This is a genomic window from Scytonema sp. PCC 10023 (assembly GCF_963920835.1).
Classification (GTDB): Bacteria; Cyanobacteriota; Cyanobacteriia; order Cyanobacteriales; family Nostocaceae; genus Kalymmatonema.
The window spans coordinates 1-48,277 of record NZ_CAWUDP010000076.1 but is presented as its reverse complement, the minus strand read 5'-3'; the positions used below and the strand labels follow the sequence as shown (position 1 = coordinate 48,277).

Here is a 48,277-nt window from a genome sequence, read left to right as displayed (position 1 = left end):
CCCACGTAGCAACAACAGTCTAGAATCCACGTTTTTCAAAGCGTGGAGAGTTCAAAAGCAATACCCAACCATTCGTATTCTTTCTTGAACGCACCCCAACTAACCTTGCGGTATAGTTGGGGATTCATTCGCTACGCAGCCACAAGACTACGTAACGTCCCCAGAGTTACTGGCGTCCTCAGTGTGTCGTTGCAACTTTTGCCATCGAACACTCTAGAAAAATGATCATCACCCATAATTACTGCATACCAATAACGAGCAGCGATATTATATGAAGCGTTTAGATCGGAATGATATCTTTTCCCGGTTTTGAAGCGACACAGGGAATAATTTGTTTTATCCCTCCTCAGTTTCCCGCTACCGTCAAACGCATATGCACTCGTATATTTTGGGTTGATGAATACAATCTTTCCTCCTAATTCCATCCATCTATTTGCCACTAGCTCAACAATTTTCCGATGACACCAGAGATGGAATTTCTGCTTCTGTAAAGTTCCCTTTCTACCCGCCTTAGCCTTCCATCCTTCCAGATTCTCAAACACAATAAATAATACTTGCGCGGTCTTAGCGAACTCAACAATACCTCTTGCTACTGTTTTGGATATCTGAAGATTGATATTGGCAGATTTACGATAGAGTCCTTTGCAAAAACCTTTTGATAGATCCGACTTTGTAATATTTCTCGTTTGTTTAGATTTGTGAGCTATCATCATCCGTCGTTTGTTTCTTCGGTCTATGTCTCTAGCAGGATTGATAAACTTTCGTGCTTTTACAGTACCGTCCTTACCAACAATAGATGCTGTTGCAGCGTTGTTGATACCCATGTCAACACTGCAAACAAAGTCAGAGTCTTCTATATTACCTGGATGCACCTCTAGGCACATAGAAAGTTGACAAGTGCGTTTATTAACCACCAGTGCAGGTGATTTTATTTTATTCCCCTCGACTAAATGACGATTTAAGCCATGTTTCTTAACTGGAATGCAATTAATCCATACCCAATCAGTGCCGTTCCAGACCTTAATATCAACTAACTGATAGTTGTTGTGATACTTGACGTGTTGACCTTTGTACAATGCTGGATAGCTATTGCAGCAGGCTGTAAGACTAGGTGGTCTTGCTTGCCGATGATTTCTGTCTCCAGACTGCCACTGTCGATATCTAGTTTGAAAGCTAGATACAATTCCAAGAGCATCGGCAATGGCTGCCCGTCTCAGGTAGCTGGGAAACTTGCGAAATGATGGATATTTATTAATTGCATTTTGAAAATATTTATGCTTAGGACTAGGATTGTCTGCGGTTTGATGAATCATCTTCTCTACCGCGTTAATCCGTTCCTTGGATGCCAAGTCAGCAAGGTTCACCCATTGAGAATTGACGATGATAACCAAAGGATTTAAGAATTTACGATATTCCTCAATAGTTAAAATCATATTCTTTTTTTGTTCGGGAGTCGCTTTTAGATCCCAAACATCAGTGCGGATAAGTTCTTGAGGTTTATTTTTAGCTCTTTTTTTGGTTTTCTTTTTAGTTTGTCGTTTACTCATTGGGTTAGCCTCGACCTTGACTCACCTTAATATAGCTTGCTACTATACAGCTTTCAATACAGTTATAAATATAGTTATTAAAATAGTTGACAATGGTTGCAACGGGGAAACAAAGACTCAAAACACGCTCTAACAGCGCTTTCCGCCTTATTTATCATTTGGTGCTGGTCACAAAGTTCCGAAGAAAATCTTTAACAGGTGAGATGCTCGCTCATATTGCACGAAGTCATCAAGGAGTTATTGAGTAAGTGGGAATGCCATTTGGTTGAATTTGGGGGAGAAGCCGATCATGTACATATGTTGTTCGAGACACACCAAGCGTGTTGATCTCTCGAAATTAGTAAACAATGTAAAAACTATAAGCTCTCGTCGTTTACGCTCAGAGTACGCCGAACATTTATCACAGTTTTATTGGGGTAGTAAGCCTCAGTTTTGGTCGGGAAGTTACGCCATTATAAGTGATTTTTTATTTGTCTCTCTCCAACTAACGCAGTGACCTGAACGCCGCGCGGATCTCCTCAGAGAAGAGCTGCGGCTGTTCCCACGCCGCGAAGTGGCCGCCCTTGTCGGCCTCATGGAAGTAGATCAGGTTGCGATAGGCGCGCCGGGCCCACGTCTCTGGAGCTCGATATATCTCTTCCGGAAATACCGTGATGGCCACCGGGAGCGAGATCTCGGCGGTCTTCTGCGCGGCCGCGTTCAAGATGCTGTTGTTGTTCTCCCAGTACAGCCGAGCTGACGAGACCGCGCTGTTCGTCAGCCAGTACAGCGTGATGTCGTCCAGCACCTCGTCTTTGGTCGGGGACTTTTCGGAATCGCTGCTGCTGCTTGTCCACTGCGCGAAACCTGAATGCCCGAGCATCCACGCCGCGAGTCCGGTCGGCGAGTCCGTCAGTCCGTATCCGACCGTCTGCGGCCGCGTGCCCATCATCACGGCGTAGGCCCGTTCCTTCTTATTGAACGTGTCGAGTGAGTCGAACGCCGCACGTTCCTTCTTGGAGAGCCCTGCTGGCGCGGGACCGCCACCGGCGAGCACTGCAGCCACGTCGGGCGGAATCGTCGCCGGCAAGTTGATGTGGATGCCGAGTAATCCTGCCGGTGCCTGGCGCGCCATCGCGCTAGAGATAGGGGATCCCCAGTCCCCGCCCTGGGCGACGTAGCGGGTGTACCCGAGGCGCTTCATCAGCTCCGCCCACGCACGTCCGATGCGATCGGGGTTCCAGCCGGTGTCTTTGGGCTGCTCAGAGAAACCATAACCGGGCATCGACGGGATCACAACATCGAATGAGTCTTCAGCGCGCCCCCCGTAGGCCGTCGGGTCGGTCAGCGGGCCGATGATCTTTAGCTGTTCAAATACCGATCCGGGCCATCCGTGCGTGATGAGCAACGGCAAAGCGTTAGGATTTTTGGAGCGGACGTGGATAAAGTGAATGTCCAGGCCGTCGATGTTCGTTACGAACTGCGGTAAGCCATTCAGCTTCGCCTCGGCTTTCCGCCAGTCGTACTTAGTTCCCCAGTAACGGACGAGCTCCTTCATTGTCGCCAGTTGCACGCCCTGCGACTGGTCGGCGACAGTCTCCTTGTCAGACCAGCGGGTCGCCGCGATGCGCCTGCGGAGATCGATGATCGCCTCTTGCGGGACGTGGACGCGGAAGGGGCGCAGTGTGTTGTCTTTGGTCGCGCTCGCCTTGGCCGCGATTTGGGTTTGTGCGCCGATCTGGGCGGATTGCTGCGCAAACACGCGAGCGGACGGTGCCAGAAACACCGTTGCCACAAAGAGCGCGACGAAGAGTCGCGAGAGCAGGACGAAGGCACCTGCGGTGCGAGCTTTGGTTTTGTAATGTACTTTTTTGAGTTTGGTCATCATGTTTTCTCTTTACTGCAAATTGTCCGTTTCATAACTCAGGCTAAACACGATCAGTAACCGTCAACTTCGACGACGGCCTTGGCAAACTCCCCGGGCGCTTCCTGAGGCGGGTTGTGCCCGACGCCGCCGTTGATGACCCGGTGTGCGTATCTGCCCGAGAATTTCTTGGCGTAGGTACTGGCGTCCGGGTGCGGCGCACCGTTGGCATCACCTTCAAGAGTGATGGTAGGCACGGTGATCACGGGGGCTGCGGCGAGCCGCTTCTCAATCTCGTCATACTTCGACTCGCCTTTGGCTAGGCCGAGGCGCCAGCGGTAGTTATGGATGACGATAGCGACGTGATCCGGATTGTTAAAGGACGTGGCGCTGCGCTCAAACGTCGCGTCGTCGAAGTTCCATTTCGGCGACGCGAGCTGCCAGATGAGCTTGTTGAAATCGCGGCGGTATTTTTCATAGCCCGCGCGACCCCGATCCGTCGCGAAATAAAACTGGTACCACCATTGGAGTTCGGCTTTCGGCGGCAGCGGTGTCTTGTTCGCTTCAGGGCTGCCGATCAAATAACCACTCACGGAGACGAGCGCCTTGCAGCGTTCCGGCCAGAGTGCCGCGATAATGTTGGCTGTTCGCGCCCCCCAATCATAACCAGCGAGGATCGCCTTCTCGATCCTGAGCGCATCCATCAAAGCGATGATATCGACAGCGATCGCCGACTGCTGCCCATTCCGGAACGTCTCGCTCGAAAGAAAGCGCGTCATGCCATAGCCGCGCAGATACGGGATGATCACCCGGTACCCCGCCGACGCCAACAAAGGAGCGACATCGACATAGCTATGAATGTCGTAGGGCCATCCATGCAGGAGGATTACCGGACGACCATTTGCAGGACCCGCTTCAGCGTATCCGACATTCAAGACACCGGCATCGATCTGCTTTAGTGAGCCGAACGACGTGTTTGTCCCCGGCTTAGTCATGGCCAGAACTGCTGGTTTTGTTTTGCTCGATTGTGCGTTCGCAGAACCGAATATGCCTAGCTGTGTAGTAGCAATGGTTATGGCCGCAGTGCCCAAAAAGCGGCGGCGTTGATAGTTGATTTTTTCGGACATTGATCTTTTTCCGATTGGATTAGCTCAACTTGCTTTAGCCGACGACAAAACTCTATCAGGATATTCCAGAGAGAGTCCAGCCCAGAGAAACAGCAGATTGCCCGTCTGCACGGCTTCCACATAGTCGCCGAACGACTCAGGCGTCGCCGGGAGTTTGATGCCAAGTGCTTACAACCGCTGCTCGGCGCTGACCGACCCAGAGCTTTCGCGGGTTGCCATCTGTTGTTTCAAATCCATTTCTAATCCTGTTCACCGAGCGTTTGGGCGTAGGTTTTGCCGTACGGGTAGAAGAGTTCCTTGCGGTCTTCCTGCCACGCCGCTTTCAGTTCGGGTGTTGTGATGTCCCAGTCCGATCGGCATTTCCTGGTAACGGCGCGCAGGTCCTGGCGGAGATCTTCGAGAGTCGGCCGCCCGAAGAACCAGTAGCCCATGTAGATTTTGTAAATGACCAGACCCGGTTCGAGGACAATCGTGTAGGGGATCATGGGATTGTGGAGCGGGTCGGTGTATTCTGCGATGTCGAGGTCTTTTTGAATTTTGCGTCCCGCATCGGAGAGGAACGGCCAGTGGGCACCAACGCCGCTGCGATATTCATTGGTCTCGGTGATGTTGTCGGTGCTGATGGTGACCAGGCGGCAATAGCCGACCTCGATCTCACGGTGGAGTTGCACTAGTCCCTCAGCCTGTCGGCGATCCTTGGGGCAGTACCCGCCGCGACTGAGGACGAGAATCATCGGATGTTGTCCTTGCAGCTCAGAGAGCTTGCGGCGCTTGGTGGTGTGGTCAGGCAGTTCGTAGTCGGGGAAGACTGCTCCTGGAACAATGTCAGAACGCATTTGAGAACTCCTTAGGTTTTGTTAGGGGCAAACAGGCGTTTGCCCGTATGTAAGATTCGATGCATATCGAAAAGAATGGTTTATCCGTGCAGTTGTGAATGTGGAAGGGGCACTTCTGATGGATCAATCCGCATGCTCTGGTGACGGTGTGCCATCTTGCTCCACTCCAGCATTGGCTCCTCAAAGCTGAGTCCGCCCGCCATCAACTGCGAGTTCCACTCCTGTAATGTAGGAGGCGTCGTCCGATGCCAGAAAAGCCACAGCTTTGGCAACTTCCTCTACCGTGCCAAACCGCTTCATCGGCATCTGTTGTAGGAGACTGTTTCCGAGTTCTTGAACCGTTTCTTCCGGCAAACCCAGCTTTCCGAATAGCGGCGACTTAATTACGCCAGGACTAACCGCATTGACCCGGATGTTGCGCGGCAGTAACTCCGTTGCCAGTGTGCGTGTGAGCGATCGCAGAGCCGCTTTGGTCGCAGACACCGCTGATGTTCCGGCAATGCCTACCTCCACAAACCAGGATGTGGTGAACACAATGGCTCCACCGTCTTTCAATAGCGGCAGCGCTTTCTGAACGGTGAAGTAATTGCCTCGAAAATTGGTATTGAACAGTTCGTCCACCACCTCTTCAGTTGTACTCTCCACCGATCCCAGCTTGCCGATGCCAGCATTAGCGAAGAGTATATCAATGTGTCCATGCTTCTCGCGCACCTGTTTGAACAGTTCGTCCAGTTCAGCAGACTTGGTCACATCCGCTGAGACTACGAGCGCATCTGAGCCTAGCACCTTCGCCGCTTGAGAAAGCGTGTCGGGAGTCCTGCCGGTCACCACGACCTTAGCTCCTTCGCGGATAAACTCCTGAGCAGTTGCGAGACCAATGCCGCTGGTACCGCCAGTGATCAGGGCTGTTTTACCTTCCAGTTTCATGACAATCTCCTTTAGAAATACTAGAAATACTGTGTGAACGTTGCAGGTCAAGTTATGGTCGAAGCCGTCTGATGTATTGGTTTTGGGTGTTGACGGGTGTGTGAATATCCTGTTACCGTCCGGGCTTCCGCACCCTTATCTCCTGAAGCACCCACCCGTTGCCGTCTGGATCGCTGAACGAGGCGTAAGAGGCATAGTCGCGCCGTTCCGGATCGGGACCCGCTACCCTTCCTTCAGTTCCGGCGTGGGGGAAGATGCCGCCGATGTCGTGGAACACCTCACTCACCTCGACCCCGCGATCGATCAGTTCGGCACGGGCGGCGGAGATGTCGTAAACGATGAGGTACAGACCCTGAACTGAACCCGGCGCGGCTGACGAAATTCCTTTACCAAAGATGATTGAGGCTGCTGATCCAGGAGGGGTGAACTGCACCACTCGGAAGTCCTCACCAGTGACGAAGTCGGCATCCAGTCGCCACCCCAACGTTTTATAGAAGTCTTTGGAGCGATCGACATCGGCAACGGGCAATACCACCACTTCGAGTTTCAGGGTTTGACTGGTTACTTGATTGCTAATCATCTTGTTCTCCTTTAGATTCGTGAGCTTGCTGCCCACCTCGATTAACTTCATTATTCTGCGATCACCCCGTCCACACCACTCAAGTTCTGTGAGTTAAAACGCGACTTAATAGCTAGGCGCAATTAAACTTGATATACTCCAGCAAAAAAGAGTTCGTAGTCGGGGAAGATAGCCCCTGGAATAATGTCAGAACGCATATTACATCCTCCTTAATATTTTCATGCACGTTGCCGGGCATTCTAGAGATCGATTACCGTGTCTTTCTGCGGGCGCGAGCAGCAAATCAATAGGTTCCCGACCGCCGGAGCATCGAGCGGCTCGGGATCATACTTCAGCGAGCCGCAAATCAGCCCACACTCGCAGGTGTGGCAAACTCCACTGCGGCAGGACCAGCGCACCGGGACATAGCAGGCTTCGGCGAGTTCCAATAGGTTCTGGAACCTGGAGTTCCAGGAAACCGTGAGCCCGACGCGTGCAAATGAAATTCTTGGACCCTCGCCGGCGAGATCAGCCGCCAGCTCGGTGGCCGGCGGCCGCGTAGCCTCCGTCCCACCAGCCCGTGACGAGCGCCGCGTACTCGTCGGCGGCGTCCTCCCACGTGAAGTGCCCCGCGTCGAGGACGGCGAGTTTGCTCGCGGGCAGCCGTTCGAGGAGAAACTCCGCGTTGACCAGGGGCACGACGTGGTCCCGTCGGCCGGCAACGATCAGCACTGGCGTCCGGATCGTCGGTAGCAGGCCAGCGAGGTCGGGGAGCTGCGTCGGATACGCGCGCACGTAGCGCATCGACTCGGCTAACCGCTCGCCCTCGTAGGACGACAGGTAGTCCTCGCGTGCGGCGTCGGTCGGCGTGTATCGCTCGAGCTTCTTGATCGCCGCGGTGACGATCTGTCGCCCGTCGACATGGCGATACGGCTCGAGGTCGGGGGCCTCGACCCACTCCTTCAGCAACCCGCCCAGCTGCAGCGGAACTGCCGCGCCCCCGCTCCCGACCACGAGGCTGCGCAGCCGCCCCGGGCGAAGGGCCGCGGCGAAGAGCGCGGCACTGGTGCCAATGTCGGGGCCGACGACGTGCGGCTGCTCCAGCCCGAACGCGTCGGCAAGGCGCACAACGAACTCGCCCATCGCGCGCGAGGACATGAGCGCGTCGCGGCGCTCGGAGTGTCCGAAGCCCGGGAGGTCGACCGCCACGAGGTGCGCGTGCTCGGCGAGCCGCGACCACGCCGGCTCGAACGCGTACAGGCTCTCCGGCCACGGGCTGAGGAGGAGGGCATGCGCACCTCGCCCCGGGTCCTCACTCTCGGCGTAGCGGATGGATAGCCCGTCAACGGTACGGAATTGCGGCTGGATAGACGTGTGCAACGAGACGGTCATGGGTTCATTCCTCCCGATCACACCGCCATCAGATGCCTGCCCGCTGTTTTCTTGCGTAACTTCTGATTGAGTCATGGTGTCCTCCTTTTAAGTAGTTTTGGATTTTTTTGGTTTGTGCGTGGCCGAGCCAACTAGCGTAGCGATCGAAACGCGGCACGGATCTCCTCAGAGAAGAGCTGCGGCTGTTCCCACGCCGCGAAGTGTCCGCCTTTGTCCACTCGGTGATATACGAGCGACCTGCCCTTCAAGCCGTGGCTTCACTCCGCGTGAATTCAGCGGCATGCAATTTCACGAAGTCGTACATGCTCGTCGGGGTCTTGCCGGTGAGCTTAAACAAGTCATCTGTCATGCGGTCATACCGCCCCTGCGCGTGAAGTTCGGCCATCACCGCCACGTGGTTGACGAGGTGCGTCGGCACCCCAAACTTACGAAGCGTATTAACCCAGCCGGAGAGCGGCACATTACGATAGCGGATCGTTCGACCGAGTGCCTCGGAAAACGCGCGCGCATAGTGATCCAGATCGGCCGACTCAAATCCGGTCAGATTGTAAACATGACCAATGTGCGAGGCAGGGTCGTCGAGGATGACGGAAACAGCGTGCGCCACATCAACAGCCGAAATCGGCGAGGTCTTGCCGTTACCTAGCGGCAGCGCCAGTTCGTCGCTATCCCGGACGCCAGCAGCGGCGAGACGCAGGAAGAAGCTCTCGAGGAAGACCGTCGGCCGCACCGTCACGACCGGTAGCCCCGACCACGCCAATGCCTCTTCCGCAAGCCAGTGCAGCTTGTGCTGCGGGCTCGGGGTGGTCTCGGTGATGCTCATCTGCGTCACCGTCATCTGCGACATGTTCACGAAGGCCTCGACCCCGTGGTGGCGCGCCACAGCAGCGACGTTAACCGTGGCTTCGAGATAAGCCGCCGAGACCGACATTCCGAAATAGATGCGCGCAACACCTTCGATCGCGCGGTGCATCGAGGCAAGATCGGTCAAGTCGCCCAGCACGACCTCGGCACCGAGGTGGCGCAGACCTTCAGAGCGTTCATCCTCCCGCCGGACCAAGGCGCGCACCTTATGCCCCTTGGCGAGCAGCATTGCGGTGAGGTGGCGGCCGATAGCACCGATATCGCCGGCCGCTCCGGTTACGAGAATTGGGCTGTCATGTGTGGATTTCGTCGTCATATCATTTACCTTTTAATTGCATTTACATAGAGTGGGAGGCGTTCGGAGTTTCGGGGGTACCAGCGACGAGAACAACGTCTCGCCCCTCGCTGTTTGGTGCGGCAGTTGCTTGCATGATGGTCCTCTCCTCACCGACTGCCGCGCGCATGACCTCGGCCTTCGAGTGTGCAGTGCGCTCATGGACGTGTGCTTTTGGCTTGATTCGAAAGTGTTGAGATCAGTCGTCAACCGACAGCTGAAGCGATCAATGCTTCGACTTTCGAATCAAGATCTTGAGCAACTTTCAGGGCTTCGGCGTTTCCGTATGGGGCAAGAAAGCTCGACATCCGGTCGTAGGAAAGGTGAACGCCGTCCGGACGCTCGTCAACGAGAATGGTTACCGGTGCGTAAGATGCCGCGTCCGGCACATGCTGCACCATCCGCCTCATCACGAGCGGATTGCCGATGATTAGACGCACAATTCCCGCCTTTCCCGATGTTTCCCCTTTGTGTAAGAATTCGCTATGGTTGAAGCGCGTAAACTCCATGAATCCTGATTGCCCGATCACTGAGTGAATCACTTTTTCCAGTTCCGAAGCTGTCCTAGCTTCGCTCACACGCTTGTGGAATTCATCTATATCAGGATGGCCCACAGCTGCGTTCAACGCCGCAAGCACATCTTGGAAAGGCTTGCGAGAAGTTAGGCTAAACCGTTCTACTTGGATTTGTGTCGTCGTCATCATTCATCCATCTCCACTTCGTCTATTGGCTGATAGTAAGAACCGTGTTTCATCACCTTCCTTTGTTCGTTGCGCTCGCTCGACGCCAAACTCAATAACAGCAAACACCTCATTTGACGCAGCCGATCATTCGTTACGGTCAGGTTCCGCTACTCGTACCGAATTTCACTGATCTTGTCGCTCGTTGCGAAGGCGTATCTGTTTGCGTTATCAACCGAACGTGAACGCAAACGCCTCCACCCCGGAATCCAGAAACTCGATCTCAAACTGTCGATCACTGATGGGCTGCGGCTGTCGGACCAGTTGGTACAACCGCTGTTCGGTAACTGTGCCTTCGCCTCGCACATCGACGTCAAATCCGCGAGCCGCGACTGCTGGCTGCCCGTCTACGAGCACGCGAAACCGTACGGATGTTCCTCGCTCGGCCGGCCCCATGACGAGATGAAGGTCGCGTGCGTGGAAGCGGTACGCGATCCGCCCACCGGACTTGTTCAGTACAATGGCTTCCCTTCCGATTGTCCAATCGCCCGAAAGTGCCCATTGATTACGGTTCAATTGCGCGGGGGCGGTATATAAACGACGCTTGTTTAACACTGCGCCACCGGGAGACGCAAAATTCTCCGTTCTTTCGTAGCCGAGGTAGTTTTCAGGCGATTTGAGGCTGCCCCAATCGGCGGCAGCCTCAAAACCGCGAGCATCGACTTCGACCATTTCCTGACCGACACGGTCCGTCCCAGACTCAGACAGTAGTTGTTGAATTACCCGTTCCGATCGCTCGTACTCGCCTTCGCCGAATTGATGATGACGAATACGTCCTTGCGTGTCTACAAAATAAAGGGCTGGCCAATAACGGTTTCCGAAAGCACGCCACACCGCATAATCGTTGTCCACGGCGATCGGATAGTCAATTTTCATTTCTGTTGAGGCTCGGCGGACATTATCGATATTCTTCTCGAATTCAAACTCCGGCGTATGTATACCAATTACTACTAGTCCCTGATCCTTATACTTCTCGCCCCACGCGCGAACATAAGGGAGTTGGCGCAGCCAATTGATGCAGGTATAAGTCCAGAAGTTGATCAGCACGACTTTTCCACGCAGTTCGTCAACTGTTAATGGCTGTGAATTGAGCCACGCGATCGCGCCGACAAGAGAAGGCAGTTTGCCTTCAATAGGTAACTCAGCCGTTGCCGACGTAGCATACTGTTTGGTGCAGGCGAGCATGCCGATCTGAGTGGCAGCAATGGTTTTAATCATGGTTGTTAGAAAGTAGCGGCGATTATGATTGATTTCTTCGAACACGTGCCGACCTCCCTGTAGTTGCGTTCAGATAGGTACGGTGGAATTAGAGGACCTCGACGGTCCTCTCCTCGCCAGTAGCTGCACGCATGTCCTCAACCGTTGGGTGTGCGGTGCGCTCATGGACGGGCGACGCGGGCGTCCGATCGATCAGCAAGCTGAGCAGTTCGGGGCGACTGTAATGACCGCGCGCGTCCATGAGCCGCTTGCGGGCGTCGATCTGGGCAAAGTCAAGCTCGGCAATCACTTCGCCTTCGCCCGCTTTGAGCGGCTCACCGATGATCCGGCCGTCGGGACTCACGATGGCCGTGAAGCAGCCACCCGAAATCGGCCCGATCGCGCAACCCGTGTCCTTCATGATCTGAGCCTGCTGATCGGCATCCAGCCACGCGGTCGCACAGACGACAAAGCAGGCGGATTCAAGGGCGTGCTGACGGACGTTAATTTCCGCTTGCTCCGCGAACAGGGGTCCGGCGAACGATCCGGGATACATCGCCGAGTGGATCTGCTCGCCATCGGCGATCATCGCGTACCGTGCCAAAGGATTGTTATGCTCCCAGCAGGCAAGTTGTCCAATGCGCCCAACGGCACTATCGATGGCGCGCAGACCCGATCCGTCACCCTGACCCCAGAGTATCCGCTCGTTGTAAGTCGGCGTAAGCTTGCGGCGGCGCTGGATCAGCGTACCGTCTGCGTCGAAGAGAAGCTGTGTATTGTAGATCGAGCCGCCGTCGCGCTCATTGACGCCGATCGAAACGACCATATTTGCTTCCTTCGCGGCTTCACCGATCGCCCGAGTTTCAGCAGACGGCACCGTGACCGACTCTTCAAGCAACCGCAGATGTTCCTTTGCCAACGCGAACGGGGCTAGCACATAGGAGAAGTAGGGGTAATAGGGAATGATGGTCTCGGGGAAAGTGGCGAACTGAACGCCTTGTTGGCCCAGCTCACGAATCTTCTTAACGACCTTCTCAACGGTACCCTGTCGGCTGTACAGCACGGGGCTAATTTGCACGGCGGCAGCTTTAATAATCTTGCTCATGGTGTTTTCCTTCCAAAAGGATGTCATTTTCTTTGTTACAAATAACCTTATCCGTCTCAACGGCTTCCGTTCCGAAATTGAGTAACGAACGGCTGGCTGGTCACGATGGGGGATTGGCGGTCCCACGGACGAAGTCATTGCCCAAGCTGTCATTTGGACGACCGCAGGGACTTGAAGGCCGCCCGCAGTTCCTGAGCAAAAATCGTTGGCTGCTCCCAGGCTGCGAAGTGGCCACCTTTGTCGAGCTGGTTGTAATAAATGAGATTGGGATAGGCCCGCTCGGTCCAGCTTCGCGGGGCCTCATATTGCTCGCCGGGGAAGACGCTCACCGCTACTGGAATGGAGACGCCCTTGGTGTTGAAAAAGCCGCCTTTGTATTCCCAATAGAGACGGGACGCAGATACCCCCGTGTTCGTCAGCCAGTAGAGCGTGATGTTGTCGAGGATCTCGTCCCGCGTCAGTTCGCCCGTAGCGCTGGTCGTCCGGTTTAGAGCCGAGGCGACTGCCGCCGCTGGCTGACCGCCAGCGTCATTATGGTCTAGAAGCCAAGCGGCTAGTCCGACGGGTGAATCCGCAATTCCGTACAAGGTTTGCGGGCGCGACGCCATTATCCTGGCGTAGTCGACTTGCTTGAACGTTCTGACCAGCTGCTCATAGGCGCGCTGTTCGTCAGCTGAGAGACCAGAGGGCGCTGGGCTGCCTGCTTGGAGCGCCCTGTCGACATCCTCTGGAACGGTGGCAGGCATGTTGGTGTGGATGGCGAGCAATCCCGCCGGTGCCTGCAAACCCATCTGGTCGACGACGAACGCACCCCAGTCGCCGCCCTGGGCGACATAGCGGGTGTAGCCCAAACGCTTCATCAACACGTCCCAGGCACGTGCCATGCGCTCGACGCCCCAGCCGGTGCTCGTCGGCTTGCCGGAGAAGCCGTAGCCCGGCATTGAGGGAATCACGACATGGAAAGCGTCCGATGCGCTTCCGCCATGTGCTGTGGGATTGATCAGTGGATCGATGATCTTTAGCTGCTCGATGATCGAGCCGGGCCATCCGTGCGTGACGATGAGCGGTAACGCGTTTTCGTGCTTGGAGCGAACATGAATGAAATGAATGTCTAGCCCATCGATAGTGGTGACGAATTGCGGTAGGGCGTTCAGTTTCGCTTCGACCTTGCGCCAATCGTAGTCTGTCGCCCAGTAGCGTGCGAGTTTCTGCATCGTCGCAAGCTGCAAGCCCTGCGACTGGTCGGTGACAGTCTCCTTTTCGGGCCATTGCGTTGCTGTGATGCGGCGACGGAGGTCAACGAGTGCTTCTTCCGACATGTTGATGTGGAAGGGGCGGATTGCGGTTGGGTCGGTGGGCTGCATGTTTCCGGGTTGAGTCGTGGCAGTCTCCATTCGTTTTGTTGGGCTCGATTGTGCGTTGGCAGAACCGAATCGACCGAGCTGTGTAGCAGCAATGGCCATGGCGGCAATGCCCAAAAAGCGACGGCGTTGATGGTTGATTTTGTCGGACATTGATCTTTCTCCAATTGGATTTAACTGAGGTTACGTATTGTCTGTCCGCATTACTCAGCTGTGATAGTGGGGCGAGTTGTGGGTTTGAGTTCCGTAGCTCGCCCCATCGCTCAAGTCAGCGAGGAAAAGGCGGTCGGTGCCAGCAACGTGTTACTGATGTGCTGCACGAGTGGACTGTCCTTCTCAGTCTCGGTGTAGATTGCAATCCACTCGGGGGTAGTGAGGAATGTGCTCCAACGCTCCTCACGCTCAGCCATGCTGTCCCAGGCAAGCAGGTAGGTGAACTGGTTACTCTCGCCGTGAAGCGTCGTCCAAAACCCGGCCTGGTGGATGCCATTGTGACCGCATCATCTGGAAAGAACAGGAAAAACCTCTTCCATGTAACGGTCAGCAGCAGCGGCAGCTTCTTCTGGGCTGCTGCCATTCTGACGTGCACTCAGATAAGGCGCGTACCAGTTCCACCAGTCGTGCTCGGCGTGCGTCTTCTCGTAGGGGTCGTGGTGCTCTGCCGTCTCACGGAGAAGGTTTGCAAGGGTTGGAACGTCTAGGTCTCCTGCTCGCGTCGAGTCCCACAGACGACCAGGAAGCCGCCTTGTGATTTCCTGGAGCAGCCAGACGTTCCCGTCCGGATCCTCGAACGAGGCAAATGAGAAGTAGGAACGACCTTGTGGGTCGCGCCCGGGAATGCGTGGGTTCTCCACAGCGTTGTTGAAAGGTCCGCCAGCGTAGTGGAAGACCTCGCTCACGTTGACACCACGGGCGATCAAGTCTTCGCGGGCGGCGTCGAGGTCATCCACAGCGAGGACCAGGCTGTGCGCCGAGCTAGAATTATTTGGGGTGACTCCCTTGCCGAAGAGGATCGAGGTTTCCGAGTTGGGCGGTGTCATGTGCACGCCGCGGAAGTCGCCCTCTACCACGTCGATGTCGAACCGCCAGCCGAGATTTTCGTAGAATGCCTTCGCGCGGTCAACGTCGGAAACGCTGAACACTACGACTTCGAGTTTCATGTTTGGACTGTTTACGTGATTGCTACTCATCTTGTTCTCCTTTTGGTTGGTAAGTTTGATGTTCAGATTCGTTACTTTTCATTCTTCTGCGATCGCTCAATTTAGACCACTCAAGTTAGTTGAGTTAAAACGCCATTTAATAGTCAGGAGCAATTAAACCTGGTATACTTCTGGCAAAGATGGAATTATTTGCCTGTGGCTCTGTGTTGCTAAACCTCCGTCAGGCTTCCATTGAAGAAACGCCCGGTATTTTGAGGAAAGGTTCACACTGTCCTTTGCCCAATCGGCTGATTTATGGATTCCAATCTATCAAAATCTACACGTGGAGCAACCACGTCTAAGCGAGTGCGAGGAGTCATCCTGTCGCCGTCCGGGCATGGAGGTCCCGTTAGTGCGCTTTCGCGCCGTCGTGGTCAGGCACGGTGAATGTCAGCATCACCACCTGTCCGGGGAAGACATTGTGGTTAGGGTCAACCAACTCGATCTTCACCTTGTGCTGACCGGGCGGCAGCCCAGCTATGTCGACTGTGTTGTTGTCACTCGCATCCGCCCACCACCAGGGCAGGTCGTCGACGGTTATGTGCAGATGCCCGACACGTGGAGATACCTGGAGGGCGCCCGCCCCGAACACGGGTACGATGCGCAAGTTCTTCACTCGGTACTGGGCCCAGAAGACGCCTTGGGCTAGCCCCTCGGGAAGCGGGGGATCCACGATCAGCTTGGGTGCGGGCTCGTTCTTGATCGCGACGTACGGTGAAGCGCCGCGGATATCCCTCGCCCTCGCCTCGGCCACGACCTGGGTTTGTGCGCCGATCTGGGCGGATTGCTGTGCAAGCACGCGAGCGGACGGTACCAGAAATATCGTTACCACAAAGAGCCCGACGAGGAGTCGCGAGAGCAGGACGAAGGCACCTGAGGTGCGGGCTTTGGTTTTGTAATGTACTTTTTTCAGTTTAGTCATGGTGTTTTTTCCTTGCTGCAAATTGTCCGTTTCACGACTCAGGCTAAACACGATCAGTAACCGTCAACTTCGACGACGGCATTGGCAAACTCCCCGGGCGCTTCCTGAGGCGGGTTGTGCTCGACGCCGCCGTTGATGACCGGGTGTGAGTATCTGCCCGAGAATTTCCTTGCGTAGGTACTGCTGTCAGGGTGTGGCGCGCCGTTGCCATCACCCTCATCCGCATTGTTGAAGGACGTGGCGCTGCGATCGAACGTCGCATCATCGAAGTGCCATTTCGGCGAAGCGAGTCGCCAGATGAGCTTGTTGAAATCGTGCCGATATTTTTCGTAGCCCAGCTTGCCGCGTTCCGTCGCGAAATAAAACTGGTACTACCATTCGAGTTCGCGAAGCGGCGGCAGTGGTGTCTTGTTGGCTTCAGGGTTGGGTGAAACCATGACAAAACAGGACTTCCTTATAAAAAACTTACGAGTCAGACTAGTAAATATTGCCCCAGGGAAGGCGGTTTATTGACAATAATCGATAGTTAGAAACTAGGGAACCCGCCTTCCCTGGGAAGGAAGTCCTGTTTTGTCTAGGAAAAATGAAGCGGCTACTGTAGAAGATGAGTTGCTTTAGCGCTGATTGGAGAAATCGTTTGTAGCATCTTGAGGTTCTGCCTAGATTGCGTTTACAAAACTGATGCTGAATTCACTGTGGTTACGTATTGTCTGTCCGCATTACTCAGCTGTGACGGTGGAGAGGAGTGTGCATGCTGGATGCTACGGGTTCGAGTTCCATCGCTCGCCTCATCGCTCACCTCACGCCCGGAAAAGGCGGTCGGTGCCAGCAACGTGTTACTGATGTTCTGCACGAGTGGACCGTCCTTCTCGGTTTCGGTGCTAATCGCGATCCACTCGGGGTCAGCGAGGAATGCACCCCAGCGCTCCTCGCGCTCCGCCATGCTGTCCCAGGCAAGCATGTAAGTGAGCCGCTGATTGCTCTCGCCGATTAGCGTTGTCCAGAATCCAGCCTGGCGGATGCCATGCTTTTCCCAAATCCGTAACGTGTGGTTCTGGAAGCGCGCGAGCAGCGCTCTTCGTCGTCCGGGCATGGAGTGATAAATGCGCAATTCGTAGATCATGCGTTTTTCGAGTTGGGTCATGGTATGTGCTCGTTTGTCAGCAAGTTGTACGATCGCGCAATCTTGCTTGGGAGCGTCAGAGCCATTTTTCTGATTGCAACGCGGTGTCAGTGCCCCGCACTCTGGCCGCCATCGACGTGAAGAATTTCGCCCGTTACAAAGTTGGCTGACTCGAGGTAGAGAACCGCATCGACGACGTCTTCGATCTCGCCCATATGACCGACCGGGTGCAGAGCATCGAGCTGTGCATGGGTCTCGACGGGATGCATTGGCGTCTTGATGGTACCCAGCGCGACCGCGTTCACCCGGATACCACGCTTGGCATACTCGATCGCCAGCGATCTGGTCGCGCTATTCAGTCCGCCCTTCGTCAGCGACGCGAGTACGGATGGTAGGCCGGCGATCGGGTTGTCAACCAGGCTCGTCGAGATCTGCACGATATGGCCGCTGCCCTGCTTCTCCATCTCGGCGATGGCGAGTTGCGTCATGTGAAAGAAGCCAGCGACGTTGGTGCCCAGGTACACCGCGTAGTCAGCCTCGGTGTATTCGGTAAATGGCTTGGCGATGAAGATGCCCGCGTTGTTGATGAGCGTGTCGATGCGCCCGAAGCGGGACACACCTTCGGAAATAGCACGCTCGGCGGTTTTTCGATCGGCGATGTCACCGGGCACCGCCAGGATTGCATCATCGTCCGACGGCTCGATCGAGCGCGAGGTCGCGACCACCCGATAGTTGCGATCGCGGTACGCCTTGACAAGGGCTGCGCCGATGCCCTGCGACGCGCCGGTAATAACAGCAACTTTCTGTTCAGTGCTCATAGTAAAACTCCTTTATGGTTTTGAGGGGTTGGTGGAACGAGGGCCGAATATATTGAACGGCACAGTGCAATTGCAGTCTGTTTTCAGTCATAGAACTTACGCATTGACAAAAATTTAATTATATGGTAATAGCCATAGTGCGTAAGACATAAATTACCTCAACTTATCATCGCTCAAGATTGGGCACCGTGAACGTCACCTTTTCGCTGGTAATGACTTTGTGCGTGGGATCGGCTAGTTCGAGCAACACCTTGTGTGAAGCAGGTTCCAGTCCAACCAGGATGATCGTTTGACCACTGGCATCGGCAAAATGCCACGGCGCGTCGTCAACGGTGATGTGGACATGACCGATGCGTGGCGTACTTGGAGAGCACCTTCGCCGAACACTGGCAACACGCGCAGGTTCTCCGTCCGATACTAAATGAAGACGCGAGCCTGAGCCAGTGGTTTGGGAAGCGGCGGATCAACAATCAGCTTGGGCGGTGCTTCGTTTTTGATCTCGATCAACGGGGATGGTCCGATAATATCCCTGGCGCTCTGGGCAGAGGCACTGGTAGCGAACGGGGTGTAGTCGGTCATGGTGATTAAGTCCTTAGAAGTCGTGTGTATGATGGTTCCTGCGGGGAAGAGAAGAGGGGCAAGGTTTATAGTTGCGAAGAAAACAATGCTTACCCCAACCGTTCTCAGAAAGCGTCGGCAGCTTTGTTTAATTTCTTTGGACATAGGGGGCATTCCCTAGATTGATTGACGTTGATGTCCAGTGACTTTTTATTTGTTGAAGTGTCAAATCAATGCAAATCATTCGAGGGTTAGAATTAGGGTCAGGTTATGGTCGAAGCCGTTATGCGGTGGTCATGGTCGGTACTGGTAGCGACTGGCAGCCATGCTTCGATTTCCTGTGCCATAGAAGCGGCGTTGCTCCGGTACAGGTCGATCGTGTCCTTCCCGACGGGCAAATGCAGCGGCGGACGTTCTGTATTGGCGAGTTGAATAATCACCTGGGCAAACTTTTTCGGATCACCGGGTTGGTGCCCGTGTAGCGCCGAGGCTCCGCTACGCATCGGTCCTACCGTTTCCTGGTAATCGTCGATAATGGTTTTAGCGGCAACATAGGATTCAGTGCTCAGGAAGTCGGTACTAAAAAGACCGGGAGCCACCGCTGTGACATAGATGCCGAGCGGTGCCAGTTCGACCGCTAACCCTTTCGAGAGACCTTCGACCGCAAACTTAGTGGACCCGTACAATCCCCAACCCGGAATCGCATCGTAGCCAAACAGCGACGAGATATTGATGATCCGCCCGGACTTTTGCTGGCGCAGGTACGGCAACACGGCACGAGTCACGTTGAGTAACCCAAACACGTTGGTATCATACTGTTTGCGGACTTCGGCATCCGTGGCTTCTTCGATCGCAGTAACCATGCCAAACCCGGCATTATTGACTAAGACATCAATCCGACCGAAACGGGCAATGCTTTGCTTGACAGCCTCTTGTACCTGGTCTTCCTGGGTGACATCCATCTGCACAACGTAAAGATCCGGGTGGTTGTGCAGGGTAGTGGCGAGTTGTGCGGGCTGACTGCGAACCGTCGCCACTACTTGATCACCCGCTGCCAGGGCTGCTCTGGCAATTTCTAACCCAAAGCCTCTGGAAGCTCCGGTAATGAACCATACTTTCTGCGTTTTCATCTTGTGTCCTCGTTTTAGGTGTTGTTTAGTTTGTTGGCTTTAGCTGTTTCGGTTAGTGCATGACTGCTGCACTGGTGGGGAGTATCAAAAGGAGCGAAAAACTTGTTACTTGTGCCTCCTTTTGATCGTTAATTGATTGATGTTCCGTCAACGTCCGGGAGCGCGTGTCTTCACCTCTTGGAGCACCCAACCGTTGCCGTCTGGATCACTGAACGAGGCATATGAGGCATAGTCTCGGCGTTTCGGATCGGGACCAGGTAAGCGTCCCTCGGTTCCAGCGTGGGGGAAGATCCCTCCGATGTCGTGGAACACCTCACTCACCTCGACCCCCCGCTCGACGAGTTCGGCGCGGGCGGCGGAGATGTCGTAAACTATGAGGTACAGACCCTGAACTGAACCTGGCGCAGCTAAGGTAATTCCTTTACCGAAGATGATTGAGGCTTCCGAGCCGGGAGGTGTTAGCTGCACCACTCGGAAATCCTCACTAGTGACGAAGTCGGCATCCAGCCGCCATCCCAACGTTTTATAGAAGTCCTTGGAGCGCTCGACATCGGAAACGGGCAATACCACAACTTCGAGTTTCATGTTTTGAGTGTTTACTTGATTGCTACTCATCTTGTTCTCCTTTAGGTTCGTGAGCTTGCTGCCCACCTCGATTAACTTCATTCTTGTGCGCTCGCTCAATTTAGACCACTCAAGTTATTTGAGTTAAAACGCGATTTAATTGTTCGGATTGGAAGAACGGCCAACACTAGTGAGCCACAAGCAATTAAAGCTGGTATACTTTAACCAAAATGGAATCATTTGCCTTTTATCTGTGTTGCTGAAACTCCCGTGGAAAAATCCTGTACAAAACGAACAAACCTTCTCAAAAAGCGCGGAGTTCTTGGGAAGAGTCTCAATAATGCCCTGGAAAACCCGCGATGGTGAGAACCTCGACGAAAAATCGTCGTTCTCAAACCTAAGAAATAAAAGGTTTGTTCGTTTTGTATAGAGAAATGCGTCCCCCGTCAGTCCTTGATTAAAGAAACGCCCGATATTTTAACAGTGAACAGCTACCTACGCAGTTATCAGTTAAATACGAGTGGTCGCGCGTCCCCCACCAATTGGATCTTTATGCATTGGTGGCGGTGAGCGCATCCCCCAAAGCGCCCGCCTGAGTGACTGATAACTGATAACTGATAACTGATAACTGAGAACTGATTTAAGAAAAGATTCGCTAGTTCCTTTGCACCATCGGCTGCTCTATGGATTCCAACCCATCAAAAACTAGACGAGGTCGCTCCACTTCTTTTCGAGTGCGAGGAGCGATCCTATCGCCTCAAGGGTGGCAAAAGTTTCAGACGGCAAAACAGCAGGCGGAATCCGACGAAACCTGGGGTAAGCGCTTCAGCCAGGAAGATCTCAGCGCTCGCACCGGACTCTCCCTAAATACCCTCGCTCGCATTTTCAAGCGCGAGTTGGGGGTGGATCGCCAGTCATTAGAGTATCTGTTCCGGGCGTTTGGGCTGGAATTGACGCAAACAGACCTGACATCCCCTGCCTCATCTCAAGAGACTGTGAGCAGGTGGACAAATCCCCAACAGGACTGGGATACGGCAGTCGATGCCTCAGCGTTTTATGGGCGTGAGGTAGAACTTGTGCAACTGTGGCAGTGGATTGTATCTGAACGCTGCCGCATAGTCGGGATATTGGGGATTGGCGGCATTGGCAAAAGTACGCTCGCGGTCAAAGCTGCGCTTGGGATGCAAGCAGAATTTGAGATTGTTGTATGGCGCTCCCTGGCGAATGCACCACCACTGGATGAACTCCTGTCGAGCCTGCTTACGTTTCTCATGCCGCTGTATGGGGAAGATCCCATCATTCCGACCACGCTTGATCAGCAAATTTCCAAACTGATGCAATATCTGCGGTCGCGTCGGTGTTTATTGCTGCTCGATAATGCTGAGACCATTTTGCAGCGTGAGCCAGTAGGACAATGGCTCTCGGGCTACGAAGGTTACGGACAATTGCTCAGAACCATTGGTGATACGTCTCACCAAAGTTGTTTGTTGCTCACGAGTCGAGAAAAGCCACGCGAAATAGCACTGATGGAAGGTGCACAGGTGCTGGTGCGCTCGCTGGCGTTGAGTGGACTCACACCTGCTGACGGACGCGCCATCTTTCGGCAAAAAGGAGCGTTTACAGGTTCGGAAGCGGAATGGCAGACTTTAATCGACCACTACGGTGGCAATCCTCTGGCATTAAAACTGTTGGCAGCCGCAATTCAGGATTTGTTTAACGGCAGCATTAGCGAGGTGTTGCCGTATCTGAGTCAGGGATTGGCTGTTTTTGAAGACATCCGCGATTTGCTAGACCGTCAGTTCGCTCGCCTCTCGGAAGCGGAACAGAAGACACTGTCCTGGTTTGTAATTCATCGGGAGCCAGTCTCGCTCGCAGAGATTCGAGAGAACGTGGTTGATCCTGCAGCTCAACAAAGTGTACCCAATCTCGTCAACTCACTACTTCGGCGATCGCTCATTGAAAAAACCGATGGGTTATTCTTCTTGCAACCTGTGGTGATGGAATATGTCACAGAGCGATTCGTGCAGCTTCTTTGCATCGAATTTGAGACGCAGCAGCTTAACGTTTGGCAAACGCATCCCTTAGTGCAAGTACAAGCAAAAGATTACATTCGAGAGATTCAGACGCGCTTAATTGTGCAACCTGTTATGGAGCAGCTTCTGTCTCGCTTTGGCAGTGTGGCAGCGATTGAGGCGCAAGCAAGGCACATGTTAAGGCAACAGGGGAAGAAACCAGGGTACGTTGCAGGCAACCTAATTAACTTGCTGGTGCAGCTTCAAGTGGACTTACGCAGCTCAGATTTTTCTGATCTCGTGGTGCAACAAGCCGACTTGCGGCAGGTCGATTTAGCAGGAGTCAATTTTCAGAACGCTACTTTCGCCAAATGCATCTTTTCAGAAACCTTCGGTATTGCGATGTCGATCGACCTGAGTCCAGACGGACAGATGATGGCGGTGGGCGATTCTAGTGGCAACATCTATCTCTGGAACATCAGCACAACCCAACTCTTAGCCACCTTTTCAGGGCACAAAGGCTGGGTTTGGTCGGTTGCCTTTAGTCCGGATGGCAAAACGTTAGCCAGCGGCAGTACCGATAGTTCCGTGCGTTTGTGGGATGTCCAGAGTGAGAGCTGCTTGCAGGTGCTAACAGAACATACCGGTGGCGTTCGGTCAGTGAGTTTTAGTGCCGATGGTCAGCAGTTAGCGAGCGGCAGTGAAGATAAAACTGTGCGCGTGTGGAATTTGCAAGGGCAGTGTCTCCGTATCTTGAAGGGACACACCCGGAGTGTTTATTCCGTCCACTTCGCGACCGATCAGCAAACCCTAGCCAGTAGCAGTCATGATGCAACCGTTCGGATTTGGGATGTGAGCAATGGGAACTGCTTGAGTATCTTACAAGGGCATACCAGCGGGGTTCAGTGTGTACGCTACAGCCCGGATGGGCAACTGCTCGCCAGCGGGTGCCGGGATGGGTCGATTCGATTGTGGAGCAATTATCTGTCCCAGAATCGACCATCAAAGCCTAGTATCATAAATTCCAGTGTCAAGCTGCTGCAGGGACATACCGATTGGGTGTGGAACATTGCCTTTAGCCCGGATGGTCGGCTGTTAGCCAGTGCCAGTCTCGATGGCACTCTGCGCCTTTGGAGTATTCAAGACGGGCAACCCATCTATGTACTTGAGGGTCATACTCACGATGTTTTTGGGCTTGCCATCAGTGCCGACAATCAATTGTTGGTCAGTACTGGAGAAGACCAGACGGTGCGGCTGTGGCATTTAGAGAGCGGACGAAACCTGAAAATGTTGCGTGGATACACAGGTGGGATTCACTGCCTGAGCCTCAGTTCGGATGACCAAATACTTGCCAGTAGTGGTCAGAGTGAAATGATTCAGTTGTGGCATTTGCAACCAGATGGCAATCTGCCGTCGTATCACCCCTACAAAACTTTTCCCAGCCCCTTGCGTCGGATGTCATCATTCAGCAAAGTCAGCTTTAGTCCCGACAATCAAACTCTGGCGATCAATCGACACGATGAGTCGATCGCTTTATGGAACATCCGGACCGGGCACCTCGATCGATGGTCGGCACACAACGCAGCTGTGTGGACAGTTTTGTTCAGCCCAGGGGGACAAATATTAGCAAGCTGTAGTTATGATTGCACCGTGCGACTGTGGGATGTGCAAACGCATCACTGTTTGCATGTGTTGCGCGGACACCAGAGCGGTATTGCCGCGATCGCCTTCGACAAGAGCGGTCAATGGTTGGCAAGTGGCAGTTTTGATCTCACGATTCGCTTGTGGGATGTGCAAACTGGAGCATGTTCGAGGATATTGCAGGGACATACGGGCGCAATTTTCGCACTGGCATTTGATTGCAGTGGTCACCGACTGGCAAGCGGTAGTCATGACCAAACCGTTCGATTATGGGATGTGCAAACTGGAGTATGTCTGAAGGTTTTGCAGGGGCATACAGGAGCCGTCTGGACAGTTGCCATCAGTCCCAACGGTCGATTCCTGGCAAGTGGCGGTGATGATCAAACCATTCGACTGTGGGATCTGCAAACGGGGCATTGCCTCCACATCCTGGATGAACATAGCGGTTGGGTTCGGTCAGTCATCTTTAGCTCTGACGGTCAAATCTTATTTAGTGGTAGTGACGATCGCACAATCAAGCTTTGGGACGTGCAAACAGGACGCTGTGTCAACACGTTAGTGGTCAGTCGCCTGTATGAAGGCATGAATATTCAAGGTGCAACCGGGCTGACGGTCGCTCAAAAAGCTACCCTGAAAGCATTAGGGGCAATTGACCATTGAAGCGACGCACATCCAGCTTCAGCGCCTTCGCTTGTGCTCGATTGTGTCTAGCAACTGTTGAAAGGCGTCATCACGATTGCCCAAGGGGCAGCAGCAAAGCTGATCGCCCTTTGGGCGGCTCCTTTGGAGCATCGCGCCATTTCCTCGTTCACGAGTTGGTCAACTCGTTCATTCAAAGAAATCTCTGACAATCCGCTTGTCACAAGTTGTTCAGCTTGTTCATCATCTGTCAAACAAAGCAGGCAGCAAACAGACCTCACGATACCTTAAGAGCGTTGACGGCTCCAGCATCATCACGGTTTCACGAGCCACTAGAGTCTGAATATAGCGCCACGCGGATTCAGGCGGAATATCTGTGCAATCCCATACCAGACGCAGCGGTATTACCCCTTCAGCGAGCGATCGCCACCGTGTTTCCAAGGGAAAGGCTTCGCCAACACTTTGACAGAGATTTCGATAATGCTGGTACAGAAGTTTGGCTTGCATCACACTCAAAGATGTTTCTGTATCGGTAATGAGTGGCGAAATCACTCTATCCAAACGACCAATGGGAACACTTGTAAAACAAACAACGTCACTCACCAGTTTTCCTTGCTGAATCAGGCTCTCCAGCCCTCTTTTATAACTATCGAATACTTGCTCATACATACTTGGAGAAAACACTAACGTTGCATTCACATTGATACGATTGCCAATTAGATGTTCAATCACTGGTAGCAGCAATTGAGTCGCTGGGATTCTCAATAACAAATTACTCCATCCAACTGACTGCCAAATGTCTTGCGCCGCAGCGATCGCCCGTATATGCCCAGAGGGTTTCTAAAAGAAACCCTCTCCTCGAATCTCCGATTCGAGGCAACCAAGCGGAGCTTGGTTGGGGCATAGGGCGCGCCGCAGCGATCGCTGTTTCAGGTAAAAGCAGTGCCTTGTTGCGGAAGATCAATTTGAACATAGCCATCGCGTGCCCGCGTTTGAGAATGGACTTGTTTGAGCAAATCAGCCGCCAATTGTAGATCTCGCACAATCAAATAGTCTTGACATCTCCCCTCACTGGAAGTAAGGGGATTCTAAACTGATGTTGCTACGCGGTCTGAAGACACGCTACGCAACGTTTACGATATGATTTACTCAAGCGACTGAACAAATCAATTCGTTGTGGCACTGTCAAAGATGCCCTACCCACCTCGACTAGGTTTAAACCTAGCTGTGTATTGCACCTTATCATGATGTTGGCACTACCATTACAATCTGCATTGATGATGTGTCCATCATGACTTTTATACAACCCACGCTTCACCCTTTCACCTGATGCTTTCCAACCTTCGGGTTTTTCACCGTATTTCGGTAGTGAGTCACCATCAAGGAATGATGCTTTTGATGTGTACGCTTCCGAGCGTGATTGTTAGCGTTATCCCGTACTCAAGGCAAAGTTGTTTAAGCCGTTCAATCAATCGTCCTGTGGGGATGACGACAAAGTTCTGATTGTTGCGTTTACCCATGCTGGAACCGTTTTTCTGTCCCTCGTTCCATCCAATAACAAGATTGCCTACGCGGTCATTAAGACACTGATTAATAATGAATCGTGCGGCTTTGTTGACGGCATCACGCATTTGGTTGTTTCGCTTACGCTGTACCCGAAGGGCGATAAATATCTTCGGTATTTGGGAGCCTGATACATATGCATGATTACGCACTAATGCTTGGAACGCGCTTATACCCCACATTCCGCAGGTGCGATCGCCAAACATGATATTTTTGAAGCATGAATGCTTCACTATTAGACATTAGAGTACAAGATATGGAGGAGATTAAGGTATGGTGTCAGACATGATTGATCGGATGAGGTGAGAAGAGTAAATTAACCGAGTAGTGGATACACACCCCGAAAAAATCATGCAGGTAATTGGGACAAAGTAATAATTTTGCCTAAGTGGAAACAGAGAGATGAATTGTACACAAAAACTAGTAAAGAAACTTAACAAAGAAGGTAATATCTTTGACAAGCGGAACTAAAAAACTGGAGAATCCAACGCCGTTCATCAGTAAGGTTAGCAATCTGCTGAACGGTGGCGATCGTTACCAGATGAATCGACATAAAACACTGAAACACCCAACGCAAGGTGAGAGTGGAAGTCGGTTTACCTAACTGATTGTTGATAGTTTGTTTTGCCTGCTTCAAGGCTTGACGTAATGCCCTTTGACCCAAACTGTAAACTAGTAAGCACAAACCCATCACCATTGCTAAGGCAGCCACTCGTTCTGGAGAGTTGAGGAAGATACTGCTTGTAAAAAACATTGGGTCTTTGAGAAAGCGAAACCCACGCTCAGTAGACTGCTGGGCTTTGTACTCTCGCAGTAAGTCGTCGTCGCTTAACTCATTGGCATCCAGGACATTGGTAGCCAAAAGAAACTTTCCAGCCCGCTGCCTTTCGATGGCAATCGCCGTTTGTTTAGATACAACAATGGCACGAACTTGATAGCAGTATGTCAGTTGAGAACCTTTACGGGGTCTGCCACGCTTAGGATGAGCTGAGCGTTCTTTAATCTCTAAGTCAGCTAATTGGTGAAACGGCAACTGAGCTTCAAAGCGTTGGGCAGCAAGTCTGGCGTCAGCAGCACAAGCAAACTCCTGTTGAGACAACAGTCTCAGTTCTGATTCTGCCTTTGATAACTTTTTGGCTATGCGTTTTTCTAGTTGTTGGAGGTCAGCTTTTTGACGAGCTTCACTCTCTACTACTAACCAACGTTGCCGTGCTCCACCATAATCACTGCAACAAGCGGCAATGCGATAACCGGACATTGAACTGTTGACAAAGGCATCTTCCAAAACGTTCTCAAGCAAGAATTTAGCGCTAGTCAGGGTAGTTGGGACTCTTGATACCCAACGTAAATTCTTCATCAGTTGCAGATTCTTCTCAGTGTAGAGTGCAGCATCTGCTACAAACAACGCCTCTATTTGCCACTGTTGTCGAAACTGTTGGAGAATTTGAGCAAACACTTTTTGGTCTCATCATTAGAAAACGTTTTATTGGAGTAATTCGGTATTTATCGCGGCAAAACCGTAACTATAACCATCGTTGCGATGAATGAACGTGACGTGTTTTTGATTAACCGTAATGCGGTTACCATCAATAACAATTTCTACACCTTGCTGTGTAGGGGTTTTGACTCTAGCCTTGTAACGCCCGCTCAAAACGTGCTTGCGGTCTTTTTCTAGCTTGATCCAAACAAAATCACCTGCGGTTGTGTGGGTGTATTCTTTCTTTGCTTCAATGGTCTTGACAATTTTCTTACCTGTAGCAAGGTCTTTCTTGATACTGGTAATAACAGGAAAGCCGCTGGCATTAACACGTCTTGATTGTCTAGAACCGTGACCTTTAGCCACTACTCGCAATGGTTGACAAACTCTAAGATTTACTGAACTGATAGCGTTAACACACGCAGCATCAATCCAATGTTCCTTGGGTAAATTATTTACTACTCGCACCATTTTAGTTGAGGCTGCGTCACAGCTAATAACAGGTAAATCAAACTGCTGTAGCATCTGAACAATAGCTTTTCTTGTTGAATTAACAGCCGCCGTATCACTCAGAGATTTCTTCTGAGTTGCTTTAACCTTTTTCAACACTTCCGGCTTACATTTCAGAAATTCTTCAACAGATTTATTACTTTTTTTCTTGTTACACTTTTCACACGCTAAGGTGAGATTTGCAAAGCGGTCAGATCCTCCTTTAGATTTTGGGTGAATATGTTCAATTTGTAGCGGAACATCTTTAGCTGTGCAGTAAGCGCACTGTCTACCCCACTTTTCTAACAACGCTTCTCGTATGGTATAACCTGCCAGAGTACCTTGCTGGTACTGAATACCTTCAATGTCTGGTGATTCCATCTTTTGCATATCAAATTTAACTTCTTCGATAGCAATTGATGCAATAGGCGCATACTTTATGAGTCGTTTCACCCAAGTTTCAACAGTTAACAATCTGTGGCGCAAGCTAGGTGCTAACCACATAGCTGGCTTTTTCCTATTGAATCGACACATGCGATAGCGCAAATTTCGCGCTCTTCTACCTCGACGATAACCAGCACGACTAATCAAATCTTGCTTAATAGCTTCACCTCGATGTTCTAGCTCCATTCCCCAAATAACTTCGTTAGTTTCTTTAACGACTAAGGAAAAGCCAGTAACTTTGCTACCTGGATCAATGCGTAGTTCTAAATATTTTTCTACTTCATGGTCAACATCCTTATCTAACATTATTACGAAAGGATAGAGACGAAACTTTTTCGCTTTTTCTTTTGATTGAAGAAACCTTGCCCGTGCCGGCGTAGTTGGTTTTAACGGTATTCCGTTTTTGTCAATAACAAATACTGAGTTGGTAATCATTTGATTAACTCTCCCGGAGCGGGGTATGGTTTGCTTTGACAATGCTTAAGGGCTTGTTGATAAGGCGCGGTGTTGCATCGGATAAAGCGACCATGTTCCTACCTCGACGCTTAGAGCGTGAGCGTTCTCTATTAAGTCATAACCCTTAAGCGGACGACCTAGAATAAACAGTTCTAGGCTGAGTCTGGTGTAATCAGCAAGCCAGATTGCTCCAACTTGCTACAGATTAATCCGTTTTATCGATTACTCCGCTTCATTACCATTTGCCACTCTCAAATATAATGGGATATCTCCATCTCCACTGCATATCAAGTCTAAGATAAATTGTTTCAAGTCTGGTCGGTGGTCTCTAGAGTAGCCATATGTAATTTCAATCACTCCTGATTCCGCTTGAGCTTTCTCCGTATTCTTGGCGTACTCTCCATCTACATGAAACGAGCTAGAGTCTAGATGCAAGCTGTCCATTTGTACCCTGAATTTCCGAGCCGCTTGCAAAGCCACACTTACGAATACTTCGGTGAGTCCTGCTGAGTAGAGTTTGTCTAATACTCGCCCTAGGCGGTCATCATTGAGATGTTCTGGGCGAATTTCCTCCCCCAACAGATGCTCCGTAGCTTTACCTACAAAAAATTTTTCAAATAAATACAACGGTGCACTCACAAAGCCCAAGCCATTGATGATCATGGCTTTGACTACTTGACCAGCACTGATGATTTCTTGGGGATGTGTTCCCAGTAGTCGGTTAATTTGATCTACTAGTACAACGCGGCGTAAATAGGGCAACCATTTAAAATCCCTAAAAACCTCATTCCATAATACTTTTGACTTTTGACTTTTGAATGCATGACTTCCGCCTTGCGGTACTAGTTCCATCTCATCAATCATACCTGCCACTATACCGCAGTGATCGATATCTTGTACTCTAATGTCTAATGGTGAAGCATTCATGCTTCAAAAATATCATGTTTGGCGATCGCACCTGCGGAATGTGGGTTATACCCAAACCTACTTACAGCTAATGAATTCGCAAGCTCAAAAAGCACAACAGCACCTAAGTCAAACAGGAGTTTTGACAGTAATTGTTCAAGACAACACCTCCGTTCCGAGGAGTAAATTAACACATGAACATTTTGAACGTTGGTATTCTCAAGGGCAGAAGATTGTTTTTCTTACCTCCTTATAGTCCACAAATGAATCGTATTGAAGATGAGTGGTTGCATCTCAAACGCTCCGGAACTTGCAAGCAGGGTATTCGAGGATGAGTACGAGAAGCGCGATTGCAAAGGTGCCAGTGCCGTAAGTCCTGCGGACAGGCTGCGCCAACGCGCAGCGTCTCGAAGAGAAGGCAATCGCAATTATTGATGGTATAGAAAATAGAGCTACACAGGGTCAGTACCAAGTTGAGCGTTTTACGTTTAATTAGGTTGACCTACTTATCACTTTCGGAAGAGAATAATCTAGAATAGTTACAGCGTAAGACTTTTACAAAAAAATCCTGACTTCAGCCATTCTGTGAGAAAATAAACGCTCAAATGCTCGCTCTATCTACAGTTGAAAATTTGGCTCTTATTTTTCTTTTCCCAGAGTGACAGAAGAGGGATAAACTGGGTGGGCTGTCCAGACCACACCCCACACAAGATTGGATAATTTATCTGTTGGAATACTCTAAGCCCAATGCCTAAAGTGTATGAACTGCGTATAAGATTTCAACATAATTGTGAAGCATTGAGCGAATCTCAAGGCAGCTAAAATACATCTGGTCATATTCCACACGTATGCTTACATCTTCTGACGATGGCTTCATTGAAACAGCAAAATTTAAAGGAAAGTTGAACTTGTCATGAGACCTTCTCCCATTCACCTTCAAGTCAGTTTGCTCGAAAAGACCTTTGGCATTATGGAAAGACATGAAATTAAACGTAGCGAAAAATAACTCCGCCCCAGCACCAGGTTTTAACTGTTGGTCTGATAAAATTTCTAGAAGTGGATATCGAACATAAGGTTCGATATCAATTAGAGATTGCTGCACATTTTTAATTTGTACCTCTTTATCTTCTATAACTTCTTGGCAGAATGGAACAATATTCCAGAACAAGCCCAAAGCTCCAAACGGGTCAGATAATCTTTCTGTCCTACTATTTGAGATAATTCCTACAGAAACCATGTTTTCTTTCATCACAGTACCAATGAGGTCAAGGTAGGTACTCAGGAAAAGTGCTTTCGCAGAAACTTTCAATTTCCGACAGAATTCACGTAAGTCAGCAATGATTTCTGAGTCCAAGTTGTATTCTTCTGCAACAGCTTCTACTTGCTCTACTGAAGTGGTTAACGGCTTTAATGGTTTATATGTATAGTTTTTCAAGTGAAGCTTCCAGAAATTTGATGCGTCTGGTGAGCCAAGAATCTCTTTCTCCAAAGCGACAAATTCCTTATGCACATTGGCAGCAGGGGATACTGTTATTTCTTCTCCTTTCTTAAGAGCCAAATAGAACTCATACAGTTGGTTGAGAAATTCAATATTGCTCCAACCATCTATAATTGCATGATGAGTTGACATGAAGAATTCAAATTTATTCTTTGCTTTGCAAAAAATATTGAATCTAAAAAGTGGCTCATTGGAATCTTCAACGTTGAACAAATTTTGCCTATCTTGCTTCACCACCTCATTAACATAACTTTCTTGTTCATCCGCTTTCATGTGACTAATGTCATGCTCATTGATGGAAAATCTCAGATTTTTTTTGACCACCTGAACTGCTGGTTTTCCGTTTTGAGTGATAAATACCGTTCTCAAAGCCGGATGTTTTTGCACGCTTATTTCTAATGCTTTCTTAAAGGCAATCAAAGAAAGATTGTCATCATAGATATCGTATGAATGCTGGCAATGGTAAACCCCCATCTTTTGATGGTCATTTGCGTAATGATGCAACATAAACTCCTGCATTTTGGCAAGAGGATATGCTGATTCTATATCTGAGGGAAGTAACTCAGATATTTCCTTTGGAAGTTCTAATAAGTGTAGGGGTACAGAAGCGTTATTTTCCTGACGCTGGTCATTATTTATTGGTTGAGCAAAGCTATGAATGGTTTCAGATACATCAGGTGTGTCGCCCCCTGCATCAGCAGATAAACAATGAGCGATTAGCGATCGCAAGCTTGCTGCAAAATCTTGGGCGAGACTTTCAATTGTGGCACGTTTGTGAAAGTTCTCGCTGTATGTCCAATCCAGTTGTAACTGACTTTCTACTACGAGTCCGTTAATAGCTAGCAAATGACTGCGACTTCCTTGCTCGCTTTGTTGTGAACCGACTGATTCAGGGGCTAGTTTGAAGAAAGAATTTTCTTGCATTCCCGAATCCAATTGCCCCAGGTAGTTGAAACTTACCTCAGCTTGTGGTAAAGCTTGCAGTGTGGAGGTAATTTCCGCATCCCCACTCAAATAGCGCAGCAAACCGTAGCCGATGCCTCGGTTGGGTATGGCACGGAGTTGTTCTTTGATAGACTTAATTGCATCTCCTAGATTGTCTGTTGCTTTTAACTCTAAAAGCACGGGGAAGATTGTCGTAAACCAACCAACTGTGCGCGATAAATCCACATCTTCAAAAATATCTTCCCGCCCATGACCTTCGAGGTCAAGTAACACAGAGTTATTGCCAGTCCACTTACCTAAAACCTGCACCAGAGCAGTCAGAAGGATATCATTGATCTGAGTTTTATAAGCTTTGGGAACTTCCTGCAAAAGAGCGCGGGTTTCGCCCGGTGAAAGCAACACTGATACTGTGCGAGCAGATGCTACAGTGTTAGCACCGAACGCATTGTCCACTGGTAAACGGCTTATCTGTGTGCGTGAAATGCCTTGCCAATAAGTCAGTTCTTTCTTTGTGCTGTCTGAACGCGCGTAAGAAGTTAGTTGCGTAGCCCAGTGTTTAAAAGACGTTGTCTTGGGGGGAAGCTGAATTTTTTCGCCACGACTGAGTTGCTGATAAGCACAAAGCAAATCATCTAACAAAATCCGCCAAGAAACGCCGTCCACTGCTAGGTGGTGGATGACTATTAGCAGTCGGCTTGGTTTATCACTACCCAGAGCAAAAAGCGCTACTCGCATTAGTGGTCCAGAAGAGAGGTTCAAGCTGGCTTGTAGCGAAGCAGCGGTGGATTCGATAGCAGCTTTTTGCTCTGCTGAAGGTATTGCTGATAAATTTACATAAGAAAAAGGAATGGTATCATCAGGGGTAGTGTTCATCTGTTCCCAATTTGAGCCAGACTGCACAAAACGTAAGCGCAGCGCATCATGATGCACCAATAATTGTTGCACCACTTGCGACAACAAAGCGGGGTCGAATGTTTGCGGTACTTCTAGTAGAAATGACTGGTTGAAGTGGTGAGGTTCTGGTAGATTTTGTTCAAAAAACCAATGTTGGATGGGTGTTAGAGGTAACAAACCACTGACCAGCCCTTGTTCTGCCCTGGTCGTTTGAGTAGCGTTCGCTACTGCTGCCAACTCAGCAATTGTCAGGTGTTCAAATATCTGTTTAGCAGTCAGTTGCAGTCCAGCCTGTTTGGCTTTAAAAATAATCTGAATGCTGAGAATGGAATCCCCGCCCAGTTCAAAGAAGTTATCATGGATGCCAACTTGCTCCAGGTGCAGAACCTCACGCCAGATTTTGGCTAGTATTTCTTCAGACTCTGTGCGCGGTGCGACTAGATCTGTTTCTCGTTCATGACGTGTTGTATCAGGCTTCGGTAACGCCCGACGATCTAGCTTGCCATTAGGGCTAAGCGGCAGGGCATCCAACATTACAAAGGCAGATGGTACCATGTAATCTGGCAGTTTCTGTTTGAGGAAGGAGCGCAACTCGCTCATTGTCACTGCTGTGCGTGTATCGGGTACGACATATGCGACTAAGCGCTTTTCTCCTGGAGCATCCTCGCGGACGATGGTGACGCAAGAGTTGACATCAGGGTGTTGAGTTAGTACTGCTTCGATTTCTCCTAGCTCAATGCGGAAACCACGTATTTTTACCTGGAAGTCAACGCGACCAATGTACTCTATGCTGCCATCGCTTAAGTACCGGGCTAAATCACCAGTTTTGTACAGGCGAGAACCTGGTTCTGAACTAAAGGGGTTGGGAATGAATTTTTCGGCTGTCGTTTCCGGGCGGTTGAGGTAGCCTCGTGCTAAACCCACACCACCGATGTGCAGTTCTCCCGGTACCCCGGTAGGTACTGGTTGTAAGTGCCGGTCGAGGATGTAAATTTGTGTATTGGCTATAGCCCGACCAATCGGTACTGTCAAGAGTTCGCTGTCTGGTTGGCATTGCCAATAGGTGACGTCAATTGCCGCTTCTGTCGGACCGTAGAGATTGTGTAAACTGCACCCCAGACGCGCAAAAAACTTTTCTTGGAGTTCTTTTGGCAGTGCTTCTCCACTACAGAACACTTGCCGCAACGAAATGCAACTTTCCAGACTTTGTTCTTCCAAGAACACTTGTAGCATTGAGGGGACGAAATGCAGTGTGGTAATCTGCTGCTGAGCAATCAGCTTCACCAGATACGCACTATCTCGATGTCCTCCCGGTTGCGCCACCACTAGACGTGCGCCAGTCATTAATGGCCAGAAAAATTCCCACACCGAGACATCAAAGCTGAACGGGGTTTTCTGTAAGATGCGATCGTCTGGTGTGATTTGGTAAGCTTGCTGCATCCACACCAAGCGATTGCAAATCGCCTGATGAGTGTTCATTGCTCCTTTCGGCTTGCCAGTAGACCCCGAAGTGTAAATCACATAAGCCAGATGATGGGGTAACACGACTGAGTGTGGATTTTCTGCGCTTGACTCACTAATAGCTTGCCAGTTTGTATCCAAACACACCAGTTGCGCCTGCTGTTCTGCAAGCCTTGCTACTAATTTTTCCTGGGTCAACAGCACTTTGACCTGGCTGTCTTCTAGCATATATGCCAAGCGTTCTTCTGGATACTCTGGGTCGATTGGCACATAAGCTCCACCCGCCTTGAGAATGCCCAGCAATCCTACTACCATCTCCACAGAACGCTCTAGACACACACCGACCAACACTTCCGGTCCCACGCCCAATGCCTGTAAGTAATGCGCCAGTTGATTGGCGCGTGTGTTTAATTCACTGTAGGTGAGGCGTTGTTCTTCAAATACCACTGCAATCGCATCTGGTGTCTTCTGCACCTGTTCCTCAAACAAGGAATGCAGACACTTTTCTTGAGGATAAGGAGCCTGTGTATTGTTCCACTCGATTAGGATCTGATGTTGTTCAGTGGCACTTAACAGTGGTATGTGCGACAGCTTTTGGTCGGGATTGGCGACTAGACCCTCCAAGAGAGCTTGGAAATGACCCACCATTCGTGTCACACTCGCACTCTCAAAACGCTGACTATCATAGATGAAGCGCAACGACAATTGCACACCCGGCTGAGCGATGACTGTGAGTGGATAGTTGTTCCTCTCAAAGGCACGAACATCACTGATTTGCAACTTCTGGGAGTTCTCTTCTAAAGCCGTATCTACCGGATAATTCTCAAACACCACAATGCTTTCAAACAACGGCAGCCCTTGCGGCACATCACTCATGCGCTGAATCTGTACCAGTGGAGTGTACTCGTAAGTACTGATTTCAACTTGTAGCTTGTGTATTTGCTTGAGCCAAGGTAGAACTGTGTCCTCACCCGAGAGTCCTACCCGCATCGGCAGAGTATTGATAAATAGCCCAACTATCGACTCTACGCCTGTTATGGGGGCTGTACGACCTGAGACAGTCACGCCGAAAACTACGTCGGTTTCGCCACTGTATCGCAAAAGAAGTAAAGCCCAAGCTGCTTGCACTAAGGTGTTCAACGTCAGTTGATATTTCCTTGCGAAAGACACCAGCGCGGAAGTTGCTTCACTTGATAGCAGAAGAATCTCCTCGCTATAGCTTTGTTGCAAGGACTTGCTGTGGTATGCTTTATCAATTACGAGCGGTGTTGGTGCCGTCACACCCTGTAGTGTTTGCCGCCAAAATTCTTCGGCAACTTCTAAGTTCTGCTTCTGTAACCAAGCAATGTAGTCGCGGTAGGAACGACTCGGTGGCAGTTGTAACTCTTGCCCCACAGACAATGCTTCGTAAAAGCGCAGCACTTCAAGGAATACCAATGGCAGTGACCACCCATCTAGAAGTATGTGGTGATAACTCCACACAAATTGGTAGACGTCATCTGACATTTGAATCAGGAAAAGACGCATCAGTGGTGCTTTGGTCAGTTGAAAGCCACGATGGCGATCTGACTCCAGAAACGCTTGTAGTTGTTGTTGCTGCTCATCCGCAGATAACCCGATCCAAGAATGGATCTCTAATGGTAGTTTTACTTGTCGGTACACCACCTGTAGCGGCTGGTCTTGGCGTTCCCAAATGAAAGCAGTTCGCAAGACCACATGCCGCGCTACCACTTGCTGCCATGCCGCACTGAATGCCTCAACATCCAGATTTCCTGTAAAAGTACAACTAAATTGCTGACAATACACCCCTGAAGAAGGAGCATAAAGGGTATGGAACAGCATTCCCTGCTGCGTTGGAGATAGTTGATAAATATCTTGAACGTTATTCTTTTTCATTTATTTATCTCAAGTTAAATTTAATATTTAGCTTTCTGCTGCGGAGCCTGCAAAAAACCACTACGAATGTAGTATGACAAGTAGGTGCTCAGCAATTCTGCACTGACTGATGGACAGTTGATAGAGGTTCCCGCAAGCCCACTGAGCGTATTCTGACAGTCGAACTTGACAGAGTCATCGGGTGCTGACTCTGCAAAAAAAGGTATTAATGGGTATAATGCATTGTCTGAGGAATGCTCCGCAACCTTGAGCAGATCTGCTCGCCATTGATCGTAGGAAATGACCTCAAGCGAGAAACCAAAAGAGCACAGCCAAGTCATAACGTTGCTCCAGTGGGCTGGATGGGGATTAACCACATGAAAAGTTTCCCCCAGAAATTTTTTTTGCCTTGATAAATGAACGATACATTTGCTCGTATAGTCCACAGGAGTCAGATCCATCACCATGTTGAAATCCGGAAAACTTCCAAGTTGAACACAACCTTTGATCATTCTAAAGAGGAGGTCATTTGTATTAGAGGTTCCGGTTTGGCTGTGTCCTGATACTCTTCCTGGTCGATAAATACTCACAGGAAGTCCTCTAGTGCGTGCGATTGTGACTAACTTTTCCGCCACCCATTTACTCTGCTCGTAGCCACCTGCAAGATGACCACGATCTAAAGAGTCATTTTCTCGGAAGATATGCTCTTTAGACAAGCCCTCCTCCCAGGGGAAAACGGAAAAGGTAGAAATATAATGTACGGGTTTGAGTTTAATTTGGCTTGCCAATCTCAGGACTTCCTGAGTTCCAAGAACATTAGCTGCCTTCAGTTTCGGGTACGGATCGATGAAATTAACTAATGCCCCATTATGATAAATGACATCTATCGTACTTGCTAATGTTTGAAACTGTCGCTCGTCTAAACCAAAAAGTGGCTGCGATAAATCACCGATAACTGAGATAATTCTGGAACTAAAACATTCATTCCAGAGTAAGTAGGATTGAAGATTTGCTTGGATCTTCTTTTTGCCTTCTTCCACATTAGAGGAGCGTACCAAGCAATAAATGTCAGCATCAGTCTGCTGTAGGAGTTCACTCAGTAGAAAAGCTCCCAGAAAACCTGTTGCCCCAGTCAGAAAGATATATGCTGGCTGTGCGCTCTGCTCAACAGCTATGCCTTCCGGGCGGATTGTCTCATCCAAAACGGCTTCTGTATTGAGATCTCTGACAGATGTTGTGGCAGTAGCAGTCGGTTTGCAGTTACGAACATTATCAACCACTTCAGCCATTGCTGCAACTGTAGGTGTTTCGAGCAGGGCGTGTAAGGACAATTCTAGTTTGAACGTATTTCGGACGCGGAAGACCAATTGAGTTGCTGTCAGGGAATGACCACCAAGGTCAAAGAAATTGTCATAAACACTAACTCGCTCGAGCCGAAGCACTTGAGTCCAGATTTCAGCGAGTACTTCCTCAGTTGGTGTGCGGGGAGCGACAAAAGTTGTTTCTAGTTCCGGTTGTGCCGACTCAGGGTTTGGTAGTGCCTTGCGGTCGAGTTTGCCATTGGGTGTCAGTGGTAGGGCATCAAGCACCACGAAAGCACTCGGTACCATGTATTCAGGTAGCTTTTGTTTGAGGAAGGAGCGCAGGTCACTAATTGTAGGTACGAGCTCTTGATGCGGGATAATATAAGCTACTAAACGTTTGTCGTCCCCGATGTCTTCTTTGGCGATGACCGCAGTTTCTCGCACATTTGGGTGTTGGTTGAGTAAAGCTTCAATTTCCCCCAGCTCGATCCGAAATCCCCGTATTTTCACTTGTTCGTCAATCCGTCCCAGGTATTCCAAATTGCCATCTGGTTTCAAGCGAACCAAGTCCCCAGTTTTATACAAGCGTTCCCCAGCCTTGTTTTTAAAAGGGTTGTGAATGAACTTTTCAGATGTAAGTTCTGGTCGATTGAGATAACCACGGGCTAACGATACACCACCGATGTGTAGTTCTCCAGGAACTCCTACAGGAACTGGCTTTTGGTGTTTGTCTAAAACGTAAAATTGCGTGTTGGCAATTGGGCGACCGATAGAGACGGTGCTGTCAGCGCAAGAAGCGCTGTTGAGAGTCTCCACCTTGTGAGCAGCTGACCAAATGGTGGTTTCTGTAGGACCGTATAGATTCCACAGTTCAGTGCATCGTTCTAGCAACCGATCAGCGAGCTCGCGCTTGAGTGCTTCACCGCCACAGAGAATTTTCAATTGTCTACTGTCGTGCCATCCTGATGCTAGAAGTAGCCGCCAAGTTGCTGGAGTGGCTTGCATAACTGTAGCACCACAGGATGACAGACGCTTTAACAACTCGGTTCCATCAGTAGCAACTTCGCGACTGACTACGACTACACTTGCGCCCACAAGCAGCGGTAAGTACAATTCCAGTGCGGCAATATCAAAAGATAATGTGGTGACTGATAAAAGGATATCTCTCTGGCTCAGCCCTAGAGTCAGGTGCATGCTATTTAAGAAGTTAACCAAAGCACCATGCAGAATTTGAACTCCTTTTGGTTTGCCAGTGGAGCCGCTTGTGTAAATTACATAAGCCAAGTGTTCGGGTGTTACCTTGCTTTGGGAATTGCCTTCGCTTTCTCGAGCAATCTCTTGCCAGTCGGCATCCAAGCATACTACCTTAGCTTTAAGTTCTGGCAATGTTGCCATCAACCGCTCTTGGGTTAGCAGCACTGGCACACTGGCGTCTTCTAGCATAAATGCTAAGCGATCGCGCGGGTAGGCTGGGTCTAAAGGCACGTAAGCTCCACCCGCCTTAAGAATACCCAGAAGCCCCACGACCATGGACAACGAGCGTTCTACACACAGACCGACTAACACTTCTGGTTCCACACCTAATCTCTGTAGGTGGTGCGCCAATTGATTAGCTTTTGCGTTCAGTTCGCTGTAGGTGAGGCGTTGGTCTTCAAACACCACTGCCACCGCATTGGGTGTCTTCTGGACTTGTTGCTCAAACAATTCATGAATACACAAATGTTTTGGATAATCCGCCTGCGTATTGTTCCATTCGCTCAGTATTTGATTGTGTTCGGCGGCACTTAACATCTCCAGGTGCGATAGCTTTTGGTGGGGATTGGCGATTAGACCCTGTAGCAGAGTTTGGAAATGCCCCATCATCCGTGTGACACTTGCACTTTCAAAGCGCTGAGAATCGTAGATGAACCGCAACGACAATTGTACTCCGGGCTGGGCTATTACCGTTAATGGATAGTTAGTCCTCTCGAAGGTACGAACATCACTTATGTGCAAATTCTGCGAATGCTCCTGTAAAGCCCCATCTACCGGATAATTCTCAAACACCACAATGCTTTCAAACAACGACAGCCCTCGCGGCACATCACTCAGCCGTTGAATCTCTACCAGTGGCGTGTACTCGTAAGTACTCATTTCCACCTGTAGCTTCTGTATCTGCTTGAGCTTTGGTAGAACTGTGTCCTCATCCGACACTCCCACCCGCATCGGCAGGGTATTGATAAACAGTCCAACTATCGATTCCACGCCTGTTATGGCTGGGGAACGACCTGAGACAGTCACGCCGAACACCACGTCGGTTTCGTCACTGTATCGCCACAGTAGTATTGCCCAAGCTGCTTGTACTAAGGTGTTCAACGTCAGTTGATGCTGCCGTGCAAACGACACTAGAGCAGAAGTTGCTTCAGTTGATAGCGAAACAACCTGCTCGCCGTAGCTTTGTTGCAAGGACTTGCTGTGGTGTGGTTTATCGACTACCAACGGCGTTGGTGCAGTCACCCCGCGAAGTGTTTGCCGCCAAAATTGTTCGGCAGTTTCCAATTTCTGCTTCTGTAACCAGGCAATGTACTCCCGGTAGGAACGACTTGGTGGCAGGTGTAACTCTTTCCCCACAGACAATGCTTGGTAATAGGCTAGCACTTCGGTGAATACCAACGGCAGTGACCACCCATCTAAAAGTATATGGTGATAACTCCAGACAAATTGGTAGACATCCTCTGACATTTGAATCAGGCTCAGGCGCATCAGTGGTGCCTGGGTCAGTTGGAAGCCCCTGTGTTGGTCTTGTTCTATAAAACTCGCCAGTTGTTGTTGCTGCTCCTGTGGAGATAAACCGAGCCAAGAATGAATCTCTAATGGTAGTTTCACCTGCCGATACACTACCTGTAGCGGCGCATCTTGGCGTTCCCAAATGAAAGCAGTCCGCAAGACGACATGCCGCGCTACGACTTGCTGCCATGCGGCATCGAATGCCTCCACATCCAAATATCCTGTAAAAGTACAGCTAAACTGCTGGCAATACACCCCTGATTCTGAAGCATAAAGGGTGTGGAACAGCATCCCCTCCTGCACTGAGGATAATGGATAGATATCGGCAATATTTTTCCAGTTGGTTTTGCCGATCGCTTGCCTTGGCACAACATTGCTCAACAATTGCTCGAGTTCAACATTGTTGAGTTGTGCGAGTGGAAAATCACTTGGAGTATAACCACCAGCTTCAGGAGCCAAGCAATGAGCAATCAGCCCGCGCAACGCTTGCAAAAACTCGTGAGCGATGCGCTCGATGGTGCTGGAGTGGTGTAAGTTCTCACTGTATGTCCAATCCACGCGCAACTGAGAGTCAAAGATAATGCTATTGACCTCAAGTAGATGAGTGCGGTGATTCAGGGAGCTGCGGCTAGGACCGCTCGATTCGTTGGCAAGTTTGAACAGTGCTGATGATTGTAACACCGAATCAAATTGACCCAAATGGTTGAAGACAATCTGGGCTGGTCCTTGATGAGTAAGTTGGGCAATGGTTTCGGTGTCGGAGAGTAGATAGCGCAACCAGCCATAGCTCATCCCTTGCTGGGGAATGCGACGCAGTTGCTCTTTGATGGACTTTAACGCCTCTCCTGGATGGTCTGTTGCTTTGTGTAAGACCACCGGAAAGATAGTGGTAAACCATCCCACAGTCCGAGATATATTAACATTTTCCAAAATCTCTTCGCGTCCGTGTCCTTCCAAGTTGAAGAGCACGTGAGTTGATTGTGTCCAATCGGCTAACACTTGCACCAAAGCGGCGAGCAACACGTCGTTGATTTGCGTGTTGTACGCTTTTGGCACCTCTTGCAGTAATGCACGCGTTTCTTCAACTGACAACGACATCGACACTGTACGTGCAGATGCTTCGGTGTTTGCACCGCCTGGATAATCAACTGGGATATTCCCTACTTGCTGTTTTGATTGTAAGAGCCAAAAATCCCGGTGGTGTTGCAAATCTTGTGATTGTACATACTCCCACTGCAGTTGCGCCCAATCTTTAAACGATGTGGTTTTGGCTGGCAGTTGTATCGCCCCACCCGCACTCAGTTGGCTATAGGCGACTTGCAAATCTTCTAACAAAATCCGCCACGACACTCCATCCACTGCCAAGTGGTGAATGACGATCAACAGTCTTGAGTTTAACTCAACACCGAGATTGAACCACACCACTCGCACCAGTGGTCCTGTGGATAAATTTAAACTGCCTTGGAGTTCCGCCGCTTTTGCTTCGATTGCTGCAGGTTGTTGTGCTTGTGGAAGTGCAGATAAATCTACCATCGTAAATGGCACCGTCTCATCCACAAGGGCATTTATTTGTTGCCAACCAGAATCGGTTTTCTCAAAACGCAAGCGCAACGCATCGTGATGCACTAACATTGAATGCACCACTTGCTGTAGGCGATTTGGCTCGCTCCCCGGTGGCATTTCCAGCATAACCGCTTGGTTCCAGTGTCCTGGGGCGCTGAAATTCTGCTCGAAAAACCACTGCTGAATGGGTGTGAGTGGCAATGTGCCGCTCACCACACCTTGTTGAGCCTGAATTGCCCCAGTTGTTCCTACGACTGCTGCTAATTCCGCAATCGTTTGATACTCAAACATCTGCTTGGCACTCAGTTGCACGCCGACACTATTGGCTTTGGCAATGATTTGAATACTGAGAATCGAATCGCCACCGAGTTCAAAGAAGTTATCATGGATGCCCACCGACTCAATGCCCAGCACCGATGCCCAAATGCTTGCCAGTCTTTCTTCGGTCGGTGTTCTCGGGGCGACAAAACGGCGCGAGAGTTCGGGTTGCCATGATGGTTTGGGTAGTGCTTTCCGGTCTAATTTGCCGTTAGGTGTGAGTGGTAGGGCATCAAGCACCATGAAACCACTTGGTACCATGTATTCTGGTAACTTTTGTTTGAGGAAAGCACGCAACTCGCCGCTCTGTGGTGCTGGCTGCTCATGCGCGACGAGGTATGCGATCAACCTAGTAGAACCGACCGACTCTTGTGTGGCAATGACCACAGTTTGTTGCACATTTGGGTGTTGGCTCAGTACCGCCTCAATTTCGCCCAACTCAATGCGGAAGCCACGGATCTTCACCTGATGATCAATCCGACCGAGGTACTCAATGTTACCATCAGCTTGATAGCAGACTAAATCTCCGGTTTTGTAGAGGCGTTCGCCTTTGCCCGCAAACGGGTTGGGAATAAATTTTTCTGCTGTCAACTCCGGACGGTTAAGGTAGCCACGCGCCACACCCACCCCGCCAATGTGCAACTCGCCTGCCACACCCACTGGTACTGGTTGATTGTCGCGATCAAGGATGTAAATTTGTGTATTGGCTATAGCCCGACCAATGGGCACACTCAACAGTTCGCTGTCTGGTTGGCATTGCCAATATGTTACGTCTATTGCCGCTTCTGTCGGTCCGTAGAGATTGTGTAAATTGCATCCCAGCCGCGCAAAAAACTTTTCTTGCAGTTCTTTTGGCAGTGCTTCTCCACTACAAAATACTTGCCGCAACGAAATGCAACTTTCCAGATTTTGTTCTTCCAAGAACACCTGTAGCATTGAGGGCACGAAATGCAGTGTGGTAATCTGGTGTTGAGCAATCAGCTTCACAAGATTTGCACTGTCTCGATGTCCTCCCGGTTGTGCCACGACTAGACGCGCTCCAGTCATTAATGGCCAGAAGAATTCCCACACCGAGACATCAAAGCTGAAGGGAGTTTTCTGTAAGACGCGATCGCCCTGTGTCATTTGATAAGCTTGCTGCATCCATAGCAAGCGATTGCAAACAGAGTGATGAGTGTTCATCGCTCCTTTTGGCGCTCCTGTAGACCCTGAAGTGTAGATCGCATAAGCGAGGTGATGGGGTAACACGACCGAGCGTGGATTTTCTGCGCTTGACTCACTGATAGCTTGCCAGTTTGTATCCAAACACACCAGATGCGCCTGCGGCTGTGCTAGCTTAGCCAGTAATTTTTCCTCGGTCAACAGCACCTTAACCTGGCTGTCTTCTAGCATATATGCCAGACGTTCTTGCGGGTACTCTGGATCTAAAGGCACGTAAGCTCCACCCGCCTTGAGAATGCCCAGCAGTCCCACAACCATGGACAGCGATCGCTCTAGACACACACCGACCAACACTTCCGGTCCCACACCCCATGCTCGTAGGTAGTGCGCCAATTGATTAGCTCTTGTGTTCAACTCACAGTAGGTGAGGCGTTGGTCTACTCTACGAGAAGCCGCGCAAAGCGCGTCTACAAACACCACTGCTACTGCATTAGGTGTTTTCTGGACTTGTTGCTCAAACAAAGTATGCAGACACAAATCTTGGGGATAATTTGCTTGAGTTTTGTTCCATTCGACCAGTATTTGATTTTGTTCGGCACCACTTAACAGTGGTATGCGCGACAGCTTTTGGTTGGGATTGGCGACTAAACCCTGTAGCAGAGTTTGGAAATGCCCCATCATCCGTGTCACACTCGCACTATCAAAACGCTGAGTATCGTAGATCAAGCGCAACGACAATTGTGCTCCGGGCTGGGCAATGAGAGTGAGTGGATAGTTGTTCCTCTCAAAAGCACGAACATCACTGATGTGCAAATTCTGTGAGTGTTCCTGTAAAGCCGCATCTTGCGGATAATTCTCAAACACCACAATGCTTTCAAACAACGGCAGCCCTCGCGGCACATCACTCAGCCGTTGAATCTCCACCAGTGGCGTGTATTCGTAAGTAGTGATTTCAACTTGTTGCTTGTGTATTTGCTTGAGAATAGGTAGAACTGTGTCCTCATCCGACACTCTCACCCGCATCGGCAGGGTATTGATAAATAACCCAACTATGGACTCCACACCTGTTATGGCTGGGGAACGACCTGAGACAGTCACCCCAAACACCACGTCAGTTTCGCCACTGTATCGTGAGAGCAGTAAAGCCCAAGCTGCTTGCACTAAGGTGTTCAACGTCAGTTGATGCTGTTGTGCAAACGACACCAGCGCTGTTGTTGCTGCACTTGATAGTTCCAGAATCTCCTCACTGTAGCTGCTTTCGCTTTGTTGCAAAGACTTCCTTTGCTGTGGTTTCTCGACTACTAAGGGCGTTGGTGCAGTCACACCCTGGAGTGTTTGCCGCCAAAATTGTTCGGCAACTTCCAACTTCTGCTTCTGTAACCAAGCAATGTACTCGCGGTAGGAACGACTCGGTTGCAGGTGTAACTCTTTCCCCAAAGACTTTGCTTGGTAACAGTTCAGCACTTCGCTGAGTACCAACGGCAGCGACCACCCATCTAAAAGTATGTGGTGATAACTCCAGACAAACTGGTAGACATCTTCTGACATTTGAATGAGCAGAAGACGCATCAGTGGTGCTTTGGTCAGTTGAAAGCCGTGCTGGCGATCCGACGCCAGAAAGTCTTGTAGCTGCTGTTGCTGTTCATCCGGAGATAGTCCCAGCCAAGAATGGATCTCTAGTGGTAGTTTCACCTGTCGGTACACCACCTGTAGCGGCACATCTTGGCGTTCCCAAATGAAAGCAGTTCGCAAGACGACATGCCGTGCTACGACTTGCTGCCATGCTGCGTTAAAAGCCTCCACATCTAGAGAGCCTGTAAAAGTACAACTGAATTGCTGACAATACACCCCAGAAGAAGGAGCGTAAAGGGTGTGGAATAGCATCCCCTGCTGCATTGGGGATAGTTGATAAATGTCTTGAATATTATTCTTTTTCATTTAATGTTTATCTTAACTTAAATTTAATATCTGGTACAAAATTACACAAGCTCGTAGTTGCGCTTTAGCGCTAAAGCACAACTACAAGCCTAAGAGTACGATACGAATTTATCAAATGTAGTACTTAGCTTGATTGTGCTAATTTTTCCATTTGCTGACGCAAGCTAAGTGGTCTCATATCAGTCCATACTTCCTTGATGTAATCTAGGCATTCTGCCTTTGTCCCGCTTTTACCAACATCTTTCCAACCCAAAGCATTTTCCCGCTCACTCGGCCAAATTGAGTACTGTTGTTCGTGATTGACAACAACTTTGTAGATAGTTTTGTCTTCAAGGTCATTCCAATTCATAGTTACTCCAAAAAAAATTGACAGTTAGTTTGCTTGTGCCAGCACTATGCACGCTATTTACTTGCATACACAGGCTGTTATTTAGTGAGAGATAACATTTGGTAGCTCCGTTTCTACCCGTCGCAAGCGTGGAGAAAGATAGCAGGTAAGAATTGCTACTATCAAGAGCATTCCCATGATGATGAATAGCAAGCCAATGCCACGTCCCGCTCCGACACCAATTATCTTTCCAACACTGCCTGCTAACGGTCCATTAATGGTAAGCATAGGCTCAAACACACGGTCAGCTAGAGGTCCAGCAACTAGGTAAGCAAGCAGCAGGGATAAATTAATCAGCATTCGGTTGACAGCGAAGACTCTTGCCCGCACATCAGACGCTATTTTGCTCTGAAAAATGGCTTGCCTAGAACTGACAACGATCGGCAGACTGAAGAAGTGAACGAAAATGGCAACAGTACACAGCACAACATCACGACGCAACCCAGCTAGCAGCATACATATCCCACCTAATAGCATAAACCCGAGTACGTTATATATGCGACGCTTCCCTCCACCCCAAGTGCTGATGAATGCTGTGCCAAGTATCATGCCGCTGCCACCGATGGACAGCATTGTGCCAAGTACAGCGGTTGAGGTGAAGGAAAGGAACAGTGGTGTCGATAGCACAACGGCAATTCCCTCAACAAAATGGTAGACACAGTTAAGAATTAATAACCAAAACAAACCAGGTCGAGTTGTGATAAAATTCCAGCCTAACAAGGTATCATGCCATAGTAAGTTTTTCGACACTTCGGCTTTTGTTGTAGTTACAGGTTTGGGTAGCCGAACCAGCAAGAGCATCACAAGGCAGAAAACGAAGGTAATTGCGTCAAGTATAAAGATACCTTGAATCTGAATCGTTACTAGCAGAAAGCCTCCTAGCACTGGCGAAATGAGCTGTCCGACAGCTAAGCCTAGTTGGAACATTCCATTGGCACGAACTAAATGCTGCGGTGGTACAAGCTGTGTGATCACAGCATCATAAGCAGGCCCCTGCAAGGCGTTGAAAGCGGAACTAGCAGCCGTAGCGATGTAGATATGCCAGATTTCAAGATGTCCAATGAAAAATAGCAGTGCAAGCGAAAAAATGCTCAACCCAGATCCACAATTGCTTAAAATTATTAGCTTGCGTCGGTTCCGCCGATCCCCAAGCGCACCCGCAAGTGGGGAGATGATGATGTTTGGTAGCATATGCAGCACAGAAATCAGCGCAAACTGAGTGACTGAGTTCGTATTTTGATACACCCATATACTTAAAGCAAAGCCAGTCAAGCCAGAGCCAAGGAAAGATACCAGTTGTCCAATCCAGATGATTATAAAAGTCCGCATTTTTCGGTTACTTAATTATCTGCCTGTGCCTGTTCAATGCAGGGTTTCAATTGTTCTGCCAGAACTTGGATGTTGGGTTTGGAAAGTGATCTTTTTTATTTAGCTCTCTACCTCCTCTTGCAATTGTGCAAATAACTCGTCAAGGTCTAATTGGCTTAAGCCCGCTGCGGGAAAATCAGTTGGAGTGTAACCACCAGCTTCAGGAGCCAAACAATGAGTAATGAGTGCGCGCAACGCTTGCAAAAACTCGTGTGTCAGACTCTCAATTGTGCTTGAGTGGTGTAAGTTCTCACTGTATGTCCAATCCACGCGCAACTGAGCGTCGATGATGATGGTATTAACCTCAAGCAGATGGCTGCGGTAATTTCGAGGGCTACGGCTAGGACCGCTTGATTCACTAGCTAATTTGAAAATCTCACTTGTCTGTACAACGCCGTCAAATTGACCCAAATGGTTGAATACGACCTGGGCTTTTGGTTGGGCTTGGAGTTGGGCGACAGTGTCTGCATCGTCTAGTAGATAGCGCAGCCAGCCATAGCTAATCCCTTGCTGCGGAATGCGACGCAGTTGCTCTTTAATTGACTTTAACAGAGACCCGGGCTCGTCTGTTGCTTTGTGTACGACCACCGGAAAAATCGTGGTAAACCATCCCACAGTGCGTGAGACATTGACCGAATCCAAGAAATCTTCTCGTCCGTGTCCTTCCAAGTTGAACAGCACATGATTTGATTGTGTCCAATCGGCTAACACCTGCACCAAAGCTGTGAGCAACGCGTCATTGATTTGTGTGTTGTACGCTTTTGGCACTTCTTGCAGTAATGCACGCGTTTCTTCAACTGACAACTGACAAGACACTGTACGTGCAGATGCTTCGGTGTTTGCACCGCCTGGATAATCAACTGGGATATTCCCTACTTGCTCAAGTGATTGTAAGAGCCAAAAATCCCGGTGGTGTTGCAGATCTTGTGATTGTACATAGGAAAACTGCAGTTGCGCCCAATCTTTAAATGATGTGGTCTTGGGTGGCAGTTGTATCGCCCCACCCGCACTGAGTTGGCTGTAGG

The 48,277-nt window shown here is 50.1% G+C and carries 36 protein-coding genes and 3 pseudogenes; 4 read left to right on the top strand and 35 right to left on the bottom strand.

Annotation, left to right across the window (positions count from 1 at the left end):
• Positions 1-131: 131 nt before the first annotated feature.
• The gene (locus ACM0OZ_RS34490) at positions 132-1,547 is read right to left on the bottom strand and encodes an IS200/IS605 family accessory protein TnpB-related protein (protein ID WP_414587338.1); all 1,416 of its coding nucleotides are present in this window, start codon (positions 1,545-1,547) and stop codon (positions 132-134) included.
• A gap of 198 nt (positions 1,548-1,745) precedes the next feature.
• Between ACM0OZ_RS34490 and ACM0OZ_RS34485 the strand changes: the two genes are divergently transcribed.
• Entirely contained in the window at positions 1,746-1,874 is a 129-nt protein-coding gene (locus ACM0OZ_RS34485) for a transposase (RefSeq protein ID WP_414587337.1), read from the top strand.
• The gene (locus tag ACM0OZ_RS34480) at positions 1,837-2,043 is read left to right on the top strand and encodes a transposase (RefSeq protein WP_414587336.1); all 207 of its coding nucleotides are present in this window, start codon (positions 1,837-1,839) and stop codon (positions 2,041-2,043) included. Before ACM0OZ_RS34485 ends, ACM0OZ_RS34480 begins: the two co-directional genes overlap by 38 nt.
• On the opposite strand, the gene ACM0OZ_RS34475 is transcribed toward ACM0OZ_RS34480, so the two are convergent.
• The 22 genes from ACM0OZ_RS34475 to ACM0OZ_RS34370 all read right to left on the bottom strand — a co-directional run bounded on the left by ACM0OZ_RS34475 (position 2,032) and on the right by ACM0OZ_RS34370 (position 20,266).
• Positions 2,032-3,414, bottom strand: a complete 1,383-nt coding sequence (locus ACM0OZ_RS34475; RefSeq protein WP_414587335.1) for an epoxide hydrolase family protein — start codon at positions 3,412-3,414, stop codon at positions 2,032-2,034. The two genes, ACM0OZ_RS34480 and ACM0OZ_RS34475, sit on opposite strands and share 12 nt — an antisense overlap.
• Positions 3,415-3,464: 50 nt before the next feature.
• On the bottom strand, positions 3,465-4,517 hold the full coding sequence (locus ACM0OZ_RS34470) for an alpha/beta fold hydrolase (protein WP_414587334.1): 1,053 nt from the start codon (positions 4,515-4,517) through the stop codon (positions 3,465-3,467).
• 239 nt (positions 4,518-4,756) lie between these two features.
• Positions 4,757-5,353: a redoxin domain-containing protein gene (locus tag ACM0OZ_RS34465; protein WP_414587333.1), complete on the bottom strand. Its 597-nt coding sequence runs from the start codon at positions 5,351-5,353 to the stop codon at positions 4,757-4,759.
• Between the two features lie 180 nt (positions 5,354-5,533).
• On the bottom strand, positions 5,534-6,280 hold the full coding sequence (locus tag ACM0OZ_RS34460) for a glucose 1-dehydrogenase (protein WP_414587331.1): 747 nt from the start codon (positions 6,278-6,280) through the stop codon (positions 5,534-5,536).
• A gap of 112 nt (positions 6,281-6,392) precedes the next feature.
• Positions 6,393-6,911 (bottom strand): VOC family protein, encoded by a 519-nt coding sequence (locus ACM0OZ_RS34455; RefSeq protein WP_414587330.1) that lies wholly within the window; start codon positions 6,909-6,911, stop codon positions 6,393-6,395.
• Between the two features lie 188 nt (positions 6,912-7,099).
• Complete coding sequence (locus ACM0OZ_RS34450; RefSeq protein WP_414587329.1) at positions 7,100-7,288, bottom strand: 2Fe-2S iron-sulfur cluster-binding protein; 189 nt, start codon at positions 7,286-7,288, stop codon at positions 7,100-7,102.
• A gap of 79 nt (positions 7,289-7,367) precedes the next feature.
• A complete protein-coding gene (locus ACM0OZ_RS34445) occupies positions 7,368-8,306 on the bottom strand; it encodes an alpha/beta fold hydrolase (protein WP_414587328.1) in 939 nt (312 codons plus the stop codon).
• 169 nt (positions 8,307-8,475) lie between these two features.
• Positions 8,476-9,411 carry an NmrA family NAD(P)-binding protein gene (locus ACM0OZ_RS34440; RefSeq protein WP_414587327.1) on the bottom strand — a complete coding sequence of 312 codons (936 nt, stop codon included), beginning with the start codon at positions 9,409-9,411 and terminating at the stop codon, positions 8,476-8,478.
• A gap of 224 nt (positions 9,412-9,635) precedes the next feature.
• On the bottom strand, positions 9,636-10,133 hold the full coding sequence (locus ACM0OZ_RS34435; protein WP_414587326.1) for a DUF302 domain-containing protein: 498 nt from the start codon (positions 10,131-10,133) through the stop codon (positions 9,636-9,638).
• Between the two features lie 207 nt (positions 10,134-10,340).
• Positions 10,341-11,432, bottom strand: a complete 1,092-nt coding sequence (locus ACM0OZ_RS34430) for a thioredoxin family protein (RefSeq protein ID WP_414587324.1) — start codon at positions 11,430-11,432, stop codon at positions 10,341-10,343.
• Between the two features lie 43 nt (positions 11,433-11,475).
• Positions 11,476-12,471 carry a nitrilase-related carbon-nitrogen hydrolase gene (locus ACM0OZ_RS34425; protein WP_414587323.1) on the bottom strand — a complete coding sequence of 332 codons (996 nt, stop codon included), beginning with the start codon at positions 12,469-12,471 and terminating at the stop codon, positions 11,476-11,478.
• A 149-nt stretch (positions 12,472-12,620) separates the two neighbouring features.
• Positions 12,621-13,985, bottom strand: a complete 1,365-nt coding sequence (locus tag ACM0OZ_RS34420; RefSeq protein ID WP_414587322.1) for an epoxide hydrolase family protein — start codon at positions 13,983-13,985, stop codon at positions 12,621-12,623.
• A gap of 110 nt (positions 13,986-14,095) precedes the next feature.
• Positions 14,096-14,317, bottom strand: a complete 222-nt coding sequence (locus ACM0OZ_RS34415; RefSeq protein ID WP_414587340.1) for an NIPSNAP family protein — start codon at positions 14,315-14,317, stop codon at positions 14,096-14,098.
• Between the two features lie 15 nt (positions 14,318-14,332).
• Positions 14,333-15,022 (bottom strand): VOC family protein, encoded by a 690-nt coding sequence (locus ACM0OZ_RS34410; protein ID WP_414587321.1) that lies wholly within the window; start codon positions 15,020-15,022, stop codon positions 14,333-14,335.
• Positions 15,023-15,380: 358 nt separating this feature from the next.
• On the bottom strand, positions 15,381-15,953 hold the full coding sequence (locus ACM0OZ_RS34405; protein WP_414587320.1) for a DUF6130 family protein: 573 nt from the start codon (positions 15,951-15,953) through the stop codon (positions 15,381-15,383).
• 43 nt (positions 15,954-15,996) lie between these two features.
• Positions 15,997-16,218: a hypothetical protein gene (locus tag ACM0OZ_RS34400; protein ID WP_414587318.1), complete on the bottom strand. Its 222-nt coding sequence runs from the start codon at positions 16,216-16,218 to the stop codon at positions 15,997-15,999.
• A 405-nt stretch (positions 16,219-16,623) separates the two neighbouring features.
• Positions 16,624-17,097 (bottom strand): NIPSNAP family protein, encoded by a 474-nt coding sequence (locus tag ACM0OZ_RS34395; protein WP_414587316.1) that lies wholly within the window; start codon positions 17,095-17,097, stop codon positions 16,624-16,626.
• 86 nt (positions 17,098-17,183) lie between these two features.
• A complete protein-coding gene (locus tag ACM0OZ_RS34390; RefSeq protein ID WP_414587315.1) occupies positions 17,184-17,894 on the bottom strand; it encodes an SDR family NAD(P)-dependent oxidoreductase in 711 nt (236 codons plus the stop codon).
• 166 nt (positions 17,895-18,060) lie between these two features.
• Complete coding sequence (locus ACM0OZ_RS34385) at positions 18,061-18,246, bottom strand: DUF6130 family protein (RefSeq protein WP_414587339.1); 186 nt, start codon at positions 18,244-18,246, stop codon at positions 18,061-18,063.
• 65 nt (positions 18,247-18,311) lie between these two features.
• Positions 18,312-18,617 (bottom strand): DUF6130 family protein, encoded by a 306-nt coding sequence (locus ACM0OZ_RS34380; RefSeq protein WP_414587314.1) that lies wholly within the window; start codon positions 18,615-18,617, stop codon positions 18,312-18,314.
• A gap of 98 nt (positions 18,618-18,715) precedes the next feature.
• Positions 18,716-19,582: an oxidoreductase gene (locus ACM0OZ_RS34375; protein ID WP_414587313.1), complete on the bottom strand. Its 867-nt coding sequence runs from the start codon at positions 19,580-19,582 to the stop codon at positions 18,716-18,718.
• Positions 19,583-19,729: 147 nt separating this feature from the next.
• Entirely contained in the window at positions 19,730-20,266 is a 537-nt protein-coding gene (locus tag ACM0OZ_RS34370; RefSeq protein ID WP_414587312.1) for a VOC family protein, read from the bottom strand.
• Between the two features lie 563 nt (positions 20,267-20,829).
• On the opposite strand from ACM0OZ_RS34370, the gene ACM0OZ_RS34365 reads away from it, so the two are divergent.
• Positions 20,830-24,459: an NB-ARC domain-containing protein gene (locus ACM0OZ_RS34365; protein ID WP_414587311.1), complete on the top strand. Its 3,630-nt coding sequence runs from the start codon at positions 20,830-20,832 to the stop codon at positions 24,457-24,459.
• Between the two features lie 47 nt (positions 24,460-24,506).
• On the opposite strand, the gene ACM0OZ_RS34360 is transcribed toward ACM0OZ_RS34365, so the two are convergent.
• The 7 genes and pseudogenes from ACM0OZ_RS34360 to ACM0OZ_RS34330 form a co-directional block, all read right to left on the bottom strand.
• The gene (locus tag ACM0OZ_RS34360) at positions 24,507-24,692 is read right to left on the bottom strand and encodes a hypothetical protein (protein ID WP_414587310.1); all 186 of its coding nucleotides are present in this window, start codon (positions 24,690-24,692) and stop codon (positions 24,507-24,509) included.
• A complete protein-coding gene (locus ACM0OZ_RS34355) occupies positions 24,682-25,209 on the bottom strand; it encodes a transaldolase family protein (protein WP_414587309.1) in 528 nt (175 codons plus the stop codon). Before ACM0OZ_RS34355 ends, ACM0OZ_RS34360 begins: the two co-directional genes overlap by 11 nt.
• A 1-nt stretch (position 25,210) precedes the next feature.
• Positions 25,211-25,411, bottom strand: a complete 201-nt coding sequence (locus tag ACM0OZ_RS34350; RefSeq protein ID WP_414587308.1) for a hypothetical protein — start codon at positions 25,409-25,411, stop codon at positions 25,211-25,213.
• Between the two features lie 406 nt (positions 25,412-25,817).
• Positions 25,818-26,234, bottom strand: coding sequence for an IS200/IS605 family accessory protein TnpB-related protein (locus ACM0OZ_RS34345; RefSeq protein ID WP_414587307.1), 417 nt, complete (start codon positions 26,232-26,234; stop codon positions 25,818-25,820).
• 200 nt (positions 26,235-26,434) lie between these two features.
• Positions 26,435-27,466: pseudogene (locus ACM0OZ_RS34340) on the bottom strand (IS1634 family transposase); the annotation flags it as partial.
• An 18-nt stretch (positions 27,467-27,484) separates the two neighbouring features.
• Complete coding sequence (gene iscB / locus ACM0OZ_RS34335) at positions 27,485-28,846, bottom strand: RNA-guided endonuclease IscB (RefSeq protein ID WP_414587306.1); 1,362 nt, start codon at positions 28,844-28,846, stop codon at positions 27,485-27,487.
• Positions 28,847-29,092: 246 nt separating this feature from the next.
• Positions 29,093-29,608, bottom strand: a pseudogene (locus ACM0OZ_RS34330) (IS1634 family transposase); the annotation flags it as partial.
• 374 nt (positions 29,609-29,982) lie between these two features.
• On the opposite strand from ACM0OZ_RS34330, the pseudogene ACM0OZ_RS34325 reads away from it, so the two are divergent.
• Positions 29,983-30,075 (top strand): annotated as a pseudogene (locus tag ACM0OZ_RS34325) (transposase); the annotation flags it as partial.
• Positions 30,076-30,524: 449 nt separating this feature from the next.
• Here ACM0OZ_RS34325 and ACM0OZ_RS34320 read toward each other — a convergent pair.
• From ACM0OZ_RS34320 to ACM0OZ_RS34300, 5 genes are all read right to left on the bottom strand, one after another.
• A complete protein-coding gene (locus ACM0OZ_RS34320) occupies positions 30,525-36,467 on the bottom strand; it encodes an amino acid adenylation domain-containing protein (RefSeq protein WP_414587305.1) in 5,943 nt (1,980 codons plus the stop codon).
• A gap of 20 nt (positions 36,468-36,487) precedes the next feature.
• Positions 36,488-45,496: an amino acid adenylation domain-containing protein gene (locus tag ACM0OZ_RS34315; protein ID WP_414587304.1), complete on the bottom strand. Its 9,009-nt coding sequence runs from the start codon at positions 45,494-45,496 to the stop codon at positions 36,488-36,490.
• A gap of 124 nt (positions 45,497-45,620) precedes the next feature.
• The gene (locus ACM0OZ_RS34310; RefSeq protein ID WP_038092767.1) at positions 45,621-45,845 is read right to left on the bottom strand and encodes an MbtH family protein; all 225 of its coding nucleotides are present in this window, start codon (positions 45,843-45,845) and stop codon (positions 45,621-45,623) included.
• Between the two features lie 81 nt (positions 45,846-45,926).
• Positions 45,927-47,213 (bottom strand): MFS transporter, encoded by a 1,287-nt coding sequence (locus tag ACM0OZ_RS34305; RefSeq protein WP_414587303.1) that lies wholly within the window; start codon positions 47,211-47,213, stop codon positions 45,927-45,929.
• 99 nt (positions 47,214-47,312) lie between these two features.
• Positions 47,313-48,277: condensation domain-containing protein (locus ACM0OZ_RS34300; RefSeq protein WP_414587302.1), on the bottom strand; the 965-nt coding region annotated here is incomplete at its 5' end.

Excerpts from the sequence above, each read along its gene's own strand:
- ACM0OZ_RS34315 (WP_414587304.1), bottom strand. The coding sequence starts at position 45,496 with ATGAAAAAGAATAATATTCAAGACATTTATCAACTATCCCCAATGCAG.
- ACM0OZ_RS34435 (WP_414587326.1), bottom strand. The coding sequence starts at position 10,133 with ATGATGACGACGACACAAATCCAAGTAGAACGGTTTAGCCTAACTTCT.
- iscB (WP_414587306.1), bottom strand. The coding sequence starts at position 28,846 with ATGATTACCAACTCAGTATTTGTTATTGACAAAAACGGAATACCGTTA.
- ACM0OZ_RS34375 (WP_414587313.1), bottom strand. The coding sequence starts at position 19,582 with ATGAAAACGCAGAAAGTATGGTTCATTACCGGAGCTTCCAGAGGCTTT.
- ACM0OZ_RS34440 (WP_414587327.1), bottom strand. The coding sequence starts at position 9,411 with ATGACGACGAAATCCACACATGACAGCCCAATTCTCGTAACCGGAGCG.
- ACM0OZ_RS34400 (WP_414587318.1), bottom strand. The coding sequence starts at position 16,218 with ATGATGCGACGTTCGATCGCAGCGCCACGTCCTTCAACAATGCGGATG.
- ACM0OZ_RS34445 (WP_414587328.1), bottom strand. The coding sequence starts at position 8,306 with ATGACTCAATCAGAAGTTACGCAAGAAAACAGCGGGCAGGCATCTGAT.
- ACM0OZ_RS34410 (WP_414587321.1), bottom strand. The coding sequence starts at position 15,022 with ATGAGTAGCAATCACGTAAACAGTCCAAACATGAAACTCGAAGTCGTA.
- ACM0OZ_RS34470 (WP_414587334.1), bottom strand. The coding sequence starts at position 4,517 with ATGTCCGAAAAAATCAACTATCAACGCCGCCGCTTTTTGGGCACTGCG.
- ACM0OZ_RS34460 (WP_414587331.1), bottom strand. The coding sequence starts at position 6,280 with ATGAAACTGGAAGGTAAAACAGCCCTGATCACTGGCGGTACCAGCGGC.
- ACM0OZ_RS34380 (WP_414587314.1), bottom strand. The coding sequence starts at position 18,617 with ATGTCCAAAGAAATTAAACAAAGCTGCCGACGCTTTCTGAGAACGGTT.
- ACM0OZ_RS34405 (WP_414587320.1), bottom strand. The coding sequence starts at position 15,953 with ATGACTAAACTGAAAAAAGTACATTACAAAACCAAAGCCCGCACCTCA.
- ACM0OZ_RS34310 (WP_038092767.1), bottom strand. The coding sequence starts at position 45,845 with ATGAATTGGAATGACCTTGAAGACAAAACTATCTACAAAGTTGTTGTC.
- ACM0OZ_RS34480 (WP_414587336.1), top strand. The coding sequence starts at position 1,837 with ATGTACATATGTTGTTCGAGACACACCAAGCGTGTTGATCTCTCGAAA.
- ACM0OZ_RS34395 (WP_414587316.1), bottom strand. The coding sequence starts at position 17,097 with ATGACCCAACTCGAAAAACGCATGATCTACGAATTGCGCATTTATCAC.
- ACM0OZ_RS34320 (WP_414587305.1), bottom strand. The coding sequence starts at position 36,467 with ATGAAAAAGAATAACGTTCAAGATATTTATCAACTATCTCCAACGCAG.
- ACM0OZ_RS34465 (WP_414587333.1), bottom strand. The coding sequence starts at position 5,353 with ATGCGTTCTGACATTGTTCCAGGAGCAGTCTTCCCCGACTACGAACTG.
- ACM0OZ_RS34365 (WP_414587311.1), top strand. The coding sequence starts at position 20,830 with ATGGATTCCAACCCATCAAAAACTAGACGAGGTCGCTCCACTTCTTTT.
- ACM0OZ_RS34390 (WP_414587315.1), bottom strand. The coding sequence starts at position 17,894 with ATGAGCACTGAACAGAAAGTTGCTGTTATTACCGGCGCGTCGCAGGGC.
- ACM0OZ_RS34455 (WP_414587330.1), bottom strand. The coding sequence starts at position 6,911 with ATGAAGTTAATCGAGGTGGGCAGCAAGCTCACGAATCTAAAGGAGAAC.
- ACM0OZ_RS34350 (WP_414587308.1), bottom strand. The coding sequence starts at position 25,411 with ATGTTCAAATTGATCTTCCGCAACAAGGCACTGCTTTTACCTGAAACA.
- ACM0OZ_RS34490 (WP_414587338.1), bottom strand. The coding sequence starts at position 1,547 with ATGAGTAAACGACAAACTAAAAAGAAAACCAAAAAAAGAGCTAAAAAT.
- ACM0OZ_RS34425 (WP_414587323.1), bottom strand. The coding sequence starts at position 12,471 with ATGAGCAAGATTATTAAAGCTGCCGCCGTGCAAATTAGCCCCGTGCTG.
- ACM0OZ_RS34420 (WP_414587322.1), bottom strand. The coding sequence starts at position 13,985 with ATGTCCGACAAAATCAACCATCAACGCCGTCGCTTTTTGGGCATTGCC.
- ACM0OZ_RS34305 (WP_414587303.1), bottom strand. The coding sequence starts at position 47,213 with ATGCGGACTTTTATAATCATCTGGATTGGACAACTGGTATCTTTCCTT.
- ACM0OZ_RS34475 (WP_414587335.1), bottom strand. The coding sequence starts at position 3,414 with ATGATGACCAAACTCAAAAAAGTACATTACAAAACCAAAGCTCGCACC.